Raw genomic sequence first — 57,671 nt, forward strand, 5'->3', positions numbered from 1 at the left:
TTCCATACCCGCACACACAAAAGCCCCGGCCACGACGCCGAGGCTCAACACCCCACCACACAAACTGGCGAAGGCTCAAAAATCAAGACTTTATTTTTCCGAGAAACGCTCTTACGTTGTACCTGTGATTTGAGGGATTGCCGAGAATCGCAAGAATTCAAAGGGTTTTCCCGCTTCGGAAGTATGTGTTTCCGAAACAGAAAAATCCTTCGATTTCTGTGCGACACGCCTTGACATGACCGTGAATTCACAAAACAAGAGGTTTTTTGAGAGGAAATCATGCGGTCACGTAATTCGGTGTTCGGCGTCGTCGCGCGCATATGCGCGGCGATGGCGATGCTGCTGATGCTCGTCGCGACGTTCATCGCGGCCCCGTTCGCGCAGACGGCCCAGGCCGCCGACGACACTGGTGCAAGCACGTCATCGACGGACTACGCCACGTGGAGCGCCGTCGCCAAGGCCATCGAATCCGAGCTCGCCGACGGCCAGAAGGCGTACAAGTCCGGCGACAACGCCGGCGCCGCCTCCGATTTCCAGTCGGCGCAGTGGTCGACGTATGAGGCCGCCAACTTCGGCAAGGTCGTCAACGACACGATCGGTGCATCGAAATACCAGAGCCAGACGCAGCAGTTCCAGGACCTGCAGACCAGCGCCTACACCGCCGGCAACGAGAAGGACATCGCGGCCAAGGCAAGCAAGCTTTCCGCGGATCTGAATTCGACCGCCGCCACGCTCGACGGCAACGCCAAGCTGCTCAAGCCGGCCGCCTACGCCAAGGCCCGCGCCGAGCAGACCGCCAAGGAGCGCAAGGCCCTCGACGCCAAAAAGAAGAAGACCACGACCACGGCCAAGACGTGGAAGGACGTCGCCAACGCGATGCTTCCGATTCTCGACGACGCGGCCAAGGCCTATGAGCAGGGCGACGCCGCCAAGGGCGCCACGCTCGTCAACGACGCCTACTACCAGCATTATGAGAAGCTCGGCTTCGAGAAGACCGTGCTGAGCGCCATCAGCGGCAACCGCGTCTCCGAGGTCGAATACCAGTTCAAGCTGTGCCGTTCCTCGATGAACACCGGCAAGCCGGTCTCCGAGGTGAAGCAGAACATCGAACAGCTCAAGTCGATGCTCACCACCGACGCCGCCAAGCTCGATGGTGGCGCCGCCGACCAGGAGGGCGGGGCGCTCAAGTTCCTCACCAGCGCAATCGGCCAGGCGTTCCTCATCCTCATCCGCGAGGGCCTTGAGGCGTTGCTCGTGGTCGCCGCCGTCATCGCCTACCTCGTCAAGTCCGGCAACAAGCGGTTCACCAGGTGGATCTACGTGGGCGTTGTCGCCGGTCTTGTCGGCTCGGGCGTGATCGCCGTCATCTTCACGATCCTGTTCGGCGGCGCCGGCGAGGAGCAGGAGATCATGGAGGGCATCTGCGCCCTGATCGCCATGTTCATGCTGCTGTGGACCAGCAACTGGATGCTGAACAAGTCCTCCGTGGAGGCATGGAACCGGTACATCCGCAACAAGACCGAATCGGCAGTCGCGTCCGCCTCCTCGCAGGCCGAGGCCGGCCACGACGTGGCGTTCGGCACGGTGGTGTCGCTGGCCATGCTGAGCTTCCTCGCCGTGTTCCGCGAAGGCGCCGAGACCGTGATCTTCTACCAGTCGATCTACACGATGAGTCAGGATACGAAGGGCATGTGGATCGGCGGCATCGCCGCCGCGATCGTGCTGGTGATCATCTTCCTCATTATCCGCTTCACGTCGGTGAAGATTCCGATCGGACCGTTCTTCACGGTCACGTCGATTCTGATGTCCGTGCTGGTGGTCGTGTTCGCCGGCGGCGGCGTGCATGCCCTCATCGAGGGCGACCTGCTGCCCGCCATGTATCTGCCGGGCGTGCCGACGAACGACTGGATCGGCCTGTATCCGTATGTCGAATCCATCGTCGCCCAGGTGATTGCGGCCATCGCCGTGATTGCGCTGTTCGTCGTCGGCTTCGCCAGAAAGAACAGGGACAAGGCCCGTCTGGCCGTCGAAAACCCGGCAGACGTGGTCACGGAATCCGATGCCGATGCCGATGCCGACGCGATTGCTCAAAAGTGATCGCAAATCAAGATTTTTGGCAAAGCAATTTACCAATCCAAGTAATACCGATAACTAAAGGATAGAGAAATGAAGAAAAACAAGCTGATGGTTCTCGCCGCCATCGTCCTCTCCGGTGCGCTCGCCCTGTCCGGCTGCGGCAGCTCCAGCTCCTCCAGCTCCAGCTCCGCCAAGTCCGACACCTCGTCGTCCGCCTCCGACAGCTCCTCCAAGGCCGACGCCCCCGGCGACACCGCCGGCTTCGAGGAGGTCCCGGTCGGACCGTCCGGCACCGCCGAGGAGCAGGACAAGCCCGCCGGTCCGCTGACCGTCGGCGCCGTGTACTTCCAGCCGATCGACATGGAGCCCGCCGGCATGGGCCTGAAGGCCGCCGACGCGAGCTTCCACCTTGAGGCCGACATCCACGCCAGCGAGGAAGGCACCGACTACGGCTACGGCAAGGGCGACTTCGTCCCCGACCTGACCGTGAACTACGAGATCGTCGACAAGGCCACCGGCAAGGCGGTCGAAGGCACCGCCACCTCCGGTACGTTCATGCAGATGAACGCCTCCGACGGCCCGCACTACGGCGCCAACGTCAAGCTTGAGAAGGCCGGCACCTACCAGCTCAAGCTTTCCATCCAGTCCCCCGAGAAGAAGGGCTGGATGCTCCACGTCGATCCCGAGACCGGTGTGAAGAACCACAAGTTCTGGACCGAGCCGATCGAGGTCACCTTCGACAACTGGGATTACACCCCGCGCCAGTGGTGAGTCCAGTCGATAGCCGTTCATCCACGAAGCAGGACGGATGAGATGGCGTGACGCTCATGTCACGATCCATGCCGGTGTCGCCGACATCATCCCATCCGTCCGACTTCGTCGGCCGCCTTTCTCTCAAAGGGGAAGGCAAGCGATATGCGAAACCTTCCGCCTGAAAGCTCGAAATCGACGGCGGAAGGATTTTTCGCGTTTTGGCGCGGATTCAAGAAATCCTAAGGAACGCCTAGGAAAGAAGCGAACAACGAATGCTTAAACAGTTTGTGACGGTCATGCCCGGCACGCTGGCGGTTGCGCTGCTGGTGATGTGTCTGGGCGTCATGCTCACCGTCGGCGAGGGCAAGGACAAGCCCGTCAGCGTACACTGGCGCACGTGGGGTTTCTCCATCGGCCTCGTCGCCGCCATCATCTTCGCCGCGCTGCGCGCCACCGCGGTCATCAACCAACGCACCTTCGTCAACTTCCCCCTGCTCATCGCCTGCGTCGTCGTCGACGTGCTGACCATCGCGCTGGTGGCCGCCGCCCACTGGATCGTCAGGGATTGGAAGAAGCATGCGGTCTGGATGCACGTCGCCAACGGCGTGGCCGCCCTGTGCATCGCGCTCACCGTGTTCTACGCCCTACCCGACGTGATCCTCCAGCTGACCATCTGGGTGGAGCCCGGCGACCCGGTCTTCACCTCGGCCATGCTGCTGCGCGCCCTCGGATTCGCCCTGGGTATCGCGGCGTCGGCCGTCATCGCGGCCATCTTCCGCACCATGCGCACCACGGCGGTACGGCCGGCGTTCACCTTCGCCGTGCTCGCCGTGCTCGTCATCCTGCTGTGGCAGCATTCGACCGCCCTGCTGCAGATCATCCAGGTCAAGGTGCTGCTCTTCCCGCACACGCTGTTCGTGTTCCTCGCCTGGTCGCTCAACCACAACTCGTGGATGATCCAGGCGCAGGCCTGGGTGTTCATCGTCCCCGCCATCGCGTCCGTGATCGCCGGTTTCCGTATGCCGCAGACCGGCGCGAACGAGGCCATCGCCCGTACGCACAAGGCGTTCCGACGCCGTGCCGTCGTCACGGCCGTGTGGAGCCTCGTCGCCATGATCGGCGTGACCGCCACGCTCACGTTCGGCGTGGCCGAGATCAACAAGACCCCGACCCTGTCGCCGCCCGAGGCGTATTCGCTCACCAAGACCACCGCCACCATCCCGTTCAGCCAGGTCGAGGACGGCCACCTGCACCGCTTCGAATACAAGGCCAAGGACGGCACCGTGATGCGGTTCATCATCATCAAGAAGAACGGCGGCGCCTACGGCATCGGCCTCGACGCCTGCGACAACTGCGGCGACGCCGGATACTACGAGAAGGACGGCAAGATCATCTGCAAGAAGTGCGAGGTGGCCATCAACCTGGCGACCATCGGCTTCAAGGGCGGATGCAACCCCGTCCCCCTGCCCTACCAGACCGGCAACGGCAAGATCACCATCCATACAGCCGATCTCGACGCATTAAGCGCCCATTTCAAGTAAAGGAGCGAAATGTTCTTTCTGCGAATGATCTATCGCTCGTTCAGCCGCCAGCTTCGTCGGCGGCTGCTCATCGCGCTGACCGTGTGCCTTTCGGCCACGGTCTCGGTGGCGATGCTGGGCGTCGTGTTCGACGTCGGCGACAAGCTCAACGCCGAACTCTCCACATACGGCTCGAACATCACCGTGCAGCCGAAGTCCGACGCGGTGGTCTCCGACCTCTATAACACCGACGGCACCGGGGTCTCCTCACAGACCGACCCGACGTCGTTCCTCAAGGAATCCGACGTGCCGAAGATCAAGACGATCTTCTGGGCGTTCAACATCACGAATTTCGCGCCGCAGCTCAACTTCCACGCGCAGATCTCCAGCAAGGACGGCAAGACGACCGCCCCCGTGACCGGCACGTGGTTCAACAAGCAGCTCAAGCTCTCCACCGGCGAAAGCACCGTGGCCGGCGTCAAGGGCATGCGCTCGTGGTGGCAGCTTGACGGCGCATGGCCGAAGGACGATTCCGACCAGGGCATCATCGGCGCCACGCTCGCCAAGCAGCTCGGCGTCTCCACCGGCGACACGATAACGTTGGACAAGACCACCGCCTCCGGCAAACGCAACGCCCAGCAGATTCGGATCACCGGCGTCTACGATTCCGGCGACGACGACAACGGTGGCCTGTACATCGCATCGTCCACCGCGCAGATGCTCGCCGACCTGCCCGGCTCGGTCGACAAGATCGAGGTCAAGGCGCTTACCACGCCGGAGAACGACCTCGCCCGCAAGGCCGCGAAGAACCCGGCGGCGTTGAGCCAGGAGGAGTGGGAGACCTGGTACTGCACCGCCTACCCAAGCTCCATCGCCTATCAGATCGAGGAAGTGATTCCGGGCGCCGTGGCCAAGCAGGTGCGTCAGGTCGCAGCCCTGCAGGGCAACGTGCTGCAGAAGACGCAGGCCGTGATGATTCTGATGACCGCGTTGAGTCTGCTTGCCGCCGCCGTGGCCGTGGCCAACCTGATGGCCGCCTCCATCTCGGAGCGTTCCAACGAGCTCGCCCTGCTCAAGGCCATCGGCGCGACCGACGGATCGGTATCGCGCCTGATGCTCGCCGAAACCGCGGCGATATCGTTGGTCGGCGCGATCGTCGGCGCATTGCTGGGTTCGGGCGTCGCGCAGATCGTCGGCCATGTGGTGTTCGACTCGGGCATCACGATGCGTCCGATGGTGTTCGTACTGGTGTTCGTGCTGCTGGCGATCACCGTGCTGGTGGCGTCGGCGTCCTCCATTCGTTCCATTCTGAGCCTGCGTCCCGCGGAGGTGCTTCATGGCCGGTAAACCGATGACTTCCAATTCGCGAATGTTCTTCAAGATGCTGTGGGGCGCGGTGTTCCGCCGCCGCTCCCGGGCGATTATGGCGGTGGTGGCGTCCATGGTGGGCGCGGCAACGTTGTTCTGCCTGACGGCGATCTGCATCGCCGTGCCGCAGCAGATGAACGACGAGATGCGTTCCTACGGGGCGAACCTCATCGTCACGCCCATCGAGACCGACGGCCACAAGACCGGCATCGACGACGCGATGGTCGACCACACCACCGAAATGGTGCGGGCCCACGGCACTGCCCGATACGCCACGTATCGTTACGAGAACGTGCGCGTCAATGCCGCTCCGTATGTGATGGCCGGTGTCGACGCCGCGCAGGTGCGCGACCTCAACCATCATTGGAGCGTGGACGGTGATTGGCCGTCGAACGGCTCCGTGCTGATTGGCCGCGACGTGGCCGACGCGCTCGGTGCCGACATCGGCTCCAGCATCACCATCGGATACCGGTCGTCCGACAATTCGGCGTCGTCGTCTTCATCGTCGTCTTCATCGTCGTCGTCGGCGTCGTCATCCGACAATGCCCAAGCCCAAAGCGGCTCGTCCGCGCCGAGCGCGCCGAGCGAAAGCGGTCATGTCTCCAGCGACATCATGGAGACCAAGGGCACCGACTTCCGTGTGGCCGGCATCGTCGACACGGGCGGCAACGAGGATTCCATCATCTACGCCACGTTGAACGACATGCAGAAGCTGACCGGCACCAAACGCGGCGCCGACGTCATCGAATACTCGGCTTCCGCGACCGGCGATGATCTGACCAAAACCGTCACGTCCATCAACGACATGACCTCCATGCATGTCAAGGCGCAGCAGGTCACCAAGATCACATCCTCCGACACGCGCATCATCACCATGCTGCAGACGCTGTTCTGGATCGTCTCGCTCGTCGTCCTCGTGCTCACCCTCGTCGGCGTGTCGACGACGATATCGTCCATCGTCTCCCAGCGCGGCTACGAAATCGGCCTGCGCAAGGCGCTCGGCGCCTCCAGCCGTAGCATCGGCTTGGAATTCTACGTGGAGTCCGCGTTCTACGGGCTCATCGGCGGACTGATAGGTACCGCCGCCGGCTACGGGCTGGCGTACGTTCTCACCACGGTCGTGTTCGGGCGCACGCTGTCGCTCAACTGGCCGCTCGCCATCGGATCGGTCGTCTTCAGCGCGCTGATCGCCGTGCTCGCATCGATTCCGCCCGTCCACCGCGCCAACCGCATCGACCCCGCCGTCGTGCTCCGCGAGGAGTAGCCCCTCTGCCGGCTCCCCCTGATAGGGGGAGCAGCCCGGCGAATGTCGGGCTGAGGGGGTGTGTGAATCCTGTTTGTCATCACAATCCCATTCCGCAACTCATACTAAGGAAATCTCCAATGCTGCTTGAACTCGACCACATCTCCAAGATCTATGGATCGCTGCACGCCGTCGACGACCTGTCGCTCACCGTGCCAGAAGGCGAATGGCTGGCCATCGTCGGCTCGTCCGGCTCCGGCAAGACCACGCTGATGAACATGATCGGCTGCATGGATACGCCGTCCAAGGGCTCCGTCTCGCTCGAAGGCCGTAAGCTGGAGGACCTCAACGCCACGCAGCTGGCCGACGTGCGCAAGAACCTCATCGGACTCGTGTTCCAGAAGTTCTACCTCGTGCCGCATCTGACGGCCGTTGAAAACGTCATGGTCGCTCAGTACTACCATTCCGTCGTCGACGAGAAGCAGGCCATGGAGGCGCTCGACAAGGTCGGTCTCGCCGAACGCGCTCATCATCTGCCCGGCCAGCTTTCCGGCGGCGAACAGCAGCGCGTGTGCATCGCCCGCGCGCTGATCAACTGCCCGAAGCTCATCCTCGCCGATGAACCCACCGGCAATCTCGACGAGAAGAACGAGAAGATCGTGCTCGACCTGTTCCGCGAGCTGCACCGGCAGGGCACCACCATCATCGTCGTCACGCATGACGCGCTCGTCGCCAGCTGTGCCGAACGCGAGATCATGCTCAACCACGGCGTGCTCGTCGGCGAGAAATGGAACGACGACGCCGCGCGCGCCGCATACGAGGCGGCCGGCGGCAAGCCCGCGTCCACCGGGTCGAAGGCCGAGGGCGCGCAGAACGGCGACGCCCCGGTCGGGTTCGAGGATCCCACCAAGGCCGCGAAAACAGGCGGCGAGTAATCGCACGAGGCTGACGATTATGCTCCGGCTCCCTCTGCGAAGTAGGGGGAGCCGTCATGCAAAGCATGACTGAGGGAGAGACCACCACAACCCTGCCCCGGCTCCCTCTGCGAAGTAGGGGGAGCTGTCATGCAAAGCATGACTGAGGGGGTCTGCCGCGATCATGCCCCGGCTCCCTCTGATGAGGGAGCTGTCAGCGTAGCTGACTGAGGGAGAGACCGACACCTCCATCAGCCGCACCCTCACTGCAATCATGAGACCGTTACGACTACACTGCTGTTTCGGAAGGAGACCATCATCATGACTCATAAGACCTCCGTCGCCGTCAAGACCGCGGCCACCGCATTCGCCGGCCTGGTCGTGGCGGGCGCACTGCTCGGCGGCTGCGGCGACCCCAAATCCAAGGCCGTGCCGATGGACGACGAATACGCCGGCAGCTCGGGTGAATCCACGACGTCGCCGTCGTCCAGCGCAAGTCCGTCCGCCTCGTCGTCGGCCTCCACCAAGGACACCGGCAAATACAAGGATGGCACGTACGCCATCAAGGGCCAGTATGGTCCGGTCGGCGAGGATAGCATCGACGTCACGTTGAAGGTCGCCGACGGCAAGGTCGCCGACGTGCAGGTCGTGGGGCATCCGTTCACCACGATCTCGAAGAACCATCAGAACGATTTCATCAAGGCCATTCCCGGCGTCGTGGAAGGCAAGCCGCTCAAGGGTCTGAAGGTCGACAAGGTGGCCGGTGCCAGCTGGACGTCCGACGCCTTCAACAAAGCCCTCGACGTCGCCCGCGACCAGGCTTCGGAGTAGCATCCTCGGGCCTGTCCTGCGGTCCGGTCCGAGGAATCCGGCTTTAGGGGACTCCGGCTTCAGGAAACCCCGAGGTACACTTGGCCGTCCGAGGTCATGATCTTCGGGGAGTTGCGTATTTTGTCGGCACCGAGGTAGCCTCTGGTCATCTCGTCCACCGGGGCGTCCGTTCCCGCAGGATAATACGTCAGCGTCTTGCCGTTGGACAGCCGCCACGTGGACGAGCCGCCGTTGCCGGTGAACGACTGGGACACATAGCTTCCGGACCATAAGGTGCTGCCGCTGTCCATCTTACTGGCGCTGCAGTCGGCGGAGACCCTCACGCCGACGGCTTGCATCGCATATGTTCCCGCCATCGATGCGCAACGGTTTGTGTCGGCGGCGGCCTGTCGTTTCTGATTTTCGGCGGCCTTCTTTCGTGCTTCGGCCGCCTGTTTGGCGCTGACCGAGCCATTGACCTTGCCCATCGCCGATTTCACGTTGCTGTTGGATGCATCCATCTGTTTGGCCGCGTTCTTCGCGTTCGACGCGTTCGTGGAGCTTGCCGCTTTGCCGTCGCCGCCGTTCGCCTTCGCCGTCTTCCAGCTTGAATCGTTCTGATATTTCTCCAGCAGCTTCAGCGCCTCGTCGATGGCCTTTTTCAGGTCGGTGCGGGTGGAGTCGTCGGCCACCTTGCCGTTAGAACTGGTCATGAGCTGTTGTGCGCCGTCGACCGTGGATTGCAGTGTGCTGCGTGACGTCGTGACGGTTTTGGCGGACTGGCCGTCATAGACCGCCTGCGTGCCGGTGTCGAATGCCGTGACCTGATCGTTGGTGCTGTCGGTGGTGTTGTTGAGGTCGTCGGTGTGCTGCCGGAGCACGTTCGCGGTGAGGTCTGGGCTGCATGCGTCGGCCGATTTCGAGGTCTTGCCGTCGGCATCGCCGGACGTGGATTGTTTGGTCAGTTTCTTCAAATCGTCGATGGTCTGCGGGTCGCTTACGTCGCTGGATTTGGTCTTCGACGCCTTTTCGGCTTCGGATTTCGCCGTCTTGAGCTTGGCTTCGGCGTTGGCGAGCGCGGTCTGCGCGTCGACACATGCGGCGAGCGCGGTTTCGTGGCTTCGGTTTTTCCCGAGCATGACCATTCCCGCGGCGATGACCAGCGCCACGACGATCATGATTGCGAGGATGATGACGCGTTGGCGTTTGGATTGCGGGGGGTCGGTGGGGGAGGCGCCGCCGGGGATGGGGGCGAGGCCACCGTGCGCCGGGGACGCGGGCGGCATCGGGACGGGATTCGTCGTCGAATGCGGCATGGGCACCGGCGTCGAAGAGGCACCGGGCAGGGGCACCGGTTCGGGGGCTGGTATTGCCGTATTCGCGAACGTTGTTCCGCATTTCATGCAGAATCTGGCGTTCCGCGGGGATTGTGCCCCACAGCTTGGGCAGAATCGCATGGTCTGGCTGCCGCTCATTCCGTCTCCTTCGCATCACGACTTACTGTAAGTAAGCACTTTTATGATAACGAGGGTATCGCCCCGGGGCGGGCATCGTCGTAGATTCTACGGGACGGTGGAAGGGCCCGCGAGACGACGGAAGACGCCCGCCCGCGTTTATTCCGTTCATTGCTTGACGTACGGGGTGCCGTCCGACGTCTGGATCTGCGGCTTGTTCGGGCCGCTGCCGCCGCCGGCGCTTTGCATGTACTGTTTGATCCACGGTGCCGTGGTGCCGGCGGGGTAGTAGGTGAGCGACTTGCCGTTCGACAGCTTCCACGTGCCCGACTGGTACGAGTTCGGCACGTAGGTGCCGGACCATCCGTTGCTGCCGGTCTCGTCGACCGTCGAGGCGCCGCAGCTGGCATACACCACCAGCGTGACGCTGCCCTGCCACATGCCGTATCGGCCGGCAATCGACGCGCAACGGGTCTTGTCGGCCGCGGCCTCGGCCTTCTTCTGCTCCTCGGCGCGCTTCTTCGCCTCTTCCGCGGCCTTCTTCTTCGCATCGGCCGCCTGCTTGGCGCTGACCGACTTGTTGACCGAGGCCATCGCCGATTTCACGGTGTCGTTGGACGTGGTCATCTCCTTGGCGGCGCCGTCGGGATTGGATTTCCAACTCGAATCGTCCTTGTATTTGTCCAGCAGTTTCAGCGCCTCGTCGATGGCCTTCTTCAGATCGGTGCGGGTGGAGTCGTCGGCCACCTTGCCGTTGGAGCTGGTCATGAGCTGTTGTGCGCCGTCGGTCGTGGACTGCAGCGTGTCACGCGACGTCGTGACGGTCTTGGCGGATTGCCCGTCGCGGACCGCCTTCGTGCCGTCGTCGAGTTTGGTGACGAGTTCGGTGCGTTTGTCGGCCGCACGGTTCAAGGTGTCGGCGTGCTGTTGGAGCACGTTCGCCTTGAGGTCGGGGCTGCATGCGTTGGCGGATTTCGTGTCGTCGACGCTGCCGCCGACGTTGGTCGTCGTCAGGGTCTTCAGATTATCGATGGTCTGCGGGTCGCTTACGTCGCTGGATTTGGTCTTCGTCGCCTCTTCGGCGGTCGTCTTGGATTTCTTCAGCGACTGGTCGGCGTTGGCGAGCGCGGTCTGCGCGTCGTTGCATGCGGCGAGCGCGGTGTCGTGACGCCGGTTCATGCCGAATACGACGATGCCGGCCGCGATGACCAGCGCGACGACGACCATGGCCGCGATGATGATGATTCGTTTGCGGCGGCCGCCGTCGTTGCCGTTGTCGGGATTGGTGTTGCCGGCAGGGGATTCCCCGCTCTTGATCGGGGGTAGCGGACCAGCACCATCGCCGCCATTGGCGCCGTTGCCGAAGTCACCGGTGCCGTTGCCGTCGCCCGGCATCGGCACGGGCGCTTCGTTCTCGCTTTCCACGACGCGGGGCATCGGCACCGGGGGTTCGGACGGTGCATGCGACCCCGTCTGCATGATTCGCGTCGGCTGTGCGTTGCCGCCGGGCATGGGAATCGCCTCCGTGCGTGCGACCAGCTGCTCCAGCGGCTTGTTTTCCGTGCCTGCCGCAAGTCCCCCGCCAAGGCCTCCTTGTGTGGGAGGCAGCACGGTGGTCGCTGCGGGTTCGGCGGGTTCGGTGTTTTGCCCGGCCAGGATCGTGGCGTCCGGATCGTTGGGATCGGTGGTGATGACGGTCGTCGGGTGTTCTCCCGGCATGGGGACCGGCGGCTGCACGACGGTGGCCGCCGTCTGTTCCGTAGCCGCCACGTGTTGCGTTGTTGCGCCTGCCGGCGTTGCCGCAGTCGCCGCCGCGGCGAACGGCCGTCCGCATTTCACGCAGAAATTGGTGCCGTCCTTTCGCGGCGTTCCGCATTTGGGACAGAATCTCTCCGGATTGTTGCTCATCGTGGTTCCTCTCAATTCTCCGCGTTGACTCATGCGCGTCGACGTTGCCATGCGAAATGCTCCCCGTATTGTCGCTGACCACCAGATTACCCTCTTATGGTCGCCATTTCCGCATGGATTCCGCGGTTTTCGGGAGGATTGGCCGGTATCCTGGTGGACGGTATGGGAATACTACGATTCGGATGAGGAGTTGCAGGGCACTATGAGCGAAAATTCGGGCAATGCCGTGTCGGACGCCGCTTCTTCGGCACCGCGCAAGCGGATTCGTGTGGTCGGCGCGGCCATCGTACGCGACGGCATGGTGATGTGCGCCCAGCGTGGCGGCGGCAAGCAGTTGAGCGGGAAATGGGAGTTCCCCGGTGGCAAGATCGAACCGCATGAGACCCCGCGCGAGGCACTGCACCGTGAGATCGAGGAGGAGCTGCTCTGCGAGGTCGAGATCGGCGACGAGGTCTGCACGGATTCATACGACTACGATTTCGGCACCGTCACGCTCACCGTGTTCATCTGCCATCTGCTTTCCGGCGAGCCCCGCCGCACTGAGCATCAGGAGTTCCGTTGGCTCGAACCCGCCGACATGCCCACCCTCGACTGGGCCCCCGCCGACCACAAGGCCGTAAGCATGATCTCCACAATGGACGTCGCGAGGAAGTGAACGAATCATGAACGACAACGAACCGATTGATGGGCCCAAGCCGACGACTGATGATTGTGACGTCGACATCGAACGACGTTCGACGATGTCGCATATCGACAATGCCTTGGCATCGTTGATGCAGGCCGATGTATCTTCGGGGCTCATACGTGAGAATGCCGATGTTCCTGGAGACTATGCGCCGAAGCTGATCGCGAACCGCTCGGGGCTGACGATGAAGGACGAGCTTGGCACCGAACTCGAACAATGCGATGATTTCGACATGTCGGTCGCGTTCGTCAAGTCGGCCGCGGTCCGCAGTCTGCAGCAGCGGTTCTCCGATTGGCATGATGGCCGGGAGAATGAGGGCACCGGCCGCATCATCACCTCGACCAAGGGGTATTTCAACGATCCCAAGGCGTTCTGGGAACTTCTCGGCGTGAAAAACAAATACGGCATCGACGTTCGTATCTGGAACGATGATCCGGCGGCCGAGAAAGGCCGAGACCCGAAATTCCATCCCAAGGGCTACGTGTTCACCAGGAAATCCAAGGACGGCAAACCATACTTCAATCTCTACGTCGGCAGCTCGAACCTCACTTCGCTTGCGCTCAATGGCATCCAGCGCGAATGGAACCTCAAAGTCTCGTCACTGCCTGAGGGAGAACTCGTGCGTCAGTTCCGCGAGGAACTTGACGAGCAGATGGACGAATCGACGCCGTTGACCGAAGAGTGGATCAAACAATACGAGGAGGATTTCAAAAAATATGCGCCGCCACGTCGTGAAATCCTCAAATCCCTGGAGAACCATGAGATCACGCCGAACGACATGCAGGCGGAAGCGCTCGCGAACCTGAGGAAGCTGCGTGACGCCGGCGAGCATCGTGCGATCATCGTCTCCGCCACCGGTACGGGCAAAACCTATCTTTCGGCGTTTGATGTAAGACAGTATCATCCGAAACGGATGCTGTATATCGCCCAGCAGTATCAGATTCTTCGGGCGGCGATGACATCATATCAGCGTGTTCTTGAATGCTCCGAGGAGGAACTCGGTCTGTTCACCGGCAGCAGCAAGGAGCGCGATCGGAAATACGTGTTCGCCACCATTCAGACGCTCGGCCGCGAGGACGTGCTGGAACAGTTCGCGCCTGATGAATTCGACTATATTCTCGTCGATGAGGTGCATCATGCCGGCGCCGCCAGCTATCAGCGCGTCATCGACCATTTCAAGGACGCCGATTTCATGCTCGGCATGACGGCGACCCCGGAACGTACCGATGGCATCAACATCTTCAAACTGTTCGGATACAACATCGCCTACGAAATCCGTCTGGGTAAGGCACTGGAAGAGAACATGCTGTGTCCGTTCGAATACAACGGCGTGGGCGAATACCTCGGCGACGACGGGGAATCCATCGATATCGCGCATGGAGCCTCGTCGAAAGAGTCCGGGCAGCTCACCTATGAGATCAGCCAGCTGGCTTCGGAGCAACGCGTCCGGTACATCATCGACAAACTCCAGCAATACGGCCAGTATCATCAGCAGATCACGGGACTGGTGTTCTGCAGCCGCCAGGAGGAGGCCGAAGCGCTGTCCGACCTGTTCAACCGGCACTACAACCAGCAGATGGAACGCAATTACCGGACGGCCGCCGTCACCAGCGGCAGGTATCCGAAACAGGAGGATCGCGAGCCGCTTATCAAACAGCTCGAAAACGGCGAGCTCGACTACCTGTTCACCGTCGACCTGTTCAACGAAGGCGTCGACATCCCCGCGGTGAACCAGATTGTGATGCTGCGCAATACGCAATCCAGCATCGTCTTCACCCAGCAGCTCGGTCGAGGACTGCGCAAGTTCCCCCATAAGGAAAGCGTCGTCGTCATCGATTTCATCGGCAATTACGCGAACAACTACCTTATCCCGATCGCTCTGTATGGCAATACCGGCGACCGAGACATCGCACGCAAGAACCTGCAGCGTACGTCGATAGGGTTGTCGTCAATCAGTTTCGACCGGATTGCGCGTGAACGTATCCTGAAATCGCTGGACACCGCCGACTGGTCCGACATGAGGAAACTGACCGAGCAGTATCGGCAGATCCGATACGAATACGGCCGTATCCCCATGCTGACCGACGTCTACGATTATGATTCCTCATTGCCGATGACCCTGGCGGCGAAGAAAAGCAACTATCTGGAGTTCGTAAGGTCTCGTGAGCAGAGTCTCAGCCGTGGCAGGAATGCCGAAGATGATTTCCTCGGCCAACTCGATCCGGTCTCCGACATCGAGAACGGCATTCTGAAAATGGCCACCGCTGTTTTGCTTCCGGGATTGCGCCCGCACGAGCTGGTGATCCTCGACGAACTGTGCGGTTTTTCTGAGGAACGGCTTGGCAAAGATACGGATGCGGCGCCGGATTGGCGGCCATCGCCCGCGATCCGGGATGACGACCTCGCCGACATCATACGGGACCGCTTCCCCGAGGCCTATATCACGCCGGATCAGCTTGAATCCGCCATTCATGTACTCGATTATTCGTATTTCGATGCAAGCCGCAAACGGTTCGGAGGAACGCCGTTGGTTGAGCGTGACGACGACGGCATGTGCCGGCTCACGGAGGATTTCGCCGACATGCTCGCCGCGAATCGTACGTTCTGCATCTTCTTCGCCGACACGTTACGTGTCGGGTTGCGCAATTGCCGGGATCTTTGCGCCCGGTCCCGTGATAGCCGTCATCCGCTCGACCGCGGTTTCCTGTATGAACAGAAGTATTCACTTGCCGATGTGATGCGGCTGTGCGGATGGCATAAGGAACTCAACGGGCAGAACGTCGGCGGCTACTTCCGCCACAAGGAGACCGGCACCATGCCGATCTTCGTCAAATATGCCGCCAGCCAATACGAAGACCGGTTCCTCAATCCTCAGGAGATGGAATGGTTCAGCAAGAACGGGCGTACGCCGAATTCCCCGGAGTTCCAGTGGATGCGTGAAGGTTCCGGTCCGGAATGGCGGCGGACGCATTTCATTCCGTTGTTCGTCATGCGGCGTGAGGAGGCCGAAGATAAGAAGTACTACTACGTCGGTCATGTCACGTCGCTGGAGCGGGCGGAGTTGACGACGAAGCCGGATGCGACCGGGGAGAAGACCGTGAACGTCACGTTGTCCACGCTCCGGCTGGAACGGCCGCTTGATATGGAGCTCTACCGGCATATCAGCGGCCAGAGTGCGGCGTGAGCGGTGGAGCATGACTCCCCGTCCGGTTTCCTGAATTGTCCGTAATCGTACGCGTAAGCTTATGATTACGGGCAATTTGATAAGAGGCCAAAGTAGGCGATGTACGATGGCGGCATCGCCTACCATGTTGGAGGTCTGTCATGGCTGAAGTTCAGGAATTCAAGGATGTGTTCGCCCAGAAAGATGGTCGTATCTTTGCATTGCTGATTTCCGTTGATGGGCGCGGGCATACGAGCTATACGGGGAAATTATCGCTTGACTATTGCAAAGCCGGGCAATCCTTCGACGTGCCAGTGGGGTTGATCTCCTCCAAGCGGTGCCATGATGGTGATGTGGTTCTTGTATTCGCCAAGCTGGATGGCGAAGAATCACGATCCATGTTCCAATTGGTCGATGTTCAGGATATTCCGTTTGTCAAAACGCATTCGGGCAAGTCACACTCGACTGACAATGCCGACCTCGAAAACAATGGAATACGAAGTGGTTCCATTGAATTTATCGGCAAGACGGTGCCGTTGCAGGACTTCTACGAGCAATATCAGAACCGAATTATTCTGCGGCTTGAAGACGCAGATCGTCCCCCGACTTGGCCGTGCCTGCTGGACTACAACGACGTGTTCTATGCGACGTGCGATATTGATGGGAATCGTCCGTCGTCGTATAACGATGTGGAAAGACGTCAGCAGCTGTTCGAGCAGTGGTTGAAGCGGGATCCATCGGTTGGGGATGATTCGCGTAGGAATTATGTCAAAGCCTTGGCGCAATTCAAAAAAACGTATTTTGTACCGACCAAGAAAAAGAATCTTCCTCAAATGGTTCACGGGGTACTGAACGATGAGGGAAAAGATCCTTTTGACGTGGTAGAAGCTCCGTATGCGAATATTTTTTCGTACATTGATGATGTTGCGTTGCGAAATCTCAGGGATGTGTGGTCCCCGGTAAGAAAGCTTTATGATTCTCGACAGGCAACGCCTGTAGAAAAGTTCCTTGGCAAGGTGGTCGATCCCGAACGGAAGACGGTCAGACTTTACCCGGCTGGCGAACCGGGGAATGCGGGTAGTACGTCTGCCGCCATCGGTAAATACATAGAATTTCTATGCGACGGTTCTTCCGATTCCGCCTACAACCTCATCTATTTTGGCGCACCCGGTACGGGCAAGAGCACCAAGATGAATCAGGAATTACGACGATTCATCGACGATGATGGTCGCAAACGCTATGAGCGAGTCACGTTCTATCCGGATTATCTGCATGCGCAGTTCGTCGGCTCATATCGTCCGAAGGCAGTTGAATCCCCAATCCAAGCCATGGACGTACCATTCGATGGTGCCAAGAACGATTCCGAATCCAGTGCCAAGCCGAAGTTCACCTATGCATTCGCTCCGGGCCCGTTCACCCGCGTGTTGGTGAATGCATTGAATGAGAAAGACCACGAATTCGCCTTGGCCATCGAGGAAATCAACCGTGCGGATCCAGCTGCGGTCTTCGGCGATATCTTCCAGCTATTGGACCGTGACGCCCATGGTAAAAGCGAGTTTCCCATCTCCGTCAGTGAGGATATGAAGGCATATCTTTGGCGGAAATTGAGCGATGTCGGCAAAGTGAATCTATTCGGGCTCCTCGGGCGGGAAGCGTCTGGGGAAAAGTCCGGTTCGGGAATTCCCGAACCGGAGACGTTGTCTATCGTGCTGCCTCCCAACATGGTCATATGGGCTACGATGAATTCCGCTGATCAAGGTGTGTACCCGTTGGATACCGCATTCAAGCGGCGTTGGAATTTCCGCTATGTCGGGATCGATGACGGTGAAGATGCGATCTCCGACGCGGAGTGGAAGGAAGGGCGTCGCCGGATCAACGCATTGCTGCTGAATAAGGCGAAGGTCAACGAAGATAAGTTGTTGGGGCCGTTCTTCTTAGGAAGCACCGATCTGGAGTTCGGCACGCCTGAATTCGATGAAGCGTTCAAAAACAAGGTCATCATGTATCTGTTCGATGATGCGGCGAGGTATGCGCGTGACAAGGTCTTTGATACAGGTGTCGTACGTGAAGCTATGGAATCCCGGCATGGCACGTATATAGGGCTGACGCTGAGTGCGTTGTTCGAAGCCTGGGATGAGAAGCATTTCGAGATCTTCGGGACGCTCTGACCTATGCCGGCGATACAGGGCGATATCACCGCTTTCGTCTTCCGCGAGCGCCATCCATACGCCGTGGAGGACTTTCAACGAGCTCGCATACGAATTCGGTATGACGACGAGCTCGGGGCATCGGTGGACGAAGAGACACGGGGAGGCGATGGCGAACAAGCCCCGGAGTCTTCTTTGGAACGCACGCGGAAAGTCATTGAGTATCTGCAGAAGCTTCAAATAGGTGATTCGTTTGTACTGTCGCCGTGCAAACAGCGAGAGAAGGCTGTTGCATCAGCGAGTCGTTTCCAGTTCACTTACGTTGGTCTGCTTTCCGTCAGCGGATATCTCTTTATCGTGCTGCCCAAGTACTACCAAGACATCACTTCGGATGTGCTACACGGTCATGGCGAGCGAATATTGCAGGAATTCCCGGTGATTCTTCAAACGATCCGCAAGTACAATAACGATCCCAAGCATAACGGCGAAATGAGTGGATTCGCATATGCCATCGATGATAATTCGGGATACGACAATGTCATCGAACTCTATCGTTTCCTACTCGAAGACTATGCGGAGCATGGGCCTTATCGGTCAGTGCGTCGTATGTATGAACATAACGGTTCCGGCGAAATCGATTGGAACCGCACGGTGCATCAGATGCTGCCCATGTACAGCGATGGTGCGCCCGTGTACACGGATTTCATCAGTATGCGTTCGACGGCGGATATTTCGACGGCGATCAGTGATATTCAGCAGGCTATGGTTTCGGATATTTCGCGGCGTCTTACAGACAGCGGCATTGGCGAGCTATTGCAGCTCCCGTTGTCTGAGCCTTCAAAGGCAACACTGTCGGATCTTGGTGATTTCGATGTCATTCGACGCATACTGCGTAAGGAACTACGAGTACAGTTCGTGACACGAAACCGATTGCTGCTGCAAGCCATGCTTCGGTACCTTGATGGTTCCGCTCCGGGACGAATCCTGCCTATGCTGGCCGAAGGTACTTGCTCGTTTCAACTCGTTTGGGAAGATGTCTGTAAAGTCGTGTTCGACGATGACGAACGGTTGCATGGCACCCAGCCTCCGAGATGGGAGTTCGATGACCCGTTGGATTGGTGTTCCGGTCATACCACTAGGAAGCGGTGGCTTTGCGACCGTGCGTCCGATGCGGACGATGTCGATGTGAGTGAGGATTCCAGTGAGGCTGAAGGCTCTCCGCTGCTTCCCGATGTAGTGACGTCGAATGTCGATGGGTCACAGTTGTACATTCTGGACGCGAAGTACTATGTGCCGAAGTATTCCAAGCCGAAAAAAGATGCGAGTGGCGATAAGAATGATTTGAGGAGGACTACAGCATCGATTGCCCATGCCCCGGGGTTGAAGGACATTGTCAAGCAGTATTTCTATTTGCTCGCATTACTGCCGCAGGAAAACCATGATTTCGATAATGTGGACGACGCCGAGAGCGCTGAAGACAGTGGGGCCGCGCTGAATCTCACCATCGCCGGCAATGCGTTCGTCATGCCTGGCCAGATACCGATAGTCATTGATGGAGAGGACGAGACCTTATCGGCGGGGGATTCTTTGGTTCCGAGCGGAAGACGCATGGTCGTTGCCCGAGGATGCGTATACTTCCCATTCATGAATCAGCGGTTAGCGAGGCTCCACGGGAATGGCACGCCTTCCGCCATCATGCTGTTTGAGCTTGATCCTGAGCAGGCGCTTCGCTGGTACCTTCGTGGGAAAGATTCGGCACGGTCGCAGAAACTGCTGAAGAACATGTTTGGGAGCTGATTGCAGATCGTGGATCTTTGGCAGATCCCGTGATGATGCGGAACCATGGCAGTTGTTGTCTGATCACTATGAATGTGACCATCGTCTGTTGGTGTGGTCACGCACGAGTGAAAGGAACTGCTATGCAAGTTGACGCCAAAATCACGTTCATCATGGGTGACCAGACAATCATTCATTGGTCTTGCAATAACGTGGAGGTGGAGGGTCCGTTTGATGACGAGCGGCATATTGATACGGTGCAGCAATTGGTTGAGCTTATGCGTTCGGAGGCCCCTATGGCTGTGTCGGCAATGATTATCGGCTGAAGACCATGGGTTTCAGTTCCCAGCCCACTACGGAGTTGTGGTGAAAAAGCACTCTGCATCGGTTTCGGCAATGGAATCACATGCTGCTTGGCTCAATGCTTGACAGCCGCCTTCGCCGAGTATTGCGGCGATTTTATGCGATGTATAACCATTTTCCCAAAGAATGACAGCATTGGCGGCCCATCTAGGCATTTCACGAAAAGTATCGAGCCAGACTTCTTCGGTGACGTAGGTATCAGGGCCTAAACGGTAGACATTGCGGTGTTCCGTGATCGACGATAGTACGTGGGATTCCAACTGTTGCGCGGCCATGTGGATTATTTCGGCTATTTTCAGCTCGGAAGGCATCGCAATTATCTCCTTTTTTCATGATGACATCGTGCGTATGAGTAACGCCGCAAGATGCACAATACGGTTATCGGATTTCGGTATCGTCGAACAATGCCAATGGGAACAAGAGATCTACGATCGCTTGCTGTTCCGCTGGCTACTCGCCGAATTCGCCGGCGTTCCAGTGGATGAGTGAAGGTGCCGGTCCGGAATGGCGGCGGACGCATTTCATTCCGCTGTCCACGCTCCGGCTGGAACGACCGCTTGATATGGAGCTCTACCGGCACATCAGCGGTAATCACCGCGGATGATATCGGGAACATGCGAATTGTGAGACATTGATGTCGGCATCGGAGTTTTGGTCACAAACAACGGTCCCGACGGTAGATCTTTGGCAGATCGTGTCGTCGCACCGCTGATATGGGTCTGCGAGTCGATCATGATGAAGCTGTCGTCGTCGCAGTGGCGACGTCTTTTGAGTGAAAGGCTACGGCAATGCACCACATCTACATCAACGCCATAATCATATTCCAAATGGATGATGGCACAGTCATTCACTGGATTTGCAACGAGGTGATGGTCGATCCGTTTGTGAATAATAGTCCCCGCATCGAGACGGGGCCGGAGCTGTCTGAATATCTTGGAACGCATGGTATACAGAAGACGGCTTTAATGACTGTCAGGGGATATCCGGCTTCTCTCTCCTGATCGGTTACGCCATCGCCGTCTTGCGGGGTGGAAAGACGACCATGCATATGGCGCGTCGCAGCGGTTTGCAATCTTTCCGTCGCTACTCGCCGGTTTCCCTACGAAGGCTGTGAGCAGTACCCGGTCTGCGTGCTTTCATGAGGGCATCCGGGCCGTGCGTGACCTCTACAATTCCCAGTTATCGCCCCCGCACCTTGCACTTGACCTTTCATAATTCTTACATGTAAGAATTCGCTCCTTACATGTTAGGATTATGAAAGGTCAGTGAAAGGGGACGGCGTTGATTCCGAGTAAGGAAACACTGAGGGTTGAATTCAAAAGCGAACGGAAACGTCCTCAATCCGATGACGAGATAGTGGAGAATGTGGTCGCGCTCGCCAACACCGCAGGTGGGATGTTGTATCTGGGTGTCGAGGACGACGGCCGGGTAACGGGAGCGGCGAAAAGCCATGCCAACATTAACGGTCTGGCGGCGTTTATCTTCAACAAGACCGTGCCTCAGCAGTCGGTGCGTACCGAACTGATGCGTGAAAACGGGGTGCCCGTTGTGTCGATCGAGGTCGACAACAGCCCGCAAATCGTATCCACCAGCGGCGGAAAAACGTTGCAACGACGATTGAAGGCCGATGGCAGTCCCGAGGTCGTCCCGTTGTTCGTCTCTCAATTCATCAGTCGTCTTTCTCAGCAGCGGAGCTATGATTACAGCGACCAGCCAGCACCGGAAAGCACGTTGGCGGATCTTGATGATACGGCGCGTAATCGGTTGCGCGAATGTATTCGTCGAACGAATGCGCAGAGCTCACTGTTGGCGTTCGACGATGCCGATTTCGATAAGGCTCTCGGCTTGGTCACGGATGATTCCCATGATCCGTGTCCTACCGTGGCCGGCATATTGACCATCGGTAAAGTCGAGGCCCTTACCCGTTGCGTGCCCTCGGCCACCGCAACGTTCCAGGTCATGGAGGGGACGACCCCGCGGGTGAACATCGACCCTTTTGCCCTGCCGCTCGTCGATATGTTCGAGAAGATCGACGGACTGATGCAACCATGGAATATCGATCATGAGATCATGAGCGGTCTGGTCCATGTCAATGTGTCTGATTTCAACCATCAGGCATTCCGCGAGGCCATGGTCAATGCGTTCTGTCATCGTGACTACGCGGAAATCGGATCCGTGCGGTTTATGATTGACAATGATGGGCTCACGCTCGCCAATCCGGGAAGTTTCATCGAGGGCGTCACAGAGTCCACGCTACTTACCGCGCAGCCGCGGTCCCGCAATCCGCAACTGTCCCTGATTCTCAAGACCGCGGGCTTTGCCGAACGCACCGGAAGAGGAGTGGACAAAATCTATGCGGGAACATTGTCCGGTGGCGGTATGATGCCGGATTACTCCCAATCCAATGCCACGGAGGTTGTGCTGTTCCTCCGTCGTACGGTTCCCGATGAAGAGTTCGTCGTCATGGTCGCCCGGGAAGAAAAACGTAGGGGAGGGGAGCTTTCCGTCTGGGCTCTTATCGTGTTGTCCCTGCTCCGGGAGCACCATCGGCTGAATCTCGCCCAACTTTGTGAATTCTCTCATCTTGAGAAACGGCGAATCGTGGGTGCGGTCGAGGATCTTGTGGAAGGCGGAGTGGTGGAAGCGGTCGGAGGGGGTGCGTCGCGCGCATACATTCTGGGCATGGATTCCTATAGGAAGGCCGATGCGTTGCCGGCGTATGTTCGGCAGAAGAACATATCGGCCACTCGTCGTGTGGGACTTGTACTCGAATTGGCCGAAAAGAACGGCGGGAACGTCAGCACCTCCGATGTCATGGATCTGCTCGGTCTGTCGTATATCAGTGCCTATAGGCTTTTGAAGAAAATGGAATCGGCCGGAAAGGTAAAGCATACCGGCGGTGGTCCGTCGTCACGGTATGTGATTGTGTGAAGCGAAAACGAGGTTCTTCGCCAATCTCGCACCCAGCACCTTTACACCTGACCTTTCATAATTCTTACATGTAAGGAGAGAATTCTTACATGTAAGAATTATGAAAGGTCGGTGAAAGGGGAGCGTCGTCGTAGGCGTTGCCGGAGGTATTGCCGGGAGCATTGCCGGGCTGATTCCGGGACGATCACCCGGCCACGTAGGCCTTGTTGCCGCTTTCCAGCTTGTTCTTGGCGTCGTACTGCGGCTTCTCGGACTCGTGCCCGGCATAGTACGTCGCGAAGAGCTTGTCGATCACCGGCGAGCTGGTGCCGGCCGGGTAGAGCGTCATCGTCTGGCCGTTGGAAAGCTTCCACGATGCGCCCGCACCGCTGCCCGTGTACGAGTTGGCCACGTACTTCGCCGTGGACGAGGAGCCGAAGTTCGGCTGGAACGTCACGCTGCAGTCCGCCGCCACGGTGAGGACCTCGTCGAACTGGAATCCGCCGTAGTTGCCGGCGATCGAGGAGCAGCGCGCCTTGTCGGCCTTCTTCTTCTCCTCCTCGGCCTTCTTCTTCGCGTCGGCCGCCTGCTTGGCCTTCACCGAGGTGTTCACCTTGTCCATCGCCGCGTTGAGGGCCTTGAGCTGTGTGTTCATCTCGGTGATGGCGCTGTCGCTGGCCGTGTCGGCGTCGCCGGCCTCGTCCATCGCCTGCTTGGCGGAGGTCAGCGCCTGCTTGAGCGCGGTGAGCGTCTGCACGTCCGACACCTTGCCGGTGGCACTGGAGACCAGTTGCTCCGCCTTGGCGTACGCCTTCTTCAGCGAGGATTCGGTCTCGTTGAAGGCCTTCTTGTTCTTGCTGGCGGTCACGGCCTTCGCCGCCGCGTCGAGCTTGCCGTCGAGCGTCTTCAGCGCCTTCGTCTTCAGGCCGATGGCGTTGGCGCGCGCGTCGAGCTCCTTGGCGGAAAGACCATCGGAGCAGGTGTTGTCGCCGGCCGACGAATCCTTCGACCCCTGGGTGATGAGGTCCTTGAGGTCGGTGAGCGTGTTCGCATCGGTGAGCTTCGACTCGTCGGTGTCGGCGGTGGGCTTCACCTTCTTCAACGTGGCGTCCAACGACGTCTTCGCCGCATCGAAATCGTTCTGCGCGGCGACGCACGCCTCCATGGCCGCCGTATGCCGATGCTTCGACCACAGTGCCCATCCGCCGCCGATGACGGCCAACGTCACGATGATGATCGCGACGATGACGGCCACGCGCACGTATTTCGCATTCGGATCGGCCGAACCGCCGTTTTTGCCGTTGTCCGGAGCCGCCGTGCCGCCATCGTCGGCGCCGGGGCCGGCCGGATTGCCATCGGCTGCACCGCCGTCCGCGTTGGACACGACCGCCAGACGGGCCAGCGGGGAGGCGCCGTCCGCGGCCCCGGCCTGCATGGGCGGCAGCACCTGCGTGGAGGCGCCGTTGCCGGCGAGGGGCGAGATGACCTCGGTCTTCTGCTCACTGACGGCGCCGGCATCGCCGGCAACCGCATCCGTATTCGCGTCGGATGCCGTTCCGGCCGCCGGCATCGCCACGGTCTGCTGCACATCCGGCGTGGCTCCGGCCTCGCCGCGGACCCCGGCCACGTTGAGCGGCAGCGTCGGCAGCGCCTGCGGGGCCATCAGCTGCGTGGCGCCCTCGTCGTCGTCATCCTGCTGTTTCGTGGGCAGCGGCCCGGTGCCGTGCATCGAATTCGGCAGCGGCACCGGCGCCGAATTCGCGTCATGGGCGCCCGCGTTCGCGTTTGCCACGTTCACTACTCCGTCCGCCGCCGGCGCATCCTGCACCGGTGGAATAGACCCCGTCTGCACGACGGTGATCTCAGCGGGACTGTCGGGAATCAACGTCCCCTCCGCCGCGTTCCCGTCGTTCTCTTCTGCGCCTGTCGGGAACCGGTATCCGCAATTCGCGCAGAATCTCATGCCCACACTGCGCAGCGTGCCGCATTTCGGGCAGAATTTCTCAGGCTTCGCCAATTTATCCGGCATGATTCGTTCGGCTCCTTCTTCTCATAATCCTGTTTACGGGCCGTATTGCAATCCAGCATAGTGTAGCGATATTGTCCATATTCGTCCATCGGTTGAAAAGCCGGCGTTTTTTCAAAAATCAAATAATGATTCGGGCGATGATTTAGACTACGAGCGGATGACGGAAAGGCGGACCATTGGTCGACGACATGACGACGACGCAGGACAGGGACTACACGCCCTTTGCGCGCAAGGCGTTGAAACGGTTCTTCGGATACGACGATTTCCGCGCCGGACAGGCCGACGTCGTCAACGCCATCATGAACCGTCATGACGTATTGGCCGTACTGCCCACCGGCGCCGGAAAATCCATATGCTACCAACTGCCCGCCATGGGACTGCGGTTCACGCTCGTCATCACCCCGCTGCGCGCGCTCATGCGCGACCAGGTGCAGACGCTCGTCGAACGGCGCGGCATCCCCGCGGCGCTCATCGACGCCGGCACCGGCGCCGCCGAACGTCGGGCCATCTACGACAAGGCGCTCGGCGGGGGACTGAAACTGCTGTACGTGGCACCGGAACGGTTGGGAACCCGTGATTTCTCCACGTTCGCCGCACGTATGCCGATCGACCTCGTCGCCGTGGACGAAGCGCATTGCGTGCTGCAATGGGGGCAGGATTTCCGCCCCGCATACCTCAACATCAGTGCGTTCATACGGTCGTTGCCCGTGCGTCCGGTGATCGCCGCGTTCACCGCCACCGCAACGCCCACCACACGCGACGAGATCGCCGGCAATCTCGGACAGGTCGATCCCGTGCGCGTGGGAACGACCTTCGACCGGCCGAACATACGATTCGACACGAGGATCGTGGGACGATGGGACCGCGAGGACGAGATCGTGGCATGGGCGCTCACGCATAAAGGCCAGTGCGGCATCGTGTACTGCAACAGCCGCAAACGCACCGAGGAACTGGAACAGACGCTGCTCGACGCCGGAGTGGCGGCCGCGCACTTCCACGCGCGCATGGCCGAAGCCGACAAAGGGCCTGTGCAGGACCGCTTCCTCTCCGGAGACATCCAGGTGATGTGCGCCACGACGGCGTTCGGCATGGGCGTCGACAAACCCGACGTGCGTTGGGTGATCAACGACGGCGCGCCCGACAGCATCGAGGAATACTATCAGGAGGCCGGACGCGCGGGACGCGACGGCAAGGAGTCGGTGAGCCTGCTGCTGTGGGGCGACGACGACTTCGAATGGATGGAACAGCGGATCGGCGAATCGTTCAACAACGACGCCATGGACGGCAAGGCGCAGGATGAGGCGCGCAAGGCGGCGTTTGAACGGCTGCACGCCATGGAACGGTACTGCAGGGCGAACGGGTGCCTGCGCGCGGAACTGCTGCGGTACTTCGGCGAGGAGCCGGCATCGGAGCGGTGCGGGAAATGCTCGAACTGTCTTGGCGGGGGAGGGCGTGCGCGCTCGCTGGCGTCACGGACGTCAAGCTTCGGCGGCGGATCCGGTTCGCGGCATGGGGCGTCGTATGGGGCGCGGCATGGGTCGGAACCGTCGCGTAAGCGGTTCCTTCGCGCCTCCGACTACGACGACATCGACGACGGCTATGGCGAGGTCAGCGGTTCCGACGGATGGGGTTCGTCGGATGATGCGCAGGACTCACGGGGCCGGTACGGTGGCGGGCGTGGGCGTGGGCGCGGCGGAGGCAGTGGGCGGCGCGGCGCTTGGAAACGCTACGGTTCCGGGTATCGCGGCCGCCGCACCGGCACCGACCGCGATGACGACGACTTCAGCGCCTCCGCGGCTTCCGGCCGCAGCGGCAAGGACCTGCGCACATCGCCCGACTCCGTCTATGCCGCCATATTCGGCGTGGATAAGGAGTGAGCGGGATGAGCCAACGGGATGGCGGCCGGTATGAGCAGATAGCGTTTGAGGAATTCGACGAACCGGTGCCAAAGGCCGAGGCCGCCGACCATGCGGATGCGGCCGGCCGGAGCGGAGGCCACGCCTCCTATTCCGACGCTAACTATTCCAACTATGCGGCGGCGATGCTGGCCCGGCTCGGCGGCTCGGCGTTCCGCGCGAAATTCGTGCTGAGCGCCAAGGACCGGGACTATGCGCGGGCGAAGGGCAGGGAGACCATCGACCGGCATGCGCACGAGATGCTCGCCAAGCGGGTCGGGCCGGCCGAGCCTTACAAAGACGGCAAGCAGACGCCGTGGCGGGGCCATCCGGTGTTCACCGCGCAGCACGCCACCGCCACCTGCTGCCGCGGCTGCATCGAGAAGTGGCACCATATTCCCAAGGGCCGTGCCCTCACGGACGAGGAGGTGGATCGGCTCGCCGCCGTGGTCATGGCGTGGATAGACCGCGACCTCGAACGCCATCCGCGATGACGTCCTGTTCCGGCAACGGTGTGAGATATGTCGCAATGGCTTCGGCGCGTGGCGAGATTACGTGGGTCCTCCACGGTTCGACGTCTAGGATGGTGGTCATGACCAATCCCGGTGGACAGCAATCCCCATACCAGCCCGCGCCGTCGCCGTACAGGCAGCCGCAGGCCGGCGCCGGACAGCCGTATCAGGCGCCCATGCCCGGCCAGGGCCCGTATGCGCCGTATGGGGGCCAGCCGCCCGCCTCGCCGCAGCCGTCTCCATATGGTCCGGCATACGGTCAGGGCGGCTACGTCATGCAGCATCCGACGGCGGCGCCCGACCCCATGCAGCAGCCGGGATATTATTCGTCGGACGGCCGGCTGGTCATCCCCGCCGCAGCGCCGATCGGCGGCGCGCAGACCATGAATCTTTCCCCGCAGACGGGCGTGCCTGCACCGGCCGCGAACCCCGGCTCCCCATACGCCGGCCAGACGCAATACCCGTACCCGTACGGACGGCCCCCGCGCAGGAACCGGACGGGCGTCATCATCGCGTGCGTGGCCGGCGCGGTGGTGCTCGTGCTTGCCATCATCATCGGCCTGCTCGCCCTCGCAGGCACCGCCGCGGAGGGGGGAACGTCCGATTCGGGCACAACCTCCGCCAGCGGACCGCAGCCGGTGCCGGCGAACGACCCGGCCAGGATGCGCAGCGCCATCACCCGCATCACCGGGGCGCAATGTACGTGGCGCGATGATTCCGCCAAGCTCAACGCCTCCATGGTCGGCACGGAAGGCGCCTACACGTGCGGCAACGACATGACGCTGGTCATGTTCTCCAATGCCGCCGACACCGACACGACCATGCAGTATGTGGGCAAGGTGCTCGACAGCGGCAACGACCTGTTCGGGCTCTCCGAAGGCGCGCCCCGGGGTGGCGAGGAGTACGCCGTGCTGCACAGCGGCACGTGGATGGTCATCGGCGGCGACGCCGAGATGAGCGCACTGCACAACGCGTGGGGCGGAAGCCTCCAGCAGTTCGGCAGCGGCTCCGCCACCGACTCCCACGGCTCCACCTCACTCTGAACTCCCAGCCGCGCCAGAGCAGCGCGCCTCCGATTGGCACGCAGTCCGCAGAAGACCCTACGCCACCGCGATGGACGGCCACAGCAGATCGGTCATCCGCACGGCCCAGCCGTCGTCCACCGAGCCGCGCAGCGCCTCGCATGCGATCATCGACCCCATGATTGTGCCGAACAGGAATTTCGTGTTCAGTCCGGGAAGGAACCGGCCGAGTTCGCTGCCACGGTTGAAGAACGAGGCGAAGGTCTCCTCCTCCGGCTTGATGGCCTGGCTCACGATCCGCTGGAAGAACCCCTCCTTCGACGTGAGGATGATGCCGATGGCCTTCACCCCGACGCCGGAGACATAGCGTTCCACCATGCGTCTCAGCAGCAGCGTCAGATTCCCCTTCGTCGGCTCCAGGTCGGCCAGATCGGGCGACGACGAGATCTCCAACGCGGTGATCTTCTCCAACAGGTCCTCCACATTGGAGTATCTGCGGTAAATCGTCGTCTTCGCCACGCCCGACCGGCGTGCGATCTCCTCGATGGAGATGGCGCCGATGCCTCTCGACACGGCGATCTCCAACGTCGACTGCATGATCTTGCGGTCGGTCTCCCGACGGGTCCTCTCTCCTCGCTGCGTATTCATGATCTCCCTCGATTCTCGCTTACAGCAGCTTCGTGCTTTCGATGGTGCTCACGTACCACTTGTTGAATTTCACCAACGGCTTGCGCAGCACCAGCCCCAGCAGCAGCGTCGGCAGGATGAACAGCAGTAGCGCGCCAATCTGGAGCCAGTAGTCGTTGTCGTATATGCCGAACATGGCCGCGCGCATGGCGTTGATCGAATGCGTGATCGGCAGGAACGGGCTGATGTCGCTGAAGAATTTCGGCATCACGGCCAACGGGTATGCGCCGCCCGAGCCGGATATCTGCACGACCAGAAACAGCACGCCGATGGCCTTGCCCACGTTGCCGAACGACACGACCAACGTGTAGATCATGAAGATGAACACCAGTCCGGACGCCCATCCGGAAAGCATGTACAGCCACGGATGCTCCACCTGCACGCGCAGGAACAGCAGGTTGCCGAGCAGCACGAACGAGCTTTGCAGCAGCGACAGCACGGCGAATATGCCGAACCGTCCCAGATACAGCTGATGCGGCATGGCCTTCGGCCCCAATTCGGCGCGGATGCGGCGGGAGACCGACGTTTTCAGCGTCACGGCCATGAGCAGCGAACCCACCCACAGCGGCAGGAACGTGTAGAACGGGCTGAGCGACGAGCCGAAGTTCTCCGAGGGGAACAGCGCCTTGCGCGTTACGCCGACGGGTGCGGCCAGCGATTTCGCCAACGATTCCTCGTCTCCGCTCAGCACTTTCTTCAGCATCGAGGAGTCGCCGCTGTTCAGCGCCGACGTGATGTTCTTCGCCAGCGATTTCAGCGTGTTCGCCGCATCCGTCATCTCCGTTCCGGCGGCGGTCAGCGTTTTGCGCACGTTGCCGAGCTTCACGCCTGCGGAGTTCGAGGAGTTCGCGAGGTCGTTCACCGACGAGTCCAGATCGGAGGCGCTGGCCTTCAGCAGCGCGGTCGATTCGGCCACGTCGTCCGCGAGCGCGTTGATCTGCGGTTTGAGCTTGGTGTCGAAGTCGGTTTTCAGACCGCTGATGCTGGCGTCGGCCTGTTGCGCCAGTTTGGTGATTTCCCCGCGGTCCTTCTGTGCGGTGGCGTTGCCGGCTTCGATGGAGTCCGCCGCCGAGTCCAGTTTGTTCCGCAGCGTGGTCTGCACGGTCACGATGGCGTCGATTTTCGTGGTGATTCGGTCGACGGCCTGTTTCGCCACGTCGGTGGTCAGGTCGCCGCGGAGGGTCTGCAGCTCCTTGCTGATCCGCTGGTATTCGGCGATCTGGTCGTCGATGGTGGAGGCCTGGTGTCGTAGGGCGTCGGCGTTGTCCTTGGTCTGTTTGCCGATGTCGGCGTATACGTCGTCAATGCTGGTGGACACCGCCTTGTAGCTGCCCGCGCTTGATTGCAGCGCCGTGGACAATCCTCCGGTCGAGGCTTTGAGTGCGTCGCCGATGGTCGCGCCGGCCTGTTTGGTGTCGTCGATGGTCTTTCCGGCGTCTTTGGCCGAGCCGGATGCCTGACGCAGCAGTTTCGACGAGTTGTCGATCAGCGACCGTGCGGAGTCGGTGAGCGAGGCGTAGGTGTCGACGGTGTCGGCTGCGCCGGCCAGCTGGTCGGCGAGTTCGCCGATGTGTCCGGCGAGGTTGGCGATGCTGCTTTTCGTGTCGGCGTCGTCGATGTAGTTGGAAAGCGACGAGACGATGTTCAGCGCCACGTTCGACAATGTGGTGGCGAACAGCAGGTTGATGCGCGCCGCCACCTGGTCGGCGCCCTGTCCGGTGAGCTGCGGCGCGAGGGCGTTCTTCTTCTCGTTCGTGTAGTACGTGAGTTTGGCGTGTTCCACGTCGGACGAGAAGAACGTCATCATGTCCTTGCTGAAGCTTTTCGGAATCACCACGGCGGCATAGTATTTGCCGGATTTCGTGCCGTCGATGGCGTCGTCCTCCGTGGTGAACGTCCAGTCGAGCTGGTCGTTGGCGCGCAGTTCGGACACCACCTGGTCGCCGACGTTCACCTTCAGCGGCACGAGGTCGCTTTTATAGCCTTCGTCGGTGTTGGCCACCGCGAACTTCACGTTCCTGGTGTTGCTGAACGGGTCCCATGCGGCGGTCACGTTGAACCAGGTGAACAGCGAGGGCAGTGCCACCAGTCCGATGATGATGATGACGGAGACGACGTTGCTGGTCATGCGTCGTATGTCTCCGGTGAACAGTTTCCAGATCGTGCTCATGCGTCGCCCCTCCTTTCGTGGCCGTCATGGTTGCCGTCCGTGGGCGCGTCATGCCCTTCTGCGCCGGTCTCGGCGTGTCCTGCGGCGTGACGCGGTCTCCGCTGTGGTTTCGGAGGCGTCCATGAAAGGCTCTTCAGTCGGTCGCGCACCGAGAACATGGAACGGATGTCCTCGTCGTTCATCGAGCCGAGCAGCAGTTGGCGTTCGATGTTGTCTCGGATGTATTCGATGGCGATGAGGAACCCGATCATGACGAGGATCCAGATGGCCCATGAGGCGAGGATGACCGCCTTGCCATTGGGGCTCACGAAGTTCTGGCTCACCGAGAACAGTACGATGAGCACGCATGGCACGATGATTCCGGCGGCGATGGCCCCCACCTTGAGCCGTGGGTACAGGCGGGCGAACTTCATGGCGCGCCGATGGATGGCCGCACGGTATTCCGCGCGGTTCGACAGCGCGCGGATGACCTGAGAGAACCGGTACTGGTGGAACGGCGCCTCCACCTGCTCGCCGATGATCATGTCGCTTTGCGCGATCTGTCGGGCGAACAGACGGTTGAGGTTCGTCAGATACGGGCGCAGCAGCAGCCCGAGGATGAAGCTCAACGCCGCGAACACGAGCAGATGCGCCACGGCCACCGCATAATGGTTGCCGTAGAATCCGCCGATGGTCTCACGCAGCGCGTCGATGCTGTATGTGAACGGGAAGAACGGGTAGAGCCAGCGGAAGAACGCCGGCATCATCTCGATGGGGTAGAGTCCCGAGGCGCCCGGGATCTGCACGATGATGAGTACCACGCACAGCGCCTTGCCCACATGCTGGAACGTCACCGACAGCGCGTAGAGGATGCTCAGGTAGGTGAGCGACGACAGCACGCCCGTGGCGATGAACGCCGGCACGTTCGCCGCCTGCACGCCGATCGCCAGGTCGCCCACGCAGCAGACGACGCCCTGCAGTATGGCGAGGATGGACAGCAGCAGCCACCGTCCCATGTATGCCTGGCCCACGGTCAGGCCCGGAACGCCCTCGTCATCCACCTCAAGCTTCACGATCACCATGAGCACGAACGCCCCCACCCACAGCGACAGGTCGGTGAACAGCGGCGCCATGCCCGAGCCATACGAGTTCACCGGATACAGCGTCCGCGTGCTCAGCATGGTGGGGGCGAACATGAAGTTCGCGATCTTCTGCGCGTCGAGCTTGCCGTTGCGGGTGAAGCGTTGCCACGCCTCGGATGTGGACAGCGCCGCCACGTCGGTCTTCGCCGTGGAGAGGTCGTCGGCTACGTCCCGCAGCGTGCCGTCCGTCTGCTTCAGCGCCTTGGACGTGGTGGCCAGCGTGGAATCGAGCTGGTCGAGGATCGCCGAGGTCTGGTCGATGAGCCCCTGCTGGCTGGCGACGATGCCGCTCAGCCCGTTCGCGGTGGCGCTCAGCTGGTTCAGCCCGCCGTTGACCTGCGGAATCGTGGTGGTTCCCAGGGTGGAGCGGTATCCATCCACCGCCTTCAGCGTTCCCTGCGCCGCGGTGTCGATGGTGCCGGCGGCGTCGGCGATCGACGTGGCCGTCCTGCCGGTGTCGGTGTTCAGCGTGTCGAGGTCCTTCAGCGTCTGGCCGACCGCCGTGTTCGTATGCTTCAGCCCGCTGTCGCCGTCGCCGTCATGGCCGTTGAGCAGACGGTCGATCTGCGCGTAGGCCGCCGAATCGGACGGCAGCGCCTGCTGGATGTCCTCCAGCTCGGTGATGATCTCGGCGTTCCTTGCGTTGATGTCCTTGCCCGCTTCCAGCGCCGCGCCCACGCTGCCCTGCGCCGTGGTCACCTTGGCCGCGGCCTTGCTCACCGAGAGGTCGGCCTTCGCCGCGGACTGCGACATCAGCCGTGAGCCGTTGTCCAGCGTCGAACCCATCGACGAGGAGAACTTCGTCATCGAATCGCCGGTGCTCGTCAGCAGCTTCGATGTGCCCTGAAGCCCATGGCTGATGATCTGGGCCTGCCGTGTGGCCCTGTCCAACGTGGCCTTCGCGTTCCTGGCCTTGTTCCTCGCGGCGTCGACCGTGTCGTTCATGTCGACGATGGCGTCCCGCGCGTCCTCGATGTCGCCTTCCGAACGGGCCAGCGCCTTCACGGTGTCGGACTGCGCGGTGCTCACCTTCCCCTCGGCCTCGGTCAGCTTGTCGTTCACCGTCGAGGTCACGACCTCGCTCACCGTAGAGACGAATGTGCCGTTGATCTGCGTCGACAGTGTGGACGACCCCACGTCCGTGATCTTCGGGGCGATGGCGTTCGCCTTCTCGTTGACGTAGTATTCCAGCTTCGGCTGCCGGAAATCACCGGAGACTATCGTGGCCAGTTTCGCGCTGAAATCCTTGGGAATCACGAACGCCGCATAGCTTTCGCCGGACTTCACCTCGTCCAAGGCCTCGTCGCGGCCGACGAAATGCCAGCCGAGCTGGTTGTTCGCCTTCATCGCCGCCACGATCTGCTCGCCCAGATCGAGTTTTCCGAGCGTCTTGTCGTTCGCCCCTTCATCCTCGTTGACCACGGCCACCTGGATCGACTTCGTGTTGCCGTACGGATTCCAGAAACCATAGATGTTGAACCATGCGTACAGCGACGGAATGACCACGAGGCCCGCGCATATCACCCATGCGGCCGGCACCCGGAGCAGACGCATGACATCGCGTCTGACCAGTCGGAACACATTCCCCACGTCGCCACTCCTTCTCGAAAACGGTCGTATGCAGCTACGGATAGCGTAGCACTACGCTGGTCGTAGCACTACGGCAATCGTAGCATCACGTATCGGACCATTCGACGCCGGGATGATGGGACGGTGTGGATTCACCCGCAGCCGGACGACTCCGGGCGCAAAAGACTAGACTGGGCGAACAACGACGTCGGGGGACGCCACAACCGTAAGGAGAACGTCATGCCTTCACATCGCGCCGGAAACCACATCGGAACAACCCGGGGGAACGGCCGTGCATCCGGCGCAAACCTCCTCGTCCGCACGCTCTGCGTCATCACCGGCCTCGCGGCCGTGCTCTCCGGCGCGGCCGCCGCCGCACGCGCCATCGCCCCCAAGATGCTGCCCGTCATCGAAGGCCAGCCGACCTCCACATGGCTCGTCACGGCGATCGCAGCCTCCATCATCACCATCATCCTCATCATCGTCGCGCGCATCACCGCACCATACGGACGCAAACGCAGCGCAGCCACCACCTGGGGCGTCATCGCCGTCGTGCTGGCCCTGCTGCTGTCCTGCCTCGGATTCCTCGTCGGCAACATGTTCTCCGACGGCATCGTCAAACCCGCCGTCCGCGACGAAGCCCCCATCAGCGACACCGCCGCCATGCAGAAAGGCATGGAAGGCGTCTTCGGCGCCTGCACCAGCGACTGGCAGAACATCAACGCCAGCCAATACCCCGGCGTCAAATCCATCTACCTATGCACCCAGACGCGCGTCGCCTACGCCGTCTTCGACAACGACAGCGCCATCAACCTCTACAAAGGCCCGCTCGCCACCCAGGCATCCAAACTCCTCGACCAACACTCCGGCGAGGTCGGCTCCACCAAATACGCCATGCTCATCGGCAAACGATGGGTCATCGTCGGCGAGCAAAGCAAGATCGAGAAACTGCAACGGTCGTGGGGCGGCACCCTCAACACCATCGAATAGACGATGCGCTCTCTCCAATCGGCTCCCCCTGTTGTGCAGGGGGAGCTGTCGAGCGTAGCGAGACTGAGGGGGTCGGCTGAGGCTCGCATCGTGCCTTTCGCCGCACCGATGCCGCACGCATTGCATCGTCTATTATGTCGTTGCGCTCTCTCCAATCGGCTCCCCCTGTTGTGCAGGGGGAGCTGTCGAGCGTAGCGAGACTGAGGGGGTCGGCTTGCATCGTGCTGCCGCCGTACGACTGCGTGTCGCGAGTCGAGTTGCTTGGTGATTGATGCCTGTGACGGTCAGCGCGGCGCGACAGCGGCTCCCTCTGATGAGGGAGCTGTCACGCCTACGGCGTGACTGAGGGAGAGACGACCGCATCTCAGCTAAGCTCATCCCATGAAGGACTACAACAAAGGCAACGTCGCCCGCGCACGAAAACTGCGCCGAGAAATGACCCCGTGGGAACGCAAGCTATGGTACGGCTTCCTCCGAAAGCAACCGATTCGTTGGCAACGGCAAAAGCCGTTGGGAAACCGCATCGCGGACTTCTATTGTGCGAAAGCCCAGCTGGTGGTGGAACTCGACGGCGGTGGACACTACACGAAGGAGCGGATGGAAGCCGACCGGCTCCGAACGATGGAACTCAACGAAATGTCGCTGCACGTTCTTCGCTATACCAACCGCGAGATCGACACGCGGTTTGCCGAAGTCTGCGACGTCATCGACCGGGTTGTGCGAGAGAGGTTGACAGCGTTTGGGCGGTAGGTGCTTTGGGCGTGTCGTTTCTCTCCCTCAGTCCGCCTTCGGCGGCCAGCTCCCTCATCAGAGGGAGCCGCTGTCGCGTTGCAGGAGGGCCTGCCGGTACACCCTGAGGGGGCCGGTGCGCTCTTTCCAATCGGCTCCCCCTGTTGTGCAGGGGGAGCTGTCGAGCGTAGCGAGACTGAGGGGGTCGGCTCACATCGTGCTGCCGTCGTACGACTGCGTGTCGGTGCCGCTGCCGGAATTCGTATCGGAGCCCGATTCGGAGCCGTTGCCCGAGTCCGAGCCGTTCCCGGAGCCGCTGCCGTTGTAGCTGCCGTTGCTGTATCCGTATCCCCGCGGCATCTGCATGTATCGGCCATACTGCATCGTGTCATCGGGCTTGTCGAACTCGGAGAAGATGGCCGCGCCGCCGAGACCGCCCAACAGTCCGCAGACCAGCGCCACCACGGCGACCGAGGTCAGGCTGCGTCCCTTGAGTCCCGTGAGCCCAGTCAGGCCCCTGCCCTTCTTCGCCTTTTCGGCCGGTTTGCCGCCGTTCGCATTCGTCGGAGCGGACTGCTGCGCATACAGGGGCGGGTTGGCTCCGCCGGTCGTAGCGGCATTGGGCTGGCCGGCGTACCCCGGCTGGCCGGCATACGTGTTTGTGTTCGCGCTCGCGTAGGACTGGTATTGGTATTCCGGCACGCCATATGACTGTTGGGACGTCGGCTGCGTCGTCGACTGGTTTGTCGACTGAAGTATCGGTTCGTTCACGGCCGGTGTGCCGACCGGAGTCGGCGCCTCCCCGGAGGCCGGCATCGGCGTCGTGGCCGCGCCCGGCGTATTTGGGCTTGCCACGGTCTGGCCTGCTGACGTGGTCTGCCCGACCGCAATCTGATTCGCCGTCGCCGTGGCGTTCTTGGGGGCGTTCGCCGTCGTGCCTGAATTCGCCGTCGTGCCTGCATTGGCTGCATTGTTCATGTTGTCGGTCATGATGTGGTCCTTGTATTGGGAACATTCGTTGTACTGCTGATTCTCAGTAAACGACGCCCTTCACAAGACCGACTGAATCCACCCGCAACGTCCCCTGCGTCTTTTTCGTACGTTTCGTCGATATCCTCTGAACGTTTCCTGAATCGGATCGCGGCGGGCGTCATCCGGCACACGGCCGACGACGCCCGCCGCAATCGGATCAGTTCACCCCGTAGACCTCGTGCGCGAACTTTTCGAGCGCCGGAATCGAACGCTTCACCTTTTCGGTGTCGATGCAATAGGCCATGCGGAAGTATCCGGGCACGCCGAAGCTGTCGGACGGCACGAGGATGAGATCGTGCTCCTTGGCCTTGAGGCAGAAGGCGGTCGCGTCGTCCTCCAGCGCCTTGGGGAAAATGTAGAACGTGCCGCCGGGGCGCACCACGTCGAATCCGATCGACGTCAGCGCGTCATACAGCAGGTTCATGTTCGTCTCGTACACGGAAAGGTCGGCGGTCTCGCCCAGCACCTTGGAGACGCCCAGCTGGATGGAGCTCGGCGGGCAGTTGTGACCGGTGCCGCGCGAGATCTGGCCCATCATCGGCACGAGCAGGTCGGCGTCGGTGGCGGCCGGGTTCACCGCAACGTAGCCGATGCGCTCGCCGGGCAGGCTCAGCGACTTCGACCACGAGTAGCAGGTGAGCGTATTGTTGTAGTATTTCGCCGGATACGCCTGCTCGCCGCCGTCGAAGACGATCTCGCGGTAGGGCTCATCGCTGATAAGGAAGATGTCGTGGCCGTATTCGGTCTGCCGGGCGCGCAGGATGCCGGCCAGGCGTTCCAGCGTCGCCGCGGAGTACACGGCGCCCGACGGGTTGTTCGGCGTGTTGATGAGCACGGCCATCACGTTCGGGTTCAACGCCGCCTCGAACGCCTCGAAGTTGATCTGGAAGTTCTCCGTGTCGGCGGGCACGATGGCCAGGTGGGCGCCGGTTCCGTTGACGTACGGCTGGTATTCGGGGAAGTAGGGGGCGAACGTGATGATCTCGTCACCCGGCTTGGTCACCGCGCGCATGGCATGCGCGAGCGCGCCGGCCGCGCCGGTGGTGGGGAAGATGTGGTTGCCGGTGTAGTCCATGCCGAAGCGTTCGTTGAGGTTCCCGGCGATGGCGTCCTTGACCGACGGGATGCCGAGCGAGGGGGAGTATCCGTGGATGGCCACGGGGTCGCCGTGCTCGTACAGGTCGACCATCGCGTCGGTGAACGCGGACGGCGCGGGCACCGAGGGGTTGCCGAGGCTGTAGTCGAACACGTTCTCGTAGCCGATCTCCTTGCCGCGTGCGGTCGCGTATTCGCTCAGTTCGCGAATGACGGACTTGCCGCCGAGCATCGCCTTGTAATCCTCGTTGATCATGCCATGACTCCTGTTCCTGTTCTCGTTCGGCCCGCACGGATCGATGGGCCCGATGATGTCGTTCTACCATGACGCGGCGAACGATTCCACGTGCGGCGCGGCCACCATGGACTCCGCCATGGACTCCGCTATGACACCGCGCCATGTTATGACCAACGTGTCATGACCATTGCGTCATGACCAATGCGGGGCCGCCGCGCCGCCTTGGTCCGCGGGCATCTTCCGCGTGACGAGCAGCACGTGCCGCCGCCGCGCGTCGGTGGTGGCGAATATATAGGTGTCGCCGCCGTCCTTGAGTCTGAGTTTCTTCCGCAGCGCGGCCACGGTCATGGGGAAGTTCCTTGTGGCGATGTTCGCGTGCGTGACGCCGCCCAGCGCGGTTTTCAGCTCGCGTTTGCCCATGCCGGTCATGGCGTCGACGGCGAATCCGCGGCCGGGGAAATCCGCCACCGGCAGTTCCGAGACGAACAGGTGGCTGTTCGGCCCGATCTGACGTACGCCGTACCGGCGTTCGATGAGCGCGAAGCATCCGGCCTTCATGATGGACGCGTTCGGCTCGAATACATATCGAGGGGTATCGGCGTCGGCGTATGCGATGGTGTCGTTGAGATCGTCGCCGACGAGATAGTCGACGACGTCGCCGTCGTTGACGCAATACATCCGTATGCGTCCTCGCGGATCGTCGTTCGTGTCGAAGTCCGCGTTGTCGTGACCTGTGCCGTCGTCGCCCGCATCCGCCCGCCCGAGCACGATGAGCAGTTCCTTGCATTCGTTGCCGGTCGAGACGATGTGCACCTCGCGCACGGTCGACGACCCGCCGAGGTCCCGGACGGCCTTGCGCCAGTCGAGCATGGGGGAGAGCTTCACCATCACGATCGCCGCGCGTTCCAGCATCACGTCCTTCAGGGCGAGCACGTCGGGCGTGCAGTCGGCGATCGCATACGTGCGGCCGCCGTGCGCGTCGCGTCGGGCCGGATCGATGAAGATCATCGTGGACGCCGGGTCATTCGTTGCATCGAGCGTTACGCCGGACGTTGCATGGGACGTTGCGCCGGGCGTTGCATGGGACGTTGCATCGGGCGTTGCATGGGACGTTGCATCGTCCGTCGTACCGTCCGCATCCATGCGCATCAGATAATCCGTCGCATCCGTGTTGACCATCGTGACGTCGCCAAGCCCCAGCACGGCCGTGTTGTGTCTGGCGATCTCACACAAGGCGCCCTGCCGTTCCACGTATACGCCGCGCGTGAACGCCCGCGCCATGTAGGAGAAGTCCACGCCGAACCCGCCGGTCAGGTCGATGAGCGTCGTGACGGTGTCTGTCGTATTGGTGTCTGTCGTAGGCGTATTGGTGCCTGTCGCGGCAGTGCGTGCCGTCTCGTCGTCCGGCGTGTCGTTCGTGGCGTTGGGCTTGCCGTCCCGTCCGGCGCGTTGCGCCGTCAGTCGTTGCGTTACTGGTCGTTGTGCTACTAGTCGTTGTGCTGCTAATCGTTGCGCCACTGCGGTCTTGTACAGCGCCGTCGTCTGCGACGAGCATTGCTCCATCGATAGGTGCGGCGGATAGATGATGTCGTCGTGGGCCGCCCATTCGGGGAGTTTCGTCCGCGCCCTTTGCCATCCGTCGATCTGTTCGAGCGCGGTCGTCAGGTCGACGTCGTCGCCGGCCTTGGCGTGCAACGCCAGGTCGCGCACGTCGTCGTCGCGGTGCGTGCGGATGAATTCACGGGTTTCGAGGCTGATCTCCACGTCAGTATTGTATCGGCGGACGTGATGTCGTCGCGGCCGCGGCGTCACGCGGTGCAGGTTGCGTGACCTGGTGCGGTTGGCGTCACGCGGTGCAGGTGGCGTGACCCGGTCCACCTGCACCATGTGACGCATGATAAAAATCGTTGCAATTTCAACGTTTTTAAGATGTCGTGACCCGGTCCACCTGTGCCGTGTCACGTAAGCAGCACCGTGTCACACAGGTTGTGCCGCGTGACGCATCATCCCGTCGTTGTGATCGCGACCCCGTCGTTGCGACGCACCATCCCGTCGTTGTGATCGCGACTCCGTCGTCGCGAATCCGTCTCGTCCGACATCGTGTTAGCGGACCGTTAGTGACTCGCCGGCGCTGGCGGACGGCCCCGTATGGAAGCCGTAAAAAACGTTTACGCCCGATTCGCCCGTCAATAGCATGGAAATCGCAATGAGGCCCGGAGGTGGGTTCCAGTGCGTCCGCGTGACGTCGTCCGCGGCCGCTGGGGCCCACCTCCGGGCTTGTTCGATTGAAGGAGAGAACATGCCCTGGTGGGTTGATGTCGCCTATGTGGTCGGGACGATCGCCGTATTCATCGTCTTCGACCTGTTCGGAAAGTGGGCGGATAAGCTATGATCACCGCTTTCAACATTCTTGGCGTGGTTCTGGGGGTCGCGGGTATCGCGTACATGATTTACTCCCTCTGCCGTCCCGAGAAATTCTAAAAGACTTTTTCACACAACAAGGTTCAGACAAGGTTCATCATCATGGTGTACTTCTACGCGATCATGGCATTCGGTCTGATTGCCATCATCCTGGCGGCGATATACAAGCCGCTGGGCGATTACATGTACCGTGTGTTCACGTCCGATAAGGATCTCTTCTTCGAGAAGTGGATCTACAAGATCATCGGCGTGGACCCCAGGAAGGGCCAGACGTGGAAGGCGTATCTGCGCGGCATCCTCGGCTTCTCCCTGCTCAGCGTTCTGTTTCTTTACCTGCTCCAGCGCATCCAGAGCGTGCTGCCGTTCAGCATGGGCTTCGACAACGTGCCCGGACCGCTGGCGTTCAACACGGCCGCCTCGTTCGTGACGAACACGAACTGGCAGTCGTACTCGCCTGACGTGACCCTCGGATACACGGTCCAGTTCGCCGGCCTCGCCGTGCAGAACTTCGTGTCGGCGGCCGTCGGCATCGCCGTCGCCATCGCCCTTGTGCGCGGTTTCGCGCTGCGCAAGTCCGAGACCATCGGCAACTTCTGGGTCGATCTGACCCGTGCCACGATGCGCATCCTCATGCCGATCTCCATCGTCATGGGCATCATCCTCATCGGCCTCGGCGTCACGCAGAACTTCGCCGACTGGATCCACGTGACCACCATCGCCGGCAACCAGCAGACCATCATGCAGGGCCCGGTGGCCTCGCAGGAGGTCATCAAGGAGCTCGGCACCAACGGCGGCGGCTTCTTCAACGCCAACTCGTCGCACCCGTACGAGAACCCGAACATGTGGACCAACCTCATCGAGATCCTGCTCATGCTGTGCATCCCGGTGGCCCTCACCCGCACCTTCGGCCGCATGGTCGGCCAGGTCAAGCAGGGCTACGCCATCCTCGGCGCCATGGTCATCCTGTTCGCCGCCAGCTTCACGTTCGTCGTGACCGCGGAATCCTTCTCCAACGACCCGATCACCAGCCTGACCGGCGGTTCGATGGAAGGCAAGGAGACCCGCTTCGGCATCGTCTGGTCCGGCCTGTTCGGCACCACGTCGACGTCCACCTCCACCGGCGCCGTCAACTCGATGCATGACTCGTACACCGCGCTCGGCGGCATGATGTACATGCTCAACATGATGCTCGGCGAGGTCAGCCCGGGCGGTGTGGGCGCCGGCCTGTACGGCATCCTCGTGATGGCCGTCGTGGCGGTGTTCATCGCCGGTCTTATGGTCGGCCGTACGCCGGAATACCTCGGCAAGAAGATCGGTCCCCGCGAGATGAAGATGGCCTCGCTGTACTTCCTCGTCATGCCGATCACGGTCGTGGTGGGCGTCTCGCTGAGCTTCGCCCTGCCGTTCGCGCGCCAGTCGATCTTCGACACCTCGCTGAACAACAGCGGCAACCACGGCTTCTCCGAGGTCGTGTACGCGTTCACCTCCGCCGCGAACAACAACGGTTCCGCCTTCGCCGGCATCACCGCCGACACCCCGTGGCTCGACACCGCGCTGGGTATGGCCGTGCTGCTCGGCCGCTTCCTGCCGATCGCCCTGGTCATCGCCCTGGCCGGTTCGCTGGCCAAGCAGGATGTCGTGCCGGTCACCTCCGGCACCATGAGGACCGACACCAAGCTGTTCACCGGTCTGCTCGTATTCGTTATCGTCCTTATTTCCGCGCTGACGTTCTTCCCGACGCTTGCTCTGGGACCGTTGGCAGAAGGTCTGGTGGCCTGATATGTCTACCGCAACTGTGAATGACGTCGCGAACAACGCGAACGATCTCGCGGCCGACGTCAAGAAATCCAACAACAAGTCGCTTGGCGAGATGCTCATCAAGAGCCTGCCGGACGCACTGAAGAAGTTCGATCCGCGCAACATGTGGCACAACCCCGTCATGTTCATCGTGTGGGTGGGCGCCGCGTTCCTCACGCTGCTCGGCATCTTCCAGATCGCCGACGGTTCGCTCGCCAACGGCGAACCCGTGTACTTCACGTGGATCGTGGCCATCGTGCTGTGGTTCACCGTGCTGTTCGCCAACCTCGCCGAGGCCGTGGCCGAGGGCCGCGGCAAGGCCCAGGCCGACGCCCTGCGCAAGACGCGCACCACCACGCCGGCGCAGCTCGTCGTCGGCTATGACGAGGAGAACGATCCCGACGTGCGTGGCCCCGAGACCGGCCACGGCCCGACCTCCATCATGGAGGTCCCGAGCTCCGACCTGAAGCTCGGCGATGTGGTCGTCGTCTCCGAAGGCGAACTGATCCCGGGCGACGGCGACATCATCTCCGGCATCGCGTCCGTCGACGAGTCCGCCATCACCGGCGAGTCCGCCCCCGTCATCCGCGAGTCCGGCGGCGACCGTTCCGCCGTCACCGGCGGCACCCGCGTGCTCTCCGACCGCATCGTCGTGCGCATCACGCAGAAGCCGGGCGAAAGCTTCGTCGACAAGATGATCGCCCTGGTCGAAGGCGCCAACCGCCAGAAGACCCCGAACGAGATCGCCCTCGACGTGCTGCTGAGCTCGCTGACCATCATCTTCCTGGTGGTCGTGCTGTGCATCAACCCGCAGGCCTCCTCCGTGGACGCCAACGTGAGCCTCACCGTGCTCGTCGCCCTGCTGGTCTGCCTCATCCCGACCACCATCGGCGCCCTGCTGAGCGCCATCGGCATCGCCGGCATGGACCGTCTGGTCCAGCGCAACGTGCTCGCCACCTCCGGCCGCGCCATCGAGGCCGCCGGCGACGTGACGACCCTGCTGCTCGACAAGACCGGCACCATCACGTACGGCAACCGCCAGGCGTCCAACTTCCACGCCCTGCCCGGCGTGGACCACGACGAGATCGTCGAGGCCGCCGCGCTGAGCTCGCTGGCCGACTCCACCCCGGAGGGCCAGTCCATCGTGGATCTCGCCCGCAAGGAGGGCAAGGAATACGACGAGATCGCCGGTGCCGTCCCCGTGGCGTTCACCGCCGAGACCCGCATGTCCGGTCTGGACCTGCCGAACGGCGAACGCATCCGTAAGGGCGCCACCTCGGCCGTCGAGCACTGGATCGAGACGGAGGGCGCGAACGTCGGCCAGGAGGTCATCGACGCGATGCACGACCGTGTCAAGGCCGTGTCCAACGCCGGCGGCACCCCGCTGGTCGTCGTCAAACAGAACGCCGACAAGTCCATCAAGGTCCTTGGCGTCGTCCAGCTCAAGGACGTCGTCAAGAAGGGCCTGCGCGAACGCTTCGAAGACATGCGCAAGATGGGCATCCGCACCGTCATGGTCACGGGCGACAACCCGCTGACCGCCGCGGCCATCGCCAAGGAGGCCGGCGTCGACGACTTCATCGCCGAGGCCAAGCCCGAGGACAAGCTCGCCTACATCAAGAAGGAGCAGGCCAAGGGCCAGCTCGTGGCCATGACCGGCGACGGCACGAACGACGCCCCGGCACTGGCCCAGTCCGATGTCGGCGTGGCCATGAACTCCGGCACCTCCGCCGCGAAGGAGGCCGGCAACATGGTCGACCTCGACTCCGACCCGACCAAGCTCATCGACATCGTGCAGATCGGCAAGCAGCTGCTCATCACGCGCGGCGCGCTGACCACCTTCTCCATCGCCAACGACGTGGCGAAGTACTTCGCCATCATCCCGGCCATGTTCATGGAGAAGTTCCCCGGCCTCGGCGTGCTCAACATCATGGGCCTGCATTCGTCGCTGTCCGCCGTGCTGTCCGCCATCATCTTCAACGCGATCATCATCGTGCTGCTGATCCCGCTGGCGCTCAAGGGCGTCAAGTACCGTGCCGAGGCGTCCGAGAAGATCCTGGGAAGGAACCTTTCGGTCTACGGCCTTGGCGGCATCATCGCACCGTTCATCGGCATCTGGATCATCGACCTGTTCGTCAGGCTGATTCCGGGCTTCTGAGAGAAAGTGTGTAGCTTATGAAAAACGCCATGGCATTGAACATGCGCAGCTACTGGGCTGGCCTCAAGGCCGTGCTGGTCTTCACCGTCATCGTCATCGTCTACACGTTCCTGATGACGGGCATCGGACAGCTCGGCATGCCCGACAAGGCCAACGGCTCCATGGTCACCAACGCTTCCGGCCAGGTGGTCGGCTCGTCGCTGATCGGCCAGTCGTTCGTCGACAAGGACGGCAACGCCCTGCCGCAGTACTTCCAGTCCCGTCCGTCCGCCGCCTCCGACCCCAACCTGCCGGAGGACCAGACCGACAACGTGAACTATGCGGCGAACGCCTCCTCCGGCACCAACAAGGGCCATCAGGATGAGGACCTCATCAAGAGCGTGACGGAACTGCGTTCCGAGATCGCCAAGCGCGAGGGCGTTAGCGTCAAGCAGGTCCCGGCCGACGCGACCACGTCGTCGTCCTCGGGCCTTGATCCGAACATCAGCCCCGAGTACGCGGCCATTCAGGTGCGTCGCGTCGCCAAGGAGCGCGGCCTGACCGAGGAACAGGTCGAGCAGCAGGTCAAGAAGTACACCACCGGCCGTGGACTCGGCTTCGTCGGCGAGCCCGTCGTCAACGTGGTGCAGCTCAACCTCGCCCTTGACAACCTCCAGTAATCCGCGATAGTCCGACGTTCGAGTCGAAGGATCCGTCCCCATGGGATGGGCCTTCGACTCGACGTGTTTACGAACTATCCTTGAATGCGGGGCCTTCGTCACCGATGTGACGGCGGCGCCGCCAATGAAGCGAGAGGGGACCACATGGCCAAGGCACGAGGGTCGTTCCGTGTGCTGCTCGGCGCCGCGCCCGGCGTCGGCAAGACATGCGCCATGCTCAAGGAAGGGCACAGGCTCAAGGCGTCCGGCAAGGACGTCGTCATCGCGCTCATCGAGGCGCATGGCCGTAAGGCCACAGAAAACGCGGCCCGTGGCCTGGAGATCGTGCCACGCCGTCGTGCGCGCTACCGTGGCATGTGGATGGATGATATGGACCTGTTCAAGGTCATCGAACGTCATCCCGACGTCGCGCTTGTGGACGAGTTGGCGCACACCAACATCCCAGGCTCCGTGCACGAGAAGCGCTGGCAGGATGTGGAGGACCTGCTTGCAGCAGGCATCGACGTCATCACCACCATCAACGTCCAGCACATCGAATCACTCAACGACGTGGTGCGGGAGATCACCGGCAGCACGCAGAAGGAGACCGTGCCCGACAAGGTCCTGCGTTCGGCCACCCAGGTCGAGCTCGTCGACCTGCCGCCCGCCATGCTGCGCGAGCGTCTCTCCGCGGGACTCGTCTACAAGTCCGACCGCGTGGATGCGGCGCTGAGCAACTACTTCCGCGTGGGCAACCTCACCGCGTTGCGCGAGCTCGCCCTGCTGTGGCTGGCCGGACGCGTGGACGAGGCCCTCAAGGAGTATCGCGAGGAGCACAACATCCGCGCGAAATGGGAGACGCGCGAACGCGTGGTCGTGGCGCTTTCCGGCGGGCCCGAGGGCGACCAGCTGCTCAGACGCGGCGCCCGCGTGGCCCGTGCCTCGGGCGGCGGCGACCTCATCGCCGTGCACGTGACCGCCGAGGACGGCCTCGCCGGCTCGAACCCCACGTTGCTCGCACGCCAACGCAGCCTCGTCGAAAAACTCGGCGGCACCTATCATCAGATCATCGGCGAGGACATCCCCGACGCCCTGCTTGATTTCGCGCGCGCCAACAACGCCACACAGGTCATCGTGGGCGTCTCGCGGCGCGGATTCCTCTCGCGGTGGCTGGGCCGCCCCTCCGCCACGTCCGGCATCATCGACAAGTCGGGCGACATCGACGTGCACATCGTCACCCACGAATTCGTGCAGCACGGCTTCCATCTGCCCAGCTACCGCGAATCGATGGCGGTGAGTCGCAAGATCGTCGGACTGGTGTTCTCGCTGGTCGCCGTGCTCACGCTCAGCTGGCTGCTGTTCCGCTTCAGCACGCCGAACTTCGGCCAGCGCGACGCGCTGCTGCTCCAGCTCATCGTGGTGCTGTCCGCCGTCATCGGCGGCATGGTGCCGGCGGCCGTGGCCGCCGTGCTCAGCGGACTCGCCCTCGACTTCCTGTATACGCCGCCCGTCGGCACATTCCATGTGATCCATGCGTCCGACGTCGTGACGATCATCCTGTATGTGGTCGTGGGCGTGATCGTCGGCGCCGTGGTGGACCGTGCGGACGCGCGTGCCCGCCAGGCGCAGCGCGCCCGCGCCGAATCGGAGATGCTGGCCAGCGTGGCCGGCTCCGTGCTGCGCAGCAACAATCCGCTACGCGCCATCGTGCACCGTACCCGGGAGGCGTTCGGCTTCGAATGCGTCCGCGTCGTCCAAGGCGGGCGTGTCGTCATCTCCGACGCCGACCCGTCCTCGCCGATGGGCAATCCGTCGCTCAACGTGGCCGCCGGCGGCGACATCGCCGACGTCGAACACGATTCGATATCGTTGAACGACCACGGTCCGTCGCTGGAACTCTACGGACGTACGCTGGAGGCGTCGGACCAGCGTATGCTCATGGCCATCCTCTCGCAGATCCAGACCGTGCTCGAACACAACGATCTGATGCGCAAGGCCAGCGAGGTCGAACCGCTCGCCGCGGCCGAGAAGGTGCGAACGGCGCTCCTCAACGCGGTCAGCCACGACCTGCGCCGTCCGCTCGCCTCCGCCACCACCGCCGTCTCCGGACTGCAGCGCATGGGTGCCGCGGCCAGCGACAAGGACCGGCGCGAACTGCTGGCCGTCGCCGCCAACGGACTGAAGCAGCTGACCAAGCTCGTCACCGACCTGCTGGACGTCTCCCGCATCCGCGAGGGCGCGTTGCCGCTCGCACTGGTCGCCTCCGATGTGGTCGGCGCCATCGTGCCGCTGTTCGACGAACTCGACATCGGCCCGTGGAAGGTCGACCTCGACATCGCCCCCGGCCTGCCGCTGGTGGTCGCCGATCCGGCGCTGCTGCAGCGCGCGCTGTCGAACGTCGTGGTCAACGCCATGCGGTTCACGCCCGACGACAAACGCGTCCGCATCGCCGCCTCGACGTTCAACGGCATCGTCGAGATCCGTATCGTCGATCAGGGCCCCGGCGTTCCCGACGATCGCAAAGGCGAGATATTCGCGCCGTTCCATCGCCTCGGCGACACCGACAACACGACCGGCCTCGGACTGGGCATGGCGTTGTCGAAGGGCTTCGTCGAATCGATGGGCGGCACGATATCCGCGGAGGACACGCCCGGCGGCGGCCTGACCATCGTCATCGCGCTGCGCGTCGCCGACCCGGCGCTCACGGCCGGCCAGCCGATTCCGAAGTCCGAAAGGCCCAATCCCGCCGAGATCCTCGAACAGGACACGCTGAACGTATCGGGCGCGGTATCCGACGTCATCCTGCCGCTGCCCGGCGAAGGGCCGTCCGAGGAACGTGGCCTCGACCGGTTCATCAACTACACCATCAACCGCGGCGGCAAGGATGACGACGACGATAAGGACAACGTCGGTGACGCCGCGGCCGACGGCCAAGGCGACGACACCGGACGGGACGCCGGCGACGATGCCGACGGCGACGTCTCCGCCGCGCGTTCATCCGACGAGAATACATTGAAACCAATGAAAGGGGAGAGCCAATGAAAATACTGATTGCGGACGACGATCCCCAGTTTTTGAAGGCCTTGAAGATCACCCTGCATTCGCAGGGATACGACATCGTGACGGCGAAGGACGGCGTCGAATGCATCACGGTGGCGGTGCGCGAGCATCCCGACCTGTTCATGGTCGACCTCGGCATGCCGCGCATGGACGGCATGGGCGTGATCCAGGGACTGCGGGGATGGACCGATGCGCCGATCCTCGTGGTGTCGGGACGCACCGACGAACGGGAGAAGGTGGCGGTGCTGGACGCCGGCGCCGACGATTACGTGACCAAGCCCGTGCCGATTGACGAGCTGCTTGCGCGCATTCGCGCATTGCTGCGGCGCGTGCCGCAGGACAGCGAGCCGCCGGTCATGACGATCGGCGACGTGACCGTGGACCTGGCTGCCCATGCCGTGTTCCGCGGGCGTAAGGGCCGTCAGGTGCGCGTGCGGCTCACACCGACCGAGTGGAAGCTGTTCGAGGCGCTGGTGCGCAACGCCGGCAAGCTCATGACCCGGCAGGATCTGCTCACCGAGATCTGGGGGCCGCAGCATGTGCGCGACTCCGGCTACCTGCGGCTCTACATTTCTCAGTTGCGCAAGAAGATCGAGCCCGACCCGGCCCATCCGCGGTATCTCAAGACCGAACCCGGCATGGGATATCGTCTCGACCCCAAAGGCGAGTAAGGCGTCCATCCACCAGCCCCCCCCTCATTTGACCGCACATCGATTGTTGGACTGAAGTGATTCAGATTCGATAATCGGAGGTCCGGTTTCCATGTGTGGAGAGCTGTCGGCGTTGCCGAACCGCCCACCCAACAGGCTCCCCTCGTTGAAAGGAGCCGCCGGTTGTGTTGGGACGCCCACCTAACAGGCTCCCCGTTGAGGGGACCGGCCGGTTGCCGAACCGGTCATCCAATAGGCTCCCCTCGTCGAGGGGAGCTGTCGGCGTAGCCGACTGAGGGGAGGATCACAAAAAGCCCGCATATGCAAGATCCGCATATGCAAAGAGCCGGCTTGCAGTCAGCCGACTCTTAACGCTGGTGCCCCCCGTGGGACTCGAACCCACAACCCACGACTTAAAAGGACGCTGCTCTAACCAATTGAGCTAGAGGGGCAACAAAATCTCATAATACATCGTTTACGGCGAATGATGCAAGCTCGAAACGAAGGTTTTTCGAAAGCGCGTCTGCGGCAACGTCATGATGAAAGAATCCGCAACGAAGAAGGGGAAGGCGCCGAACCGTGAATGCGCCTGTCGGCGCAAGGGCCGCTCGCAGCGGCAAAAAATGGAGCCCGGGGCAATGCACGGCCCGACGCGGCTCCCAGTGTACGGCATCGCGGCCGCATCTCCAAAACGCGGGTGTTCGGGGTGTCCGGGGTGTCCGTGGCGGTCCGCGTCGTGTCGCCTATGCCCGTCGTCGGCGTCTGCTCCGAAGTCATGCACGATTCCCGCGCCGGAATCCCCGGACCCCCGATTCGCGGAGTCTATTCCAGTCGGCCCTCCCGCCACAGCGTGGCACCTTTGCGGAAATCCACCGACGTGCCGTGCAGTGATTTCGCCGTCCTGACGAAATGACGGCTTGTCCCCGCCAGCGTGGGTTCCCCGACTTCCGCGGCCCGTTCCCGGCGCCGCCTCGCCTCCGCGACGAGTCCCGCCGAAATCACCGAGCAGAAGGCGCTCGCACGTTCCAATGCGACGGCGAAGTCGCCGACGAACGCGCCGGAAAGAATGGAGTCGGCCGTACGCGCGATGTCGTCGGCGGTCGGGGCCTGATCGACGCCGGCGATGGCCGACGACGCCCCGGCCACCGGTTCGCCGACCCGCCACAGACGGGAGATGGATTCCTGGTTGCGATGCATCCACGTGCGCAGCATGTACAGCCGCCACAGCACGCCCGGCAGGGATTCCGGATCGGCGTCGCTCCACAGTTCGGCCACCAGGTCCACGCCCTCGCGTTCCACGAGGGTGAGCACCCGGCCTACGACCTGCGGATCCTGCGTGTGGTGCACGCGGTCGAGCAGCGACGCCGCCGTGGTGTGGCTCACCTCGCTGAGCCGCTGCGGGTCCGCGCCGCCGGCGATATGGTCGATGAGCGCCTGGTCGAGCTGCGCCGGACGGGTGAACCGTCCGGACGAGGCGAAGCCGGAGCCGGCGGCGCGGACGGATGAGGAACCGAATGGTGAGGAGCTAGTAGACAATGGGACTTACCTTCTGGATATCGATGATCTGCGGACCATCGTCCGTGTCAATGATATTAAAAACTACCGCATGTCCAGTCACCATATACGGCGATTTCGCGGGAAGCCGCTTGGCCAGCGACTTGCGCACGCAGATCTTCCGCAGATGGTTGAACACGCCGCCGATGACGGGACGGTGCATGCATACGGCGGTCGTCTTGCCGGTGCGCAGCGTCAGCTCCATCTCATGGTGGATGCATTCCCACGCCGAATCGGGGTGGTCGGCGAACGCGTCCTCGGTCAGATCCTCGGCGAGGTTCACCGGCAGTCCGGTCTGCCAGGCGAACGTCTGGATGGTGCCGATGCAGCGCCGCCAGGGCGACGTGACCAGCCGGTTGATGCCGAAGCAGGCGATCTCGCGCGTGAGACCGAACGCCGCGGCCGACCCGAGCGGCGTCAACGGACGGTCGGCGTCGGTGCCGCCCCAGACCTTGCGGCTTTCCGCCTTGCCGTGGCGGATGAGCAGGAACATCCTGGACCGCAGGATGCCTTCGCGCACCTTGCGTACGAATTCGTCGAGGATGCCGCGGTCGAGCGGATGGGTGAGCTTGTGCCGGGCGTCGGCGGGCGACATCCATTCGACGTTGTCCACCTCGTTCGGGTCGGTGTTGATGGGTCCGAACGCGTAACGTCGGTTCATCGCCACCTCGGAGTCGATGATCGAGGCGATCCAGTACTGCACGTGTTTGCGTGGTTTGCGGGGGTCGATCCGGTGCACCTTCGAGCGGCCCTCGTCTTCGAGCGGGTATTCGATGTCTCCCAGATATGCGCTGATCGCGATGGGTAGGCCCGTTTCCTCGCCGATCTCCCGAACCGCCGCATGACGATGCGACTCGTTGTTCTCAAGCTTGCCCTTGGGCCAGCTCCAATCGTTGTATTGCGGCCGATGCACCACGCAAAGCTCAAGATTCTCCAATGCCAGATTGGGATAATCCTGACCTCCTGCGAGGATTTCGATGCCGTCGCGCCAGCGGTACACTATGCCGCCGGCTGCCTCGACGACTGTGCTCATGGTCTGTCCTTTTGTCGATTGATAATGCGCCCCATGCCGTCCGCAATCCGTCCTTGTGATTCGTTGCGGATGACGTGAAAGCCATTTCCTATCGTAATTGCAAAAACCACGGCGTGATGGCGATTCCCCCGAGGCCGGTTTCGATGGCATACCCGGCGTTGGGCGGAAACATTACGATTGCATATGAAAATCGCCGTTGCGGCATTGGCTGAACAATGCCGCAACGGCGAGTCATCGATGATCATGCACTATCCGATGATCGGATGGTGCGATTATCGGACAGTACTGTCATCGGATGGTGCAGTCATCGGATGGTGCGACGATCAGTTGCCGCGCGGACGACGCGTGTGCTTCCTGATCAGCGCCTCCTGGCTGTCGACCAGCGGCCTGCCTTCGGCGTCACGGGAGTGACGGATGTAGGTGCCATCCGGCTGCATGTGCCACGAGCTGGTGGTGTCGGCCATCTGGAAGTCCACGTACTTGATGAGCTCCTCGATCTGCTCCGGCGCGGTGATGCGCACCAGCGCCTCGACTCGACGGTCGAGGTTGCGGTGCATGAGGTCGGCGGAACCGATCCACACCTCGGGGCCGGATGCGGGGCCCTCGCCGATCTGCGGGCCCGCGGAGTTGGCGAACGCGTAGATGCGGCTGTGCTCCAGGAAGCGGCCGAGCACGGAATGCACGCGGATGTTCTCGCTCATGCCGGGCACGCCGGGCTTCAGCGCGCAGATGCCGCGCTCGACGATGTCGACCTTCACGCCGGCCTGCGATGCGCGGTACAGGGCGTCGATGGTCTTCTCGTCGACGATGGAGTTGACCTTGATCTTGATCCAGGCCTCCTTGCCGGCGCGTGCCGCGGCCTCCTCGCGCTGGATGCGCTCGATGAGACCGGTGCGGATGGTGCGCGGCGCCACGAGCAGACGGTGGAAGCTGGACTTCGGCGCGTAGCCCGAAAGCTGGTTGAACAGGCGGGTCAGGTCCTGGCCGACGACCGGGTCGCAGGTGAGCAGGCCGAGATCGGTGTACAGGCGCGCGGTCTTCGGGTTGTAGTTGCCGGTGCCCACGTGGCAGTAGCGCTTGAGGCCGTCGGCCTCCTGACGCACGACGAGGCACAGCTTGCAGTGGGTCTTGAGGCCCACGATGCCGTACACCACGTGCACGCCCGCGCGTTCGAGCTTGCGGGCCCAGGCGATGTTGGCGTCCTCGTCGAAGCGGGCCTTGATCTCCACCAGGGCCAGCACCTGCTTGCCGGCGTGCGCGGCGTCGATGAGCGCGTCGATGATCGGCGAGTTGGAGCTGGTGCGGTACAGCGTCTGCTTGATGGCCAGCACCTTCGGGTCGGCGGCGGCCTGCGCGAGGAACGCCTGGAACGAGGTGGAGAACGAGTCGTAGGGGTGGTGCAGCAACACGTCGCGCTCGCGGATGGCGGCGAAGATGTCCTGTGCACGGCTGGACTCGACCTCGGCGATCTGGCGGTTGGTCGTCGGGATGAACTTCGGGAACTTCAGGTCGGCGCGGTCGATGGCGCCGAGCTCGAAGAGCACCGTCAGGTCGAGCGGGGCGGGCAGACGGTAGACCTCGTCGTCGCTCACGCCGAGCTGGTCGGCGAGCAGGTGCGAGAGGAACGGGCTGGTGGCGTCGGAGATCTCCAGGCGGATCGGCGGTCCGAAGCGGCGGCGCAGCAGCTCCTTCTCCATGGCGTTGAGCAGGTTCTCGGCATCGTCCTCTTCGACGTCGATGTCCTCGTTGCGGGTGACGCGGAAGGAGCGGGCCTCCTTGATGATCATGCCTGGGAACAGGGATTCCAGGTGGGCGATGAGCAGGTTCTCCATCGTGACGAAGCCGTAGCGCACGTTGTTGCTCTCGTCCTCGGTCAGGTCGTCGACGGCGACGAGACGGGGCAGGTTGTCGGGGATCTTCACGCGGGCGAAGTGCGACTTGCCGGAGTTCGGGTTCTCCACGATCACGGCGAGGTTCAGCGAGTTGCCGGAGATGTAGGGGAACGGGTGGGCCGGGTCCACGGCCAGCGGGGTGAGCACGGGGAAGACCTGGCGGCGGAAGAACTTGCTCAGGCGCTCCTGCTCGGAGATCGTCAGCTGGCTCCACTTGAGCAGGACGATGTTCTCCTTGGCGAGGTCGGGCAGGATGTGCTCGATGGCGTAGCGTGCATGCTCGTCCTGCAGGCGGTGGGCCTGCTCGGTGATGGCGCGCAGCTGCTGGCGCGGGCTCAGACCGCTGGCGGCGGTGACGGCCAGGCCGGTGTCGATGCGGCGCTTCAGGCCGGCGACGCGGACCATGAAGAACTCGTCGAGGTTGGAGGCGAAGATCGCCTCGAAGTTCGCTCGTTCGAGAACGGGCAGGGATTCGTCCTGCGCCAGCTCAAGCACGCGCTTGTTGAATTTCAGCCAGCTGAGCTCGCGATCGAAGAACCGGTCGGTCGGCAGCGGCTCGTAGTGGGGAGCGTTGGGGTTGAGGCGGCTCTGCTTGGGCGTCTCAGCGATATGCTCCGCGATCTGACTCTTCAGGATCGCCTTTGAGGGTGCATTGAATATTTGGGCCATACCTACAACTGTATTAGCCGCACGTCCGTAAACGGGCAGTAACCCGCCAAAATTCAACGGCAATTCATATTCCGGGTGAATTCTTGGTGGAAGACGGCCGCGGACGGTCCGGACCGTGGGACATCCCCTGAAAATACGACGTCTCGTATGCGCATCGTGGATACTGGATGTATGCATTCGGCAAAACACGGCGGCTCGCAGCCGACCCCCACGACCATCGCATCCGGCATCGAGGACGGCGCGTCCGCCTCCGCCCCCGCAATCGGGACGATTCCCCGCGGCGTCTCCCGGGCGGAGGACGTCCCGCATGGCACGGTCGTGCTCGCCGCCACCCCGATCGGCAACGTCGCGGATGCGTCCGCCCGTCTCATGGCATTGATGGAGCGCGCCGACATCGTCGCCGCGGAGGATACGCGACGGCTGTACGACCTCGCGCGGCGGCTCGGCGTCCACGTGAACGGCCGCGTGGTCGCCTTCCACGACCACAACGAACGGGCGAAGGCCGACGGCCTGCTCGACGAGGTCGAGACCGGCGCCTGCGTGCTCGTGGTCTCCGACGCCGGCATGCCCACCATCAACGACCCGGGCCTGTCCATCGTGCGTCGTGCCATCGAACGCGGCCTCCCCGTCACCTGCGCCCCCGGCCCCTCCGCCGTCCTCGACGCGCTCGCGCTCTCCGGTCTGCCCACCGACCGTTTCTGCTACGAGGGCTTCCTGCCGCGCAAGCATTCCGAACGGGTGCAACGGCTGCGCTCGCTGCAGTCCGAACGGCGCACCATCGTGTTCTACGAGACGCCCCACCGCATCGCCGACTCCATGGACGACCTGCTGTCGGCCTTCGGGCCCGACCGGCGGATGGCGCTGGCCCGCGAGCTGACCAAGGACTACGAGGAGGTCCGTCGCGGCACCATCGCCGAGATCCTCGACGGAGTGGCCGCGGATCCGCCGCGCGGCGAGATCGTATTGGTCATCGCCGGCGCCTCCGAGGACGAGGCGCGTGAGAACTCGGCGGCCACGCTCAGCGTAGGGGAGCTTGCCGTGCTCTCCATCGACCGGGCCCTTGAGGACGGGCTGCGCATCAAGGACGCCATCGCCGAGGTGATCGAGGAGCATCCGCTCCCGGACGGTTCCCTCGCCAACCGCAAGCAGGTCTATTCCGCTGTGCTGGAGATCAAGCAGTAGCGGCGGCGCCCGGCCCGCGTCCGCGGAGCCGCCTCGGTCATTCCTCAAGCGATTCGAACAGCACCTCGAATCCACGTGTCACGCCCGGACCGCCCACCTGCGAGACGTATTCCAGCAGCTCGGCCGACGCCGCGGTGTTCGCTATCAGCCATCGGCGCAGCTCCGGCGCGTGTTCGGCGATGTGCCACAGCACGTCCTCGTCGGTGTCCGGGTCGCTGGCCACCTGCGCGGTCAGCAGCAGCGGTGGCTCCGGCGGCTGCAGCCCGCGCGTCCTCGGTCGCTCGGCGGCCCTGGCCATGAGGCCCCGCATGGTTTTCATCCGCTTCGGCGCCGGGGGAGTGCGCTCCTGTCGCCTCTCTCGCTGCCGTTGCCTCATGGCCCGGGTCCAGGGGGCGGGCAGCTGTGTGACGTCCTGTATTCTGGCGTCGTGTATTCTGGCGTCGTGGATTCCGCGGGCATCGTCTCCTTTCCCCGCGTCTCGCACGGCTCGTGCACCCTCATCGGAGGGGTCGGCGAGGCCGCGGTCCTCGGCGTCGCGCGCCACCGTGCCGTGCAGCCGTTCGGTCGTGGATGCGCCCGGAACCCCGCGTCGTGGGCCGCGGGCCGTGCAGGCCCCGGGTCTCATGGCTTCCGCCGTCTCAGCCGCATCAGGGTCCGGACGCCGTCGCTGTGGTTCGGCCACCGCGGATTCTCCCACAGCGTCTGCAGACAGGCCTCCGCCCTCACCTCGTACCGCTCCATCAGCAGCGGCAGCAGCGATTCGGCCCCGGCGAGGATCTTGCCGCCCTCGTCCATGCACGCGATGTCGCATATCGTGCGAAGCGGCGAGGTGATGCGCAGCTGTCCCAGCCTCATCACATGGTCGGGCGGCGTCTTGCGGTTGTACACCGTTATCTGGCGGCCATGGGCCAGCGTCCGGTACCGCGAATTCGATATCAGGTCGAGACGGTAGGGAAAATCCCCGCCGACCCATACCCATGCCGCCAGCGGTCCCGCGGCGATCGATCCGAACGGCACCATGCGGTTGACGATCGCCCCTCGTCCATACAGCGTGTCGGCATGGTCGTTCACGTACCCGCATTCGTCGTCCAGACCGACCAGCACGTCCTCGCCCAGCAGTCTGGACATGCCGATGCCGCCTGGGACGTCATCGACGTTGATCAACGGCGATCTGGGCGACTTCGACTTGGCGCGATTGGCGGGTCCGCCGCTCCCCGTATTCGCGCACGTCGGCTCCGCGCCTGCCGTTCCGGTCGTGCCCGTCGTCTTGGCCCCGTCCGTCATCGGACGTGTGGGTGGGGTGGTCGCCGTTGCGGCGATGGTCTGCGTATCCATGCCTTGACGGTACCGTAATCGGCGCGGTGCCCGCCGTCCGGCCGGCGAAAATGTGGATATGTGGATAAACCGCCCGTCCGTTCGGGGAAATGTGGATAACCGGCCGTCTTCTCCACATCATCGGGACCGGTTCGTGGCCGTCCCCATTCCGTCCGACGCCCTCCGGTCCCGTCGCCAGCCCGTCCGCACCGTGTCAATGCCGGTACGGATAATCAGGACTTATGAGTCATATTCTTGTTAACGTTGCCTGGCCGTATGCGAACGGCCCCCGCCACATCGGCCACGTCGCCGGTTTCGGCGTCCCCTCCGACGTCTACGCGCGATACGAGCGCATGAAGGGCAATGACGTGCTCATGGTCTCCGGAACCGACGAGCACGGCACCCCGATCCTGGTCGAGGCCGAGAAGGAGGGCGTCACCGCCCAGGAGCTCGCCAACCGCTACAACCGCGTCATCGCCAAGGACCTGTGCGACCTCGGCCTGAGCTACGACCTGTTCACCCGCACCACCACCGGCAACCACGAGCACGTGGTGCAGGAGCTGTTCAAGCAGTGTCTGGAGAACGGCTACATCTACAAGGGCACCCAGCAGGTGGCCATCAGCCCGTCCACCGGCCGCACCCTGCCCGACCGCTACATCGAAGGCGAATGCCCGATCTGCCACACCGAAGGCGCCCGCGGCGACCAGTGCGACGCCTGCGGCAACGAGCTCGACCCCATCGACCTCATCAACCCCGTCTCCAAGATCAACGGCGAGACCCCGCGCTTCGAGGAGACCGAACACTACTTCCTCGACCTGCCGGCGCTCGCCGAAGCCAACCTCGCATGGCTCAAGACCCGTGAGGGCTGGCGCACCGACGCCATCAAGTTCTCCATCGGCCTGTTCAAGGAGGTCAAGCCGCGCGCCATCACGCGAGACATCGACTGGGGCATCCCCGTGCCGGTGCCCGGCTGGATCGACAATCCGAACAAGAAGCTGTACGTATGGTTCGACGCCGTGATCGGCTACCTGTCGGCATCCATCGAATGGGCCCGCCGCAAGGGCGATCCCGAAGCATGGCGCGCCTGGTGGAACGACCCGGCCACCCCCGGCTACTACTTCATG

Annotated in this window: 41 protein-coding genes, 1 tRNA gene and 1 pseudogene (1 of these 43 running past the window's edge); 25 read left to right on the forward strand and 18 right to left on the reverse strand. The window is 62.4% G+C overall.

The window, feature by feature from the left end:
* The first annotated feature begins 279 nt into the window (after positions 1-279).
* From DF200_RS04355 to DF200_RS04385, 7 genes are all read left to right on the forward strand, one after another.
* Complete coding sequence (locus DF200_RS04355) at positions 280-2,097, forward strand: FTR1 family iron permease (RefSeq protein ID WP_109137064.1); 1,818 nt, start codon at positions 280-282, stop codon at positions 2,095-2,097.
* A 69-nt stretch (positions 2,098-2,166) separates the two neighbouring features.
* The gene (locus DF200_RS04360; protein WP_109137065.1) at positions 2,167-2,847 is read left to right on the forward strand and encodes an iron transporter; all 681 of its coding nucleotides are present in this window, start codon (positions 2,167-2,169) and stop codon (positions 2,845-2,847) included.
* Between the two features lie 254 nt (positions 2,848-3,101).
* Positions 3,102-4,370 carry a DUF2318 domain-containing protein gene (locus DF200_RS04365; protein ID WP_109137066.1) on the forward strand — a complete coding sequence of 423 codons (1,269 nt, stop codon included), beginning with the start codon at positions 3,102-3,104 and terminating at the stop codon, positions 4,368-4,370.
* Positions 4,371-4,379: 9 nt separating this feature from the next.
* The gene (locus DF200_RS04370) at positions 4,380-5,696 is read left to right on the forward strand and encodes an ABC transporter permease (RefSeq protein ID WP_109137067.1); all 1,317 of its coding nucleotides are present in this window, start codon (positions 4,380-4,382) and stop codon (positions 5,694-5,696) included.
* A gap of 4 nt (positions 5,697-5,700) precedes the next feature.
* Entirely contained in the window at positions 5,701-6,981 is a 1,281-nt protein-coding gene (locus DF200_RS04375; RefSeq protein WP_241520123.1) for an ABC transporter permease, read from the forward strand.
* 119 nt (positions 6,982-7,100) lie between these two features.
* The gene (locus tag DF200_RS04380; protein WP_109137068.1) at positions 7,101-7,895 is read left to right on the forward strand and encodes an ABC transporter ATP-binding protein; all 795 of its coding nucleotides are present in this window, start codon (positions 7,101-7,103) and stop codon (positions 7,893-7,895) included.
* Between the two features lie 300 nt (positions 7,896-8,195).
* Complete coding sequence (locus DF200_RS04385; protein WP_109137069.1) at positions 8,196-8,705, forward strand: FMN-binding protein; 510 nt, start codon at positions 8,196-8,198, stop codon at positions 8,703-8,705.
* Positions 8,706-8,764: 59 nt separating this feature from the next.
* Here DF200_RS04385 and DF200_RS04390 read toward each other — a convergent pair whose 3' ends face one another.
* The 3 genes and pseudogenes from DF200_RS04390 to DF200_RS11310 form a co-directional block, all read right to left on the reverse strand.
* Positions 8,765-10,159, reverse strand: a complete 1,395-nt coding sequence (locus DF200_RS04390; RefSeq protein WP_109137070.1) for a zinc-ribbon domain-containing protein — start codon at positions 10,157-10,159, stop codon at positions 8,765-8,767.
* A 147-nt stretch (positions 10,160-10,306) separates the two neighbouring features.
* Positions 10,307-11,908, reverse strand: coding sequence for a hypothetical protein (locus DF200_RS04395; RefSeq protein ID WP_146192010.1), 1,602 nt, complete (start codon positions 11,906-11,908; stop codon positions 10,307-10,309).
* Positions 11,909-11,965: 57 nt separating this feature from the next.
* Positions 11,966-12,097, reverse strand: a pseudogene (locus DF200_RS11310) (zinc-ribbon domain-containing protein); the annotation flags it as partial.
* A gap of 151 nt (positions 12,098-12,248) precedes the next feature.
* Between DF200_RS11310 and DF200_RS04400 the strand changes: the two are divergent.
* From DF200_RS04400 to DF200_RS04420, 5 genes are all read left to right on the forward strand, one after another.
* On the forward strand, positions 12,249-12,701 hold the full coding sequence (locus tag DF200_RS04400; RefSeq protein ID WP_109137072.1) for a (deoxy)nucleoside triphosphate pyrophosphohydrolase: 453 nt from the start codon (positions 12,249-12,251) through the stop codon (positions 12,699-12,701).
* A gap of 85 nt (positions 12,702-12,786) precedes the next feature.
* Positions 12,787-15,915, forward strand: coding sequence for a DUF3427 domain-containing protein (locus tag DF200_RS04405; RefSeq protein WP_109137125.1), 3,129 nt, complete (start codon positions 12,787-12,789; stop codon positions 15,913-15,915).
* Positions 15,916-16,055: 140 nt separating this feature from the next.
* Positions 16,056-18,062 (forward strand): AAA family ATPase, encoded by a 2,007-nt coding sequence (locus tag DF200_RS04410; RefSeq protein ID WP_109137073.1) that lies wholly within the window; start codon positions 16,056-16,058, stop codon positions 18,060-18,062.
* 3 nt (positions 18,063-18,065) lie between these two features.
* Complete coding sequence (locus DF200_RS04415; RefSeq protein WP_109137074.1) at positions 18,066-19,838, forward strand: LlaJI family restriction endonuclease; 1,773 nt, start codon at positions 18,066-18,068, stop codon at positions 19,836-19,838.
* Positions 19,839-19,960: 122 nt separating this feature from the next.
* On the forward strand, positions 19,961-20,143 hold the full coding sequence (locus tag DF200_RS04420) for a hypothetical protein (protein WP_109137075.1): 183 nt from the start codon (positions 19,961-19,963) through the stop codon (positions 20,141-20,143).
* A gap of 27 nt (positions 20,144-20,170) precedes the next feature.
* On the opposite strand, the gene DF200_RS10660 is transcribed toward DF200_RS04420, so the two are convergent.
* Both DF200_RS10660 and DF200_RS10665 read right to left on the reverse strand, forming a co-directional pair.
* Positions 20,171-20,491 (reverse strand): hypothetical protein, encoded by a 321-nt coding sequence (locus DF200_RS10660; protein ID WP_146192011.1) that lies wholly within the window; start codon positions 20,489-20,491, stop codon positions 20,171-20,173.
* A gap of 270 nt (positions 20,492-20,761) precedes the next feature.
* Complete coding sequence (locus DF200_RS10665) at positions 20,762-21,124, reverse strand: hypothetical protein (RefSeq protein WP_146192012.1); 363 nt, start codon at positions 21,122-21,124, stop codon at positions 20,762-20,764.
* 337 nt (positions 21,125-21,461) lie between these two features.
* Here DF200_RS10665 and DF200_RS04435 point away from each other — a divergent pair, with 337 nt between their 5' ends.
* On the forward strand, positions 21,462-23,111 hold the full coding sequence (locus DF200_RS04435; protein WP_109137078.1) for an RNA-binding domain-containing protein: 1,650 nt from the start codon (positions 21,462-21,464) through the stop codon (positions 23,109-23,111).
* A gap of 184 nt (positions 23,112-23,295) precedes the next feature.
* On the opposite strand, the gene DF200_RS04440 is transcribed toward DF200_RS04435, so the two are convergent.
* Positions 23,296-25,119, reverse strand: coding sequence for a zinc ribbon domain-containing protein (locus DF200_RS04440; RefSeq protein WP_109137079.1), 1,824 nt, complete (start codon positions 25,117-25,119; stop codon positions 23,296-23,298).
* A 188-nt stretch (positions 25,120-25,307) separates the two neighbouring features.
* Here DF200_RS04440 and DF200_RS04445 point away from each other — a divergent pair, with 188 nt between their 5' ends.
* From DF200_RS04445 to DF200_RS04455, 3 genes are all read left to right on the forward strand, one after another.
* Positions 25,308-26,996 (forward strand): RecQ family ATP-dependent DNA helicase, encoded by a 1,689-nt coding sequence (locus DF200_RS04445; protein WP_146192013.1) that lies wholly within the window; start codon positions 25,308-25,310, stop codon positions 26,994-26,996.
* Positions 26,997-27,160: 164 nt separating this feature from the next.
* On the forward strand, positions 27,161-27,508 hold the full coding sequence (locus DF200_RS04450; RefSeq protein ID WP_109137126.1) for a DUF4186 domain-containing protein: 348 nt from the start codon (positions 27,161-27,163) through the stop codon (positions 27,506-27,508).
* 98 nt (positions 27,509-27,606) lie between these two features.
* Positions 27,607-28,569, forward strand: coding sequence for a hypothetical protein (locus tag DF200_RS04455; RefSeq protein WP_109137081.1), 963 nt, complete (start codon positions 27,607-27,609; stop codon positions 28,567-28,569).
* Positions 28,570-28,626: 57 nt separating this feature from the next.
* On the opposite strand, the gene DF200_RS04460 is transcribed toward DF200_RS04455, so the two are convergent.
* Genes DF200_RS04460 through DF200_RS04470 form a run of 3 tightly spaced genes read right to left on the reverse strand, consistent with a single transcriptional unit; the run spans position 28,627 to position 34,116 of the window.
* Positions 28,627-29,196 carry a TetR/AcrR family transcriptional regulator gene (locus DF200_RS04460; protein WP_109137082.1) on the reverse strand — a complete coding sequence of 190 codons (570 nt, stop codon included), beginning with the start codon at positions 29,194-29,196 and terminating at the stop codon, positions 28,627-28,629.
* Between the two features lie 19 nt (positions 29,197-29,215).
* Positions 29,216-31,405, reverse strand: a complete 2,190-nt coding sequence (locus DF200_RS04465) for a YhgE/Pip domain-containing protein (RefSeq protein WP_109137083.1) — start codon at positions 31,403-31,405, stop codon at positions 29,216-29,218.
* A complete protein-coding gene (locus DF200_RS04470; protein WP_109137084.1) occupies positions 31,402-34,116 on the reverse strand; it encodes a YhgE/Pip domain-containing protein in 2,715 nt (904 codons plus the stop codon). Before DF200_RS04470 ends, DF200_RS04465 begins: the two co-directional genes overlap by 4 nt.
* 219 nt (positions 34,117-34,335) lie before the next feature.
* Between DF200_RS04470 and DF200_RS04475 the strand changes: the two genes are divergently transcribed.
* Both DF200_RS04475 and DF200_RS04480 read left to right on the forward strand, forming a co-directional pair.
* Entirely contained in the window at positions 34,336-35,085 is a 750-nt protein-coding gene (locus tag DF200_RS04475) for a hypothetical protein (RefSeq protein ID WP_109137085.1), read from the forward strand.
* Between the two features lie 381 nt (positions 35,086-35,466).
* Complete coding sequence (locus tag DF200_RS04480) at positions 35,467-35,835, forward strand: endonuclease domain-containing protein (protein ID WP_109137086.1); 369 nt, start codon at positions 35,467-35,469, stop codon at positions 35,833-35,835.
* Between the two features lie 189 nt (positions 35,836-36,024).
* Here the strand turns inward: DF200_RS04480 and DF200_RS04485 are convergent, their stop codons facing one another.
* The 3 genes from DF200_RS04485 to DF200_RS10785 all read right to left on the reverse strand — a co-directional run bounded on the left by DF200_RS04485 (position 36,025) and on the right by DF200_RS10785 (position 40,066).
* Positions 36,025-36,804, reverse strand: a complete 780-nt coding sequence (locus DF200_RS04485) for a superantigen-like protein SSL4 (protein ID WP_109137087.1) — start codon at positions 36,802-36,804, stop codon at positions 36,025-36,027.
* A gap of 199 nt (positions 36,805-37,003) precedes the next feature.
* A complete protein-coding gene (locus DF200_RS04490; RefSeq protein ID WP_109137088.1) occupies positions 37,004-38,197 on the reverse strand; it encodes a pyridoxal phosphate-dependent aminotransferase in 1,194 nt (397 codons plus the stop codon).
* 174 nt (positions 38,198-38,371) lie between these two features.
* Complete coding sequence (locus DF200_RS10785; protein WP_439098314.1) at positions 38,372-40,066, reverse strand: THUMP-like domain-containing protein; 1,695 nt, start codon at positions 40,064-40,066, stop codon at positions 38,372-38,374.
* A gap of 636 nt (positions 40,067-40,702) precedes the next feature.
* On the opposite strand from DF200_RS10785, the gene kdpA reads away from it, so the two are divergent.
* From kdpA to DF200_RS04530, 5 genes are all read left to right on the forward strand, one after another.
* Entirely contained in the window at positions 40,703-42,379 is a 1,677-nt protein-coding gene (gene kdpA, locus DF200_RS04510; RefSeq protein ID WP_109137092.1) for a potassium-transporting ATPase subunit KdpA, read from the forward strand.
* A 1-nt stretch (position 42,380) separates the two neighbouring features.
* On the forward strand, positions 42,381-44,555 hold the full coding sequence (gene kdpB, locus DF200_RS04515; RefSeq protein WP_109137093.1) for a potassium-transporting ATPase subunit KdpB: 2,175 nt from the start codon (positions 42,381-42,383) through the stop codon (positions 44,553-44,555).
* A 29-nt stretch (positions 44,556-44,584) separates the two neighbouring features.
* Positions 44,585-45,214, forward strand: coding sequence for a K(+)-transporting ATPase subunit C (kdpC, locus tag DF200_RS04520; RefSeq protein ID WP_241520121.1), 630 nt, complete (start codon positions 44,585-44,587; stop codon positions 45,212-45,214).
* Between the two features lie 144 nt (positions 45,215-45,358).
* Positions 45,359-48,235, forward strand: a complete 2,877-nt coding sequence (locus tag DF200_RS04525; protein WP_109137095.1) for a sensor histidine kinase — start codon at positions 45,359-45,361, stop codon at positions 48,233-48,235.
* Entirely contained in the window at positions 48,232-48,924 is a 693-nt protein-coding gene (locus tag DF200_RS04530) for a response regulator (protein WP_109137096.1), read from the forward strand. Before DF200_RS04525 ends, DF200_RS04530 begins: the two co-directional genes overlap by 4 nt.
* Positions 48,925-49,278: 354 nt before the next feature.
* Here DF200_RS04530 and DF200_RS04535 read toward each other — a convergent pair.
* The 4 genes from DF200_RS04535 to DF200_RS04550 all read right to left on the reverse strand — a co-directional run bounded on the left by DF200_RS04535 (position 49,279) and on the right by DF200_RS04550 (position 54,051).
* A tRNA-Lys gene (locus tag DF200_RS04535) sits at positions 49,279-49,355 on the reverse strand.
* 370 nt (positions 49,356-49,725) lie between these two features.
* Entirely contained in the window at positions 49,726-50,439 is a 714-nt protein-coding gene (locus DF200_RS04540) for a thymidine phosphorylase (protein WP_109137097.1), read from the reverse strand.
* Positions 50,429-51,490 carry an NUDIX hydrolase gene (locus tag DF200_RS04545; RefSeq protein ID WP_109137098.1) on the reverse strand — a complete coding sequence of 354 codons (1,062 nt, stop codon included), beginning with the start codon at positions 51,488-51,490 and terminating at the stop codon, positions 50,429-50,431. The genes DF200_RS04540 and DF200_RS04545 overlap by 11 nt, the downstream gene beginning before the upstream one ends.
* A 323-nt stretch (positions 51,491-51,813) precedes the next feature.
* Positions 51,814-54,051: an RNA degradosome polyphosphate kinase gene (locus tag DF200_RS04550; RefSeq protein ID WP_109137099.1), complete on the reverse strand. Its 2,238-nt coding sequence runs from the start codon at positions 54,049-54,051 to the stop codon at positions 51,814-51,816.
* 171 nt (positions 54,052-54,222) lie between these two features.
* On the opposite strand from DF200_RS04550, the gene rsmI reads away from it, so the two are divergent.
* On the forward strand, positions 54,223-55,233 hold the full coding sequence (gene rsmI, locus DF200_RS04555) for a 16S rRNA (cytidine(1402)-2'-O)-methyltransferase (RefSeq protein ID WP_109137100.1): 1,011 nt from the start codon (positions 54,223-54,225) through the stop codon (positions 55,231-55,233).
* Positions 55,234-55,270: 37 nt separating this feature from the next.
* Here rsmI and DF200_RS11345 read toward each other — a convergent pair whose 3' ends face one another.
* Both DF200_RS11345 and DF200_RS04565 read right to left on the reverse strand, forming a co-directional pair.
* Positions 55,271-55,858, reverse strand: coding sequence for a variant leucine-rich repeat-containing protein (locus DF200_RS11345; protein WP_241520122.1), 588 nt, complete (start codon positions 55,856-55,858; stop codon positions 55,271-55,273).
* Positions 55,855-56,568, reverse strand: a complete 714-nt coding sequence (locus tag DF200_RS04565) for a hypothetical protein (protein WP_146192015.1) — start codon at positions 56,566-56,568, stop codon at positions 55,855-55,857. Before DF200_RS04565 ends, DF200_RS11345 begins: the two co-directional genes overlap by 4 nt.
* 221 nt (positions 56,569-56,789) lie before the next feature.
* Between DF200_RS04565 and metG the strand changes: the two genes are divergently transcribed.
* On the forward strand, positions 56,790-57,671 hold the 5' portion of the coding sequence (gene metG / locus DF200_RS04570) for a methionine--tRNA ligase (RefSeq protein WP_109137102.1). It continues 981 nt past the right edge of the window; only the first 882 of its 1,863 coding nucleotides appear in the window; the start codon lies at positions 56,790-56,792; the stop codon falls past the right edge of the window.

The sequence above is a fragment of the Bifidobacterium catulorum genome (genome assembly GCF_003129925.1).
Taxonomy (GTDB): Bacteria; Actinomycetota; Actinomycetes; order Actinomycetales; family Bifidobacteriaceae; genus Galliscardovia; species Galliscardovia catulorum.

Bases quoted from the DNA above. Each gene is read 5' to 3' on its own strand.
- DF200_RS10785 (WP_439098314.1), bottom strand. From the start codon at position 40,066: ATGGTGCAGGTGGACCGGGTCACGCCACCTGCACCGCGTGACGCCAAC.
- kdpC (WP_241520121.1), top strand. From the start codon at position 44,585: ATGGCATTGAACATGCGCAGCTACTGGGCTGGCCTCAAGGCCGTGCTG.
- DF200_RS04455 (WP_109137081.1), top strand. From the start codon at position 27,607: ATGACCAATCCCGGTGGACAGCAATCCCCATACCAGCCCGCGCCGTCG.
- DF200_RS04550 (WP_109137099.1), bottom strand. From the start codon at position 54,051: ATGGCCCAAATATTCAATGCACCCTCAAAGGCGATCCTGAAGAGTCAG.
- DF200_RS04485 (WP_109137087.1), bottom strand. From the start codon at position 36,804: ATGACCGACAACATGAACAATGCAGCCAATGCAGGCACGACGGCGAAT.
- DF200_RS04385 (WP_109137069.1), top strand. From the start codon at position 8,196: ATGACTCATAAGACCTCCGTCGCCGTCAAGACCGCGGCCACCGCATTC.
- DF200_RS04415 (WP_109137074.1), top strand. From the start codon at position 18,066: ATGCCGGCGATACAGGGCGATATCACCGCTTTCGTCTTCCGCGAGCGC.
- DF200_RS04565 (WP_146192015.1), bottom strand. From the start codon at position 56,568: ATGGATACGCAGACCATCGCCGCAACGGCGACCACCCCACCCACACGT.
- DF200_RS04400 (WP_109137072.1), top strand. From the start codon at position 12,249: ATGAGCGAAAATTCGGGCAATGCCGTGTCGGACGCCGCTTCTTCGGCA.
- DF200_RS04440 (WP_109137079.1), bottom strand. From the start codon at position 25,119: ATGCCGGATAAATTGGCGAAGCCTGAGAAATTCTGCCCGAAATGCGGC.
- DF200_RS04465 (WP_109137083.1), bottom strand. From the start codon at position 31,405: ATGAGCACGATCTGGAAACTGTTCACCGGAGACATACGACGCATGACC.
- DF200_RS04405 (WP_109137125.1), top strand. From the start codon at position 12,787: ATGTCGCATATCGACAATGCCTTGGCATCGTTGATGCAGGCCGATGTA.
- DF200_RS04445 (WP_146192013.1), top strand. From the start codon at position 25,308: ATGACGACGACGCAGGACAGGGACTACACGCCCTTTGCGCGCAAGGCG.
- DF200_RS04460 (WP_109137082.1), bottom strand. From the start codon at position 29,196: ATGAATACGCAGCGAGGAGAGAGGACCCGTCGGGAGACCGACCGCAAG.
- DF200_RS04375 (WP_241520123.1), top strand. From the start codon at position 5,701: ATGACTTCCAATTCGCGAATGTTCTTCAAGATGCTGTGGGGCGCGGTG.
- DF200_RS04355 (WP_109137064.1), top strand. From the start codon at position 280: ATGCGGTCACGTAATTCGGTGTTCGGCGTCGTCGCGCGCATATGCGCG.
- DF200_RS10665 (WP_146192012.1), bottom strand. From the start codon at position 21,124: ATGCGTTCCAAGATATTCAGACAGCTCCGGCCCCGTCTCGATGCGGGG.
- DF200_RS04390 (WP_109137070.1), bottom strand. From the start codon at position 10,159: ATGAGCGGCAGCCAGACCATGCGATTCTGCCCAAGCTGTGGGGCACAA.
- DF200_RS04545 (WP_109137098.1), bottom strand. From the start codon at position 51,490: ATGAGCACAGTCGTCGAGGCAGCCGGCGGCATAGTGTACCGCTGGCGC.
- DF200_RS04450 (WP_109137126.1), top strand. From the start codon at position 27,161: ATGCTGGCCCGGCTCGGCGGCTCGGCGTTCCGCGCGAAATTCGTGCTG.
- DF200_RS04360 (WP_109137065.1), top strand. From the start codon at position 2,167: ATGAAGAAAAACAAGCTGATGGTTCTCGCCGCCATCGTCCTCTCCGGT.
- DF200_RS04490 (WP_109137088.1), bottom strand. From the start codon at position 38,197: ATGATCAACGAGGATTACAAGGCGATGCTCGGCGGCAAGTCCGTCATT.
- DF200_RS04365 (WP_109137066.1), top strand. From the start codon at position 3,102: ATGCTTAAACAGTTTGTGACGGTCATGCCCGGCACGCTGGCGGTTGCG.
- rsmI (WP_109137100.1), top strand. From the start codon at position 54,223: ATGCATTCGGCAAAACACGGCGGCTCGCAGCCGACCCCCACGACCATC.
- DF200_RS04380 (WP_109137068.1), top strand. From the start codon at position 7,101: ATGCTGCTTGAACTCGACCACATCTCCAAGATCTATGGATCGCTGCAC.
- DF200_RS04420 (WP_109137075.1), top strand. From the start codon at position 19,961: ATGCAAGTTGACGCCAAAATCACGTTCATCATGGGTGACCAGACAATC.
- DF200_RS04410 (WP_109137073.1), top strand. From the start codon at position 16,056: ATGGCTGAAGTTCAGGAATTCAAGGATGTGTTCGCCCAGAAAGATGGT.
- DF200_RS04480 (WP_109137086.1), top strand. From the start codon at position 35,467: ATGAAGGACTACAACAAAGGCAACGTCGCCCGCGCACGAAAACTGCGC.
- DF200_RS04370 (WP_109137067.1), top strand. From the start codon at position 4,380: ATGTTCTTTCTGCGAATGATCTATCGCTCGTTCAGCCGCCAGCTTCGT.
- DF200_RS10660 (WP_146192011.1), bottom strand. From the start codon at position 20,491: ATGCCTTCCGAGCTGAAAATAGCCGAAATAATCCACATGGCCGCGCAA.
- DF200_RS04475 (WP_109137085.1), top strand. From the start codon at position 34,336: ATGCCTTCACATCGCGCCGGAAACCACATCGGAACAACCCGGGGGAAC.
- kdpB (WP_109137093.1), top strand. From the start codon at position 42,381: ATGTCTACCGCAACTGTGAATGACGTCGCGAACAACGCGAACGATCTC.
- kdpA (WP_109137092.1), top strand. From the start codon at position 40,703: ATGGTGTACTTCTACGCGATCATGGCATTCGGTCTGATTGCCATCATC.
- DF200_RS11345 (WP_241520122.1), bottom strand. From the start codon at position 55,858: ATGAGACCCGGGGCCTGCACGGCCCGCGGCCCACGACGCGGGGTTCCG.
- DF200_RS04525 (WP_109137095.1), top strand. From the start codon at position 45,359: ATGGCCAAGGCACGAGGGTCGTTCCGTGTGCTGCTCGGCGCCGCGCCC.
- DF200_RS04530 (WP_109137096.1), top strand. From the start codon at position 48,232: ATGAAAATACTGATTGCGGACGACGATCCCCAGTTTTTGAAGGCCTTG.